The sequence below is a fragment of the Microvirga sp. HS2 genome, from assembly GCF_055792805.1.
On sequence record NZ_JBVVAJ010000024.1, the window covers coordinates 1 to 55,360 of the forward strand.

Annotated in this window: 58 protein-coding genes and 3 pseudogenes (1 of these 61 cut by a window edge); 28 read left to right on the plus strand and 33 right to left on the minus strand. The window is 60.4% G+C overall.

What is annotated here, in order from left to right; all coding sequences use genetic code 11:
- The 3 genes and pseudogenes from ACS5Q0_RS18820 to ACS5Q0_RS18830 form a co-directional block, all read left to right on the plus strand.
- A pseudogene (locus ACS5Q0_RS18820) lies at positions 1-122 on the plus strand (tyrosine-type recombinase/integrase); the annotation flags it as partial.
- A gap of 70 nt (positions 123-192) precedes the next feature.
- Positions 193-892 (plus strand): IS6 family transposase gene (locus ACS5Q0_RS18825; RefSeq protein WP_473128183.1). Its coding sequence is split into 2 segments (ribosomal slippage): positions 193-351 and positions 353-892, totalling 699 coding nucleotides; the frame shifts between segments, so codons are not numbered across the junction.
- Between the two features lie 54 nt (positions 893-946).
- Positions 947-1,391 (plus strand): annotated as a pseudogene (locus ACS5Q0_RS18830) (IS5 family transposase); the annotation flags it as partial.
- Between the two features lie 9 nt (positions 1,392-1,400).
- On the opposite strand, the gene ACS5Q0_RS18835 reads toward ACS5Q0_RS18830, so the two are convergent.
- On the minus strand, positions 1,401-1,640 hold the full coding sequence (locus ACS5Q0_RS18835; RefSeq protein ID WP_473128184.1) for a nucleotidyltransferase family protein: 240 nt from the start codon (positions 1,638-1,640) through the stop codon (positions 1,401-1,403).
- Between the two features lie 139 nt (positions 1,641-1,779).
- The gene (locus tag ACS5Q0_RS18840; protein ID WP_473128185.1) at positions 1,780-2,364 is read right to left on the minus strand and encodes a histidine phosphatase family protein; all 585 of its coding nucleotides are present in this window, start codon (positions 2,362-2,364) and stop codon (positions 1,780-1,782) included.
- A gap of 145 nt (positions 2,365-2,509) precedes the next feature.
- On the opposite strand from ACS5Q0_RS18840, the gene ACS5Q0_RS18845 reads away from it, so the two are divergent.
- Positions 2,510-2,941 carry an SAM-dependent methyltransferase gene (locus tag ACS5Q0_RS18845; RefSeq protein ID WP_473128253.1) on the plus strand — a complete coding sequence of 144 codons (432 nt, stop codon included), beginning with the start codon at positions 2,510-2,512 and terminating at the stop codon, positions 2,939-2,941.
- Between the two features lie 492 nt (positions 2,942-3,433).
- The gene (locus ACS5Q0_RS18850) at positions 3,434-4,048 is read left to right on the plus strand and encodes a tetratricopeptide repeat protein (RefSeq protein WP_473128186.1); all 615 of its coding nucleotides are present in this window, start codon (positions 3,434-3,436) and stop codon (positions 4,046-4,048) included.
- Positions 4,049-4,153: 105 nt separating this feature from the next.
- Here the strand turns inward: ACS5Q0_RS18850 and ACS5Q0_RS18855 are convergent, their stop codons facing one another.
- Complete coding sequence (locus tag ACS5Q0_RS18855; protein ID WP_473128187.1) at positions 4,154-4,504, minus strand: DUF2200 domain-containing protein; 351 nt, start codon at positions 4,502-4,504, stop codon at positions 4,154-4,156.
- A gap of 179 nt (positions 4,505-4,683) precedes the next feature.
- On the opposite strand from ACS5Q0_RS18855, the gene ACS5Q0_RS18860 reads away from it, so the two are divergent.
- Positions 4,684-5,364 carry an SOS response-associated peptidase gene (locus ACS5Q0_RS18860; protein ID WP_473128254.1) on the plus strand — a complete coding sequence of 227 codons (681 nt, stop codon included), beginning with the start codon at positions 4,684-4,686 and terminating at the stop codon, positions 5,362-5,364.
- Positions 5,365-6,279: 915 nt separating this feature from the next.
- Here ACS5Q0_RS18860 and ACS5Q0_RS18865 read toward each other — a convergent pair.
- From ACS5Q0_RS18865 to ACS5Q0_RS18890, 6 genes and pseudogenes are all read right to left on the minus strand, one after another.
- On the minus strand, positions 6,280-7,203 hold the full coding sequence (locus ACS5Q0_RS18865; protein ID WP_473128188.1) for a hypothetical protein: 924 nt from the start codon (positions 7,201-7,203) through the stop codon (positions 6,280-6,282).
- A gap of 123 nt (positions 7,204-7,326) precedes the next feature.
- Positions 7,327-7,590, minus strand: coding sequence for a hypothetical protein (locus ACS5Q0_RS18870; RefSeq protein ID WP_473128189.1), 264 nt, complete (start codon positions 7,588-7,590; stop codon positions 7,327-7,329).
- Between the two features lie 106 nt (positions 7,591-7,696).
- Positions 7,697-7,957 (minus strand): hypothetical protein, encoded by a 261-nt coding sequence (locus ACS5Q0_RS18875; RefSeq protein ID WP_473128190.1) that lies wholly within the window; start codon positions 7,955-7,957, stop codon positions 7,697-7,699.
- A 340-nt stretch (positions 7,958-8,297) separates the two neighbouring features.
- Positions 8,298-9,592, minus strand: a pseudogene (locus tag ACS5Q0_RS18880) (ISNCY family transposase).
- Positions 9,593-9,744: 152 nt separating this feature from the next.
- Positions 9,745-10,110 carry a cell envelope integrity TolA family protein gene (locus ACS5Q0_RS18885; RefSeq protein ID WP_473128191.1) on the minus strand — a complete coding sequence of 122 codons (366 nt, stop codon included), beginning with the start codon at positions 10,108-10,110 and terminating at the stop codon, positions 9,745-9,747.
- Between the two features lie 339 nt (positions 10,111-10,449).
- Positions 10,450-11,478, minus strand: coding sequence for an IS110 family RNA-guided transposase (locus tag ACS5Q0_RS18890; protein ID WP_473128192.1), 1,029 nt, complete (start codon positions 11,476-11,478; stop codon positions 10,450-10,452).
- A gap of 437 nt (positions 11,479-11,915) precedes the next feature.
- On the opposite strand from ACS5Q0_RS18890, the gene ACS5Q0_RS18895 reads away from it, so the two are divergent.
- The 3 genes from ACS5Q0_RS18895 to ACS5Q0_RS18905 all read left to right on the plus strand — a co-directional run bounded on the left by ACS5Q0_RS18895 (position 11,916) and on the right by ACS5Q0_RS18905 (position 13,551).
- Positions 11,916-12,392 carry an MgtC/SapB family protein gene (locus ACS5Q0_RS18895; protein WP_473128193.1) on the plus strand — a complete coding sequence of 159 codons (477 nt, stop codon included), beginning with the start codon at positions 11,916-11,918 and terminating at the stop codon, positions 12,390-12,392.
- 195 nt (positions 12,393-12,587) lie between these two features.
- Positions 12,588-12,896 carry a TFIIB-type zinc ribbon-containing protein gene (locus ACS5Q0_RS18900; protein ID WP_473128194.1) on the plus strand — a complete coding sequence of 103 codons (309 nt, stop codon included), beginning with the start codon at positions 12,588-12,590 and terminating at the stop codon, positions 12,894-12,896.
- 169 nt (positions 12,897-13,065) lie between these two features.
- On the plus strand, positions 13,066-13,551 hold the full coding sequence (locus ACS5Q0_RS18905; protein WP_473128195.1) for a response regulator: 486 nt from the start codon (positions 13,066-13,068) through the stop codon (positions 13,549-13,551).
- Here ACS5Q0_RS18905 and ACS5Q0_RS18910 read toward each other — a convergent pair.
- The 3 genes from ACS5Q0_RS18910 to ACS5Q0_RS18920 form a co-directional block, all read right to left on the minus strand.
- Positions 13,539-13,829 (minus strand): hypothetical protein, encoded by a 291-nt coding sequence (locus ACS5Q0_RS18910; RefSeq protein WP_473128196.1) that lies wholly within the window; start codon positions 13,827-13,829, stop codon positions 13,539-13,541. The genes ACS5Q0_RS18905 and ACS5Q0_RS18910 overlap by 13 nt on opposite strands.
- A 356-nt stretch (positions 13,830-14,185) precedes the next feature.
- Positions 14,186-14,623, minus strand: a complete 438-nt coding sequence (locus ACS5Q0_RS18915; protein WP_473128255.1) for a VOC family protein — start codon at positions 14,621-14,623, stop codon at positions 14,186-14,188.
- A gap of 77 nt (positions 14,624-14,700) precedes the next feature.
- Positions 14,701-15,654, minus strand: a complete 954-nt coding sequence (locus tag ACS5Q0_RS18920) for a helix-turn-helix domain-containing protein (RefSeq protein WP_473128197.1) — start codon at positions 15,652-15,654, stop codon at positions 14,701-14,703.
- A gap of 224 nt (positions 15,655-15,878) precedes the next feature.
- Between ACS5Q0_RS18920 and ACS5Q0_RS18925 the strand changes: the two genes are divergently transcribed.
- Positions 15,879-16,115, plus strand: coding sequence for a hypothetical protein (locus ACS5Q0_RS18925; protein WP_473128198.1), 237 nt, complete (start codon positions 15,879-15,881; stop codon positions 16,113-16,115).
- A gap of 340 nt (positions 16,116-16,455) precedes the next feature.
- Here ACS5Q0_RS18925 and ACS5Q0_RS18930 read toward each other — a convergent pair whose 3' ends face one another.
- The 10 genes from ACS5Q0_RS18930 to argE form a co-directional block, all read right to left on the minus strand.
- Entirely contained in the window at positions 16,456-17,223 is a 768-nt protein-coding gene (locus ACS5Q0_RS18930) for an outer membrane protein (RefSeq protein ID WP_473128199.1), read from the minus strand.
- Positions 17,224-17,346: 123 nt separating this feature from the next.
- Positions 17,347-21,618, minus strand: coding sequence for a SwmB domain-containing protein (locus tag ACS5Q0_RS18935; protein ID WP_473128200.1), 4,272 nt, complete (start codon positions 21,616-21,618; stop codon positions 17,347-17,349).
- 625 nt (positions 21,619-22,243) lie between these two features.
- Positions 22,244-23,515: a lytic murein transglycosylase gene (locus ACS5Q0_RS18940; protein ID WP_473128201.1), complete on the minus strand. Its 1,272-nt coding sequence runs from the start codon at positions 23,513-23,515 to the stop codon at positions 22,244-22,246.
- 62 nt (positions 23,516-23,577) lie between these two features.
- Positions 23,578-25,497, minus strand: a complete 1,920-nt coding sequence (locus ACS5Q0_RS18945) for a transglycosylase domain-containing protein (protein WP_473128202.1) — start codon at positions 25,495-25,497, stop codon at positions 23,578-23,580.
- 364 nt (positions 25,498-25,861) lie between these two features.
- Positions 25,862-26,866, minus strand: coding sequence for an ABC transporter ATP-binding protein (locus ACS5Q0_RS18950; protein ID WP_473128203.1), 1,005 nt, complete (start codon positions 26,864-26,866; stop codon positions 25,862-25,864).
- Positions 26,863-27,855 carry an ABC transporter ATP-binding protein gene (locus tag ACS5Q0_RS18955; protein WP_473128204.1) on the minus strand — a complete coding sequence of 331 codons (993 nt, stop codon included), beginning with the start codon at positions 27,853-27,855 and terminating at the stop codon, positions 26,863-26,865. Before ACS5Q0_RS18955 ends, ACS5Q0_RS18950 begins: the two co-directional genes overlap by 4 nt.
- 14 nt (positions 27,856-27,869) lie before the next feature.
- Positions 27,870-28,829, minus strand: a complete 960-nt coding sequence (locus ACS5Q0_RS18960) for an ABC transporter permease (protein WP_473128205.1) — start codon at positions 28,827-28,829, stop codon at positions 27,870-27,872.
- Positions 28,830-28,839: 10 nt separating this feature from the next.
- On the minus strand, positions 28,840-29,820 hold the full coding sequence (locus ACS5Q0_RS18965; protein WP_473128206.1) for an ABC transporter permease: 981 nt from the start codon (positions 29,818-29,820) through the stop codon (positions 28,840-28,842).
- Between the two features lie 107 nt (positions 29,821-29,927).
- Positions 29,928-31,526: an ABC transporter substrate-binding protein gene (locus ACS5Q0_RS18970; RefSeq protein WP_473128207.1), complete on the minus strand. Its 1,599-nt coding sequence runs from the start codon at positions 31,524-31,526 to the stop codon at positions 29,928-29,930.
- Between the two features lie 153 nt (positions 31,527-31,679).
- The gene (argE, locus tag ACS5Q0_RS18975) at positions 31,680-32,834 is read right to left on the minus strand and encodes an acetylornithine deacetylase (protein ID WP_473128208.1); all 1,155 of its coding nucleotides are present in this window, start codon (positions 32,832-32,834) and stop codon (positions 31,680-31,682) included.
- Positions 32,835-32,971: 137 nt separating this feature from the next.
- Here argE and ACS5Q0_RS18980 point away from each other — a divergent pair, with 137 nt between their 5' ends.
- The 11 genes from ACS5Q0_RS18980 to ACS5Q0_RS19030 all read left to right on the plus strand — a co-directional run bounded on the left by ACS5Q0_RS18980 (position 32,972) and on the right by ACS5Q0_RS19030 (position 38,670).
- A complete protein-coding gene (locus ACS5Q0_RS18980) occupies positions 32,972-33,364 on the plus strand; it encodes a RidA family protein (protein WP_473128209.1) in 393 nt (130 codons plus the stop codon).
- Positions 33,364-34,335, plus strand: coding sequence for a threonine ammonia-lyase (locus ACS5Q0_RS18985; protein ID WP_473128210.1), 972 nt, complete (start codon positions 33,364-33,366; stop codon positions 34,333-34,335). Before ACS5Q0_RS18980 ends, ACS5Q0_RS18985 begins: the two co-directional genes overlap by 1 nt.
- Before the next feature lie 576 nt (positions 34,336-34,911).
- On the plus strand, positions 34,912-35,121 hold the full coding sequence (locus ACS5Q0_RS18990) for a cold-shock protein (RefSeq protein WP_370434588.1): 210 nt from the start codon (positions 34,912-34,914) through the stop codon (positions 35,119-35,121).
- Between the two features lie 113 nt (positions 35,122-35,234).
- Positions 35,235-35,462, plus strand: coding sequence for a hypothetical protein (locus ACS5Q0_RS18995; protein WP_473128211.1), 228 nt, complete (start codon positions 35,235-35,237; stop codon positions 35,460-35,462).
- Between the two features lie 400 nt (positions 35,463-35,862).
- On the plus strand, positions 35,863-36,072 hold the full coding sequence (locus tag ACS5Q0_RS19000; RefSeq protein WP_134499935.1) for a cold-shock protein: 210 nt from the start codon (positions 35,863-35,865) through the stop codon (positions 36,070-36,072).
- A 108-nt stretch (positions 36,073-36,180) separates the two neighbouring features.
- Positions 36,181-36,381 carry a hypothetical protein gene (locus ACS5Q0_RS19005; protein WP_473128212.1) on the plus strand — a complete coding sequence of 67 codons (201 nt, stop codon included), beginning with the start codon at positions 36,181-36,183 and terminating at the stop codon, positions 36,379-36,381.
- A gap of 37 nt (positions 36,382-36,418) precedes the next feature.
- A complete protein-coding gene (locus tag ACS5Q0_RS19010) occupies positions 36,419-36,775 on the plus strand; it encodes a DUF6481 family protein (protein ID WP_473128213.1) in 357 nt (118 codons plus the stop codon).
- 67 nt (positions 36,776-36,842) lie between these two features.
- Entirely contained in the window at positions 36,843-37,052 is a 210-nt protein-coding gene (locus tag ACS5Q0_RS19015) for a hypothetical protein (RefSeq protein ID WP_473128214.1), read from the plus strand.
- The gene (locus ACS5Q0_RS19020; RefSeq protein ID WP_473128215.1) at positions 37,049-37,342 is read left to right on the plus strand and encodes a hypothetical protein; all 294 of its coding nucleotides are present in this window, start codon (positions 37,049-37,051) and stop codon (positions 37,340-37,342) included. Before ACS5Q0_RS19015 ends, ACS5Q0_RS19020 begins: the two co-directional genes overlap by 4 nt.
- 51 nt (positions 37,343-37,393) lie before the next feature.
- On the plus strand, positions 37,394-37,699 hold the full coding sequence (locus ACS5Q0_RS19025; RefSeq protein WP_473128216.1) for a hypothetical protein: 306 nt from the start codon (positions 37,394-37,396) through the stop codon (positions 37,697-37,699).
- 290 nt (positions 37,700-37,989) lie between these two features.
- Positions 37,990-38,670 carry a hypothetical protein gene (locus tag ACS5Q0_RS19030; protein ID WP_473128217.1) on the plus strand — a complete coding sequence of 227 codons (681 nt, stop codon included), beginning with the start codon at positions 37,990-37,992 and terminating at the stop codon, positions 38,668-38,670.
- Between the two features lie 45 nt (positions 38,671-38,715).
- Here ACS5Q0_RS19030 and ACS5Q0_RS19035 read toward each other — a convergent pair whose 3' ends face one another.
- From ACS5Q0_RS19035 to ACS5Q0_RS19060, 6 genes are all read right to left on the minus strand, one after another.
- Complete coding sequence (locus ACS5Q0_RS19035) at positions 38,716-40,371, minus strand: ATP-binding protein (protein ID WP_473128218.1); 1,656 nt, start codon at positions 40,369-40,371, stop codon at positions 38,716-38,718.
- Positions 40,368-41,192, minus strand: a complete 825-nt coding sequence (locus ACS5Q0_RS19040; RefSeq protein WP_473128219.1) for an alpha/beta fold hydrolase — start codon at positions 41,190-41,192, stop codon at positions 40,368-40,370. The genes ACS5Q0_RS19035 and ACS5Q0_RS19040 overlap by 4 nt, the downstream gene beginning before the upstream one ends.
- Positions 41,193-41,527: 335 nt before the next feature.
- Positions 41,528-42,304, minus strand: coding sequence for a glucose 1-dehydrogenase (locus ACS5Q0_RS19045; RefSeq protein WP_473128220.1), 777 nt, complete (start codon positions 42,302-42,304; stop codon positions 41,528-41,530).
- 11 nt (positions 42,305-42,315) lie between these two features.
- On the minus strand, positions 42,316-43,191 hold the full coding sequence (locus ACS5Q0_RS19050; RefSeq protein WP_473128221.1) for a DUF6448 family protein: 876 nt from the start codon (positions 43,189-43,191) through the stop codon (positions 42,316-42,318).
- A 75-nt stretch (positions 43,192-43,266) separates the two neighbouring features.
- Positions 43,267-43,626: a hypothetical protein gene (locus ACS5Q0_RS19055; RefSeq protein WP_473128222.1), complete on the minus strand. Its 360-nt coding sequence runs from the start codon at positions 43,624-43,626 to the stop codon at positions 43,267-43,269.
- A gap of 277 nt (positions 43,627-43,903) precedes the next feature.
- Positions 43,904-44,797 carry a LysR substrate-binding domain-containing protein gene (locus ACS5Q0_RS19060; protein ID WP_473128223.1) on the minus strand — a complete coding sequence of 298 codons (894 nt, stop codon included), beginning with the start codon at positions 44,795-44,797 and terminating at the stop codon, positions 43,904-43,906.
- Between the two features lie 130 nt (positions 44,798-44,927).
- Between ACS5Q0_RS19060 and argH the strand changes: the two genes are divergently transcribed.
- The 4 genes from argH to ACS5Q0_RS19080 are packed head-to-tail and all read left to right on the plus strand — an operon-like array spanning position 44,928 to position 48,918.
- The gene (argH, locus tag ACS5Q0_RS19065) at positions 44,928-46,352 is read left to right on the plus strand and encodes an argininosuccinate lyase (protein ID WP_473128224.1); all 1,425 of its coding nucleotides are present in this window, start codon (positions 44,928-44,930) and stop codon (positions 46,350-46,352) included.
- A 25-nt stretch (positions 46,353-46,377) separates the two neighbouring features.
- Positions 46,378-47,286 carry an amino acid ABC transporter permease gene (locus tag ACS5Q0_RS19070; protein WP_473128225.1) on the plus strand — a complete coding sequence of 303 codons (909 nt, stop codon included), beginning with the start codon at positions 46,378-46,380 and terminating at the stop codon, positions 47,284-47,286.
- A gap of 3 nt (positions 47,287-47,289) precedes the next feature.
- Positions 47,290-48,054: an amino acid ABC transporter ATP-binding protein gene (locus ACS5Q0_RS19075; RefSeq protein WP_473128226.1), complete on the plus strand. Its 765-nt coding sequence runs from the start codon at positions 47,290-47,292 to the stop codon at positions 48,052-48,054.
- Between the two features lie 30 nt (positions 48,055-48,084).
- The gene (locus ACS5Q0_RS19080; RefSeq protein WP_473128227.1) at positions 48,085-48,918 is read left to right on the plus strand and encodes an ABC transporter substrate-binding protein; all 834 of its coding nucleotides are present in this window, start codon (positions 48,085-48,087) and stop codon (positions 48,916-48,918) included.
- 91 nt (positions 48,919-49,009) lie between these two features.
- Here the strand turns inward: ACS5Q0_RS19080 and ACS5Q0_RS19085 are convergent, their stop codons facing one another.
- On the minus strand, positions 49,010-49,558 hold the full coding sequence (locus ACS5Q0_RS19085) for a GNAT family N-acetyltransferase (protein ID WP_473128228.1): 549 nt from the start codon (positions 49,556-49,558) through the stop codon (positions 49,010-49,012).
- A gap of 567 nt (positions 49,559-50,125) precedes the next feature.
- On the opposite strand from ACS5Q0_RS19085, the gene ACS5Q0_RS19090 reads away from it, so the two are divergent.
- The 3 genes from ACS5Q0_RS19090 to ACS5Q0_RS19100 all read left to right on the plus strand — a co-directional run bounded on the left by ACS5Q0_RS19090 (position 50,126) and on the right by ACS5Q0_RS19100 (position 51,705).
- A complete protein-coding gene (locus ACS5Q0_RS19090; protein WP_473128229.1) occupies positions 50,126-50,497 on the plus strand; it encodes an ArsR/SmtB family transcription factor in 372 nt (123 codons plus the stop codon).
- A 4-nt stretch (positions 50,498-50,501) separates the two neighbouring features.
- Positions 50,502-51,056, plus strand: coding sequence for an SRPBCC family protein (locus tag ACS5Q0_RS19095; protein WP_473128230.1), 555 nt, complete (start codon positions 50,502-50,504; stop codon positions 51,054-51,056).
- Positions 51,057-51,150: 94 nt separating this feature from the next.
- Entirely contained in the window at positions 51,151-51,705 is a 555-nt protein-coding gene (locus ACS5Q0_RS19100) for a dihydrofolate reductase family protein (protein WP_473128231.1), read from the plus strand.
- Positions 51,706-52,639: 934 nt separating this feature from the next.
- Here the strand turns inward: ACS5Q0_RS19100 and ACS5Q0_RS19105 are convergent.
- From ACS5Q0_RS19105 to ACS5Q0_RS19120, 4 genes are all read right to left on the minus strand, one after another.
- On the minus strand, positions 52,640-53,581 hold the full coding sequence (locus tag ACS5Q0_RS19105) for a 2-hydroxyacid dehydrogenase (protein ID WP_473128232.1): 942 nt from the start codon (positions 53,579-53,581) through the stop codon (positions 52,640-52,642).
- 56 nt (positions 53,582-53,637) lie between these two features.
- The gene (locus ACS5Q0_RS19110; RefSeq protein WP_473128256.1) at positions 53,638-54,411 is read right to left on the minus strand and encodes an amino acid ABC transporter ATP-binding protein; all 774 of its coding nucleotides are present in this window, start codon (positions 54,409-54,411) and stop codon (positions 53,638-53,640) included.
- Positions 54,412-54,425: 14 nt separating this feature from the next.
- On the minus strand, positions 54,426-55,235 hold the full coding sequence (locus tag ACS5Q0_RS19115; protein ID WP_473128233.1) for a transporter substrate-binding domain-containing protein: 810 nt from the start codon (positions 55,233-55,235) through the stop codon (positions 54,426-54,428).
- A gap of 63 nt (positions 55,236-55,298) precedes the next feature.
- On the minus strand, positions 55,299-55,360 hold the 3' end of the coding sequence (locus ACS5Q0_RS19120) for an amino acid ABC transporter permease (protein WP_473128234.1). The gene runs 595 nt beyond the window's last position; the window shows 62 of its 657 coding nt (coding positions 596-657); its start codon lies off the right edge, out of view; its stop codon occupies positions 55,299-55,301.

The window sequence follows — 55,360 nt, forward strand, 5'->3', positions numbered from 1 at the left end:
AGTACGCCCGCCTGCTAGCGTCCTGGCTTCGTGCGATTGGTCTGGATCCCCTCGCCTACGGCACCCATTCCTTACGACGGACCAAAGCGTCGATGATCTACCGAAGGACGGGCAATCTCCGGGGTTCTGTTGCAACTCTTTCTTTCCTACCGCGGGACTATGGCCTGCGCTGGCGAGAGAGGGTGAGGTGCGATGTTCAAGGGTAGGCAATTCGATCGGTCGGTGATCCTGCTCTGCGTCCGATGGTATTTGGCTTACAATCTGAGCCTGCGGAACCTCGAAGAGATGATGGCGGAGCGCGGTGTTGAGGTTGACCATGCCACGATCCACCGGTGGACAGTCCACTACGCCCCCACTCCTTTTGGAGCAATTCAACCTCCGCAAGCGGACCGTCAACCGGAGATGGCACATCGATGAAACCTATATCAAGGTCCGCGGACGGTGGACCTATCTCTATCGTGCCATCGATAGCACTGGTGACACAGTTGAGTTCTGGTTCAGCGAGCGCCGCAATCTAACCGCGGCCAAACGCTTTCTGGCCCGAGCACTGAAGCGGCACGGCCGGCCAGAGCGGATCGTGATCGACGGCAGCCAGACCAACCGCGAGGCGATCGTGTCCTGTGATACCGCAGACCGGCTCCAGAATCAGTCCAGGCGGAAGGTGACGCCAATCCGGATCCGGCAGAGTGCCTACTTGAACAATCGCATCGAGCAGGATCATCGAGCGATCAAGCGGCGTATCCGGCCCATGCTCGGGTTCAAGTCCGTAGCCACGGCTCGTGTGATCATCGGCGGCATCGAGATGGTACACATGATGCGCAAGCAGCAGGCGAAGTATGCCTGCAATCGGCAACTATCGCTCGCCGAGCAGTTTCACCTGCTCGCCGCATGAGTGAATACGAACCGCTCTGAGATCTTTCTGTCCATAGTCAGGAATTGCGACAAAGCCGGCGGAAAAGGGGGAGCTCACGCAAGCGGTTGGCGTCTCGCGCGGCGGCCGAACAACGAAAATCCATTGTCTGGCCGATGGTCGTGGCCGGATCTTTGCCGTCGCGCTGACGCCGGGCAACATGGCCGACATCACGATGGCTGTGCCGATCTTGGAGGCTCTGGCGCCGACCAGGCGGCTCATCGCTGACAAAGCCTATGACGCGGACCGGCTCCGCACGTGGCTCCAAGACAAGGGCATCGAAGCTGTCATTCCGGGCCGTGCCGCTCGTGCCGTTGCCTATCCGCTCAATCGCGCCGCATACCGACGCCGTAACGTCATTGAGCGGATGTTCGGCCATCTCAAGAACTGGAAGCGGATCGCAACGCGCTATGACCGGCTGGCTGTGAACTATCTCGCCGCCATCGTCCTCGTCGCGACAGTGACTCAATGGCTTGGGTGAGTCCCCTACCTAGGCCTCCCAGAACAGATCGGAGCTATCGAAGTAGACAAGATCATAATCTTTGATCCCAGTCCGCCTCGGTCGGCCTGTCAGTGCATTCCAGACCGTCTGGTAGATACACCCTCCACCCAAGCGCCAGTGGGGGAGGTCGACCCGGCAAGCGGCCGTGAGAAGCTGCATCAGATCAGGATCGGCACGGATGATCTGGCCCAAGCTTTGGATATCATCTGGTTCCTGGGCTGGAGTCATACCGCGCTGAAGCCTCCGGTTAATCAGCCATGCAATTATCCAGCCTAAGCTCACTCCACACAGGGCTATCGGAAATTGCGCAGCCGCCAAGTGGCTCCTTAATCCTCATCCAGAACCACATTCTGTCCCAGGGAACCAACTACACGCTCATCCAGAACTCGTCTTCCTGAAGGTGAGTGATGCTGCCCGGCTGCACTCGGAAATTGACGTAGCCGACGCTCTCCAGGGGCATCTTGATCCAAGCCGCAACCACGAACGTGAGCGCAAAGCTATGGGTGACAATGATCTGGGTCTTGCATGGCCGGGCTAGGATCTCATCCACGGCTCCGTAGATGCGGCTGGCCAGTTCACGCCTGGTTTCGCCGTTCTCGATCCCGCCTCGGTGATCCATCCGATTATCGTGGGGGGCCGGGGTCTGTCGGGCGTTCAACCATGATTGGGGCTGCCCCTCGGCCACCCCATAGCTCATTTCGCGCAGCGCCGGCATCAGGATGGTCTCAACCCCGAGCTTGGTGGAAATGGCGTCCGCCGTCTGGGCCGCTCGGAGCAGATCGGAGCTGAAGACTTCAACGTTACGGCCTTGAAGCCGCTCCATCAGACATCCGGCTATCACTTCCGCATCTTGGCAGCCCTTGGCCTTCAGCTCCGTATCATACCAACCTCCAACCCTCCCCTCTACGTGATGGACGGACTCTGTATGGGTCACAACGAAGAGAGTTCTCATGGTCACACCCGTGCAGCATTATCTAGGTCTGGCTTCCTGGCAGATCACCGCTACTGAGTTCCACACGGCCTTATCCGAAATTTGCCGACAATCTTCTCACAATGGAAGACACTTAGCCGCTATACGGCGCAACGAAGGAACATCAATGGCCAATGAAATATCGGCTCGCCTGCTCGCTATCGTGAACGCGCTTCCGCTGCGCGACGGCTTACGGGTGCTGGAGATCGGCTGCGGTCCGGGAGCGGCTGCGCGCGAGATTGCTCGGCGCATCGGTGGCGGGCACGTCCTGGCGATCGACCGATCTGCCAAGGCCATCGCACAAGCGCAGGCCGCCTCGGCCGATGAGGTCGCATCCGGAAGATTGAATTTTCGTCAAGTTGCGGTGGAAGACTTTGAACTGGCTCCCGGAGAGGCGCCTTTCGACCTCGCCTTGGCCGTGCGGGTAGGCGCTCTCGACGGACGCCACCCGCAGGCCGGGATTCGCGCTCGTGCCCGCATCAGAGTTGCGCTGGTCCCAAGTGGGCGGCTCTTAATCGACGGAGGAAATCCCTTGCGGGAGGTCCGACTGATCGACTGAGGCAAAGGCAGAACCAAAGGGCGCAGTGGGCTAGCCCCTTGCATTCCGTAAAGGGCATTACGCGCAATTCGGGCTGTTTCGGATAATTAGTCTTTTGACAAAAAGTTGTATTTTCCGGCATTAAGAAGCCTTAAGTTGTGCGCCTCGGCCCGGGATTTTACGACTGGCTAGCCCGTCAAAACCTTACCGTTCCTGTGCGCTTCCCAAATGCACACAATCCCGACCAATGCCCATTTACGGACATCGCAGCCCCTAAGCCATTGACATTAAGCCGATCAGATCGGCACATAAGTAATCCCCTCAAGGCGCAATTTTTTCGCAACGGAGAATAGCGCCTTGAAAACTTCCCTCTTGATCAAGCTGATCCTCGCTGTAACCGGGTTGCTCGGGGCTTTGACACCCTTTCTCGCTGAGCTTCGGCATTGGATCTTTCAAGCTCTCCCGCTAGGCTGCTTTGTGAAATCCTAATCCAAGGGTCTGAGCGTGTATGTCATGCGGAGCTCCTGGCGCCTCTTTTCACTTCTGTGGCTGGCCTTTGTCGCACCTTCCGAGGCTGGGTCATCCGGCCGAGAGGCGCGCAATGCCTATCATGCCGGCGACTATGAGTTGGCGTTGTCCCTTGCTCGATCCGCCGCTGAACAGAACGATGCGGAAGCAATGAATTTACTAGGGCTGATGCATTATAGCGGGCGCGGAACTCCGAAAGACGATAAGGCAGCGCTTCGTTGGTGGGAGTTGTCGGCTCAGCTTGGCAACTGCAAGGCGCAGTACAATCTAGGAATGATGCACCAGAAGGGGCGCGGCGTTCCAAAAAAGCTCGTTAATGCCTTCCAATGGTTCCAAAAGTCCGCCGACCAGGGCTGTGGGATCGGGTTTAAGGGGCTTGCGGAAATGCGGGAAACTGGCGGGTACTTCCTTAAAGATCCCAAGGAGGCGCTTGCTCTCTATCGGAAAGCGCTGGACCTCTTCGAGCAAGAACTGATCCGCGACCCCGCCAATCGGCCGAATCTCGACAAGCAAATCGATTTAGTCCGAAGGGGGATTAAGAGAGCTGAGCACATCATCCAATATGGAGATGGATCGACCCCTCCCGACTCTCATCGCTAGAGCGGCAACGAACGTCTTTTGCCGCTTGATATTGAGTTTCAAGCTTCCCACAATCTTGGAAAGGTGCCTTGGAACCGCACCCTTCTACAAGAAGATCGGAGGCGTTCATGCCCGAAGGATCTTGTCGATCGCTTTGCCCTTGGCCAGCTCATCAATCATTTTGTCTAAGTATCGGATTTCCCGCATAGTCGGTTCTTCGATGCTCTCGACTGTGACGCCGCAGACCACTCCGGTGATCATTGCCCGCGACGGGTTCATCCGAGGTGCTTGGGCGAAAAAGTCTTCATAGCTTATTTGCCTCTCAAGCTGCTCTTCGAGGGCATTTTGCGAGTATCCCGTCAGCCAACGAATGACCTCGTCAACTTCGGCCTTCGTGCGCCCCTTCTTCTCCGCCTTGGCGACCAAGAGAGGATACACTTTGGAAAAGCTCATTGCATAGATGCGATGCTTCACCATCACCGGTCACTCTTCGCCCTTGTTGTCGTACTGCGCTCGGCTGAGCTCTTGGGCGAGTCCAATGAGTATTCCTTCAGGCCCAAGGATATAGCAGAGCCTATATCATGCCTAATCGGAATTGGATCTTCTAGGGTCTCCGGCTAGGCTGCTTTGTGAAATCCCGATCCAAGGGGCTGCGCATGTGCAACCTTTATAGCGCCTACAGCACGCAAGCCGCGATGCGGAAGGCCTTCGGCGTCACGCGCGATAACGCCGGAAACCTGCCGCCATTGCCGGGGATCTTCCCCGATCAGATGGCCCCGGTCGTCCGGCTGGCCGATGGCGAGCGGGAGTTGCTTCAAATGCGGTGGGGCTTTCCTCCTCCTCCGAAGGTCGGCAACCATCCCATGACGAACGTACGCAACGTGTCCTCGCCGTTCTGGCGCGCATGGCTCAAGCCTCCGTATCGGGCGCTTATTCCCCTCACCAGTTTCAGCGAATATGCAGATACCAAGCCGCGCAAGACTCCGATCTGGTTCGCCCTGAACAAGGATAGGCCGCTGGTGGCATTTGCGGGGATCTGGCGGCCTTGGAAGGGTATTCGCGGAACCAACGCTGATCCCGTCGAAGGGGAACACCTGCTATATTCGTTCCTGACCACGGAGCCGAATAGCGTCGTCAAGCCGATCCACCCCAAGGCCATGCCGGTGATCCTGACGACGCCGGAAGAGTTTGAAACCTGGCTCTCCGCCCCCGTGGAAGAGGCTCTAAAGCTGCAACGTCCTTTGCCGGATGATGCGCTCGAAATCGTGGCGGAAGGTCACAAATCGGACCAGCCGGAAGCCGCGTGCCAGCCACTATCGTCCCAACGCGCAAGGTAAACCGCTTACGAAAGGCTCGATGAGCTAAACCGCTATGAAAATAATACGCTGTATCACCATCGTTATTATCCTAATTGGCGCGTCTCTCTCGTTGGCCCAAGCCGACGTGCGGAACGTAACGAGAGATCCAAACGATGAAGTGGCTGCTCGGATGCTTGGGTATGGGGCGGGAGTGCTGAGGAGTTGCCCAAACCTATATATCTCAGATGAGACAGTGGGTGCCTACCTTAAGATGGGAAATATTCGATTGGATGATATTTCGCCGGGCGGCAGATTGCATAAAATCTATGAGGAACGTCGCGCCTTCGCAGAGAATCAGAATTATAGCGACGTTTGCGAAAACCTACTGATTACTGACTCTTTCTTGTTTAAGTCTCGCCGTTAAGTGGCGGAAGGTCACAAGTCGGAGCGGCCGCAAGCTGCATGATAACGGCAAAAGTTACGGTTTATCGGGTTCTGAAGTTCGCCGGGGTCGCGTACTTGCTGGCGTATTTAGCGACCTGTGTGAGGCGTTGCCGCTACCGAACGCTACGTTTTGCAGTCGGGAGCGCGCGTTTATCGACAGCCATGAGGCTCTGCGCCGTGTGATTGCCGGAAAGGGAATGAACCGGAGAAAGTCTCTGTTCCCCGGAACCCCTAAGCAGACTGCGGAGGAGGTCTACGCCGCCAATCCGAGGGCCTAGGAGATCAAACGCACTCTCTTGGGCTACACTTCTGCCTGGGAAGTGACTGCGACGGAGCGGGTCGCCAATGTTGATCGCCCTGGAACATGGGAAGGGATCTTCAAGGCCAACATGTGCGCCGACAAGATCGTTGAAGCTTGGACGGTGAACCACGACTAGCGGTCGCGGATCGAGGGGTTGGCGCGCGTCTCCACACATTGCCTGATCATGGCGAAGTCCTGCAAGGAAACATCTATTGTGCTGCAATAAATGAGCGGAGGAGGATTTCAGCCTTCTCTTTGATTTCGCGCCACATCGAGAAATAGACGCGCCGGTAGTAAAGTTTCACACTCGCATCAATGTCAGGCAGGAAGAATAGGTGCTCACAGTGAGGCACCAGATATGACTTTGGATCCTCCTCACGTCCTTTGACCTCAAGGGCATCACAGAAGAGGATGTCGGCACTCTTGGCGGTCTCGTCCCCGACAATAAAGTAGTCTTGTGCCCTACGCAGCTTGCGATATTCGTCGATTGGACCGATTCCATAGCGCCGCAGGCCGTGCACCGTTCCTTTCTCGACAATTCGGAACTGGTCCCGGATTTCGGGCGGCACCATGATCAACATATCAAGCTTAATGTCTCTAAGGATCTGAAAGATCCGAGGCCCTCCTTGAAGCTTCCCGGTAAACGCAGACGCTACTTGGATGGAAACGGTCGCGCCGCCGCCGCGGATTGAAAAATCACGGATGTTCTCGGCTGTCCGAGGGGCAAAGTCAGGGAGGAGTGCTGTTAAGGAAAAGGAGTCTGAGTAAGGATGTTCTGGCTTGATATAACCCCTTGTTGTCAGGGTCGAACTCGGTACGCCAAGAGCGCCCGCGTAAGCAAAGGGTATTCTCAACTCGACAATGTTTTGAGCCGAGCCAATCGCCCAAGGAAGGTGCTGAACCTTGGACCGGTCCTCCAGAATTACCTTACGCCCAAGCTCGTACTCGTGCTGCTGCATCACGGTTTCGGCATGAGCTAATGTGATGCCCGACGCCACGAAAGCGGCGGCGAGTGAGTAAGTAAATTTCTGCAACTGGCTTCTCTGATCCTTGAAGCCAAATTTAGAGGCTGGCGTCTGATCCGTAAAGTCAGCCCAACGGGATCCTGACATTTGGATGGTAGCTACAAACATACATCTGTGTCAGAACCCGTTAGACGAGTCGCTGATTGTCCTCATTAGAGATGTCACTCCTTGGAGATCTTTGTGCTCTCTGCTACGGGGCATTCTAAGCCCTCACCTGTCCGCATTGCACAGTCATTTACCTGAGCTCAGAAACGTGATGATAACGAACAGTCCGAGCATCCCCGGCAGGCTGAGGGCGATGGCGAATACAGCTATGAAATCTCTGTGTCGCCAAAGTCCGTAGATCGCCGGTACAATCGCAGCGGCTGCGGCAACGCTGCCGAGCGGGATCATGGGTGCCCCCGTTCCAGAAATGAACCCTCCGACTGTGAGGAAACATGAGAGTGCACCCAATCCAAGTGCACACAATGTTGCGGCGGATGGATCGCGCTCCATGTCGGCCTCTTTCCAGTAGGTAGTTTTCGGCAACTGTGTCCCAGGACAGAGGCACTCAAAGTGCTCTTTCGCAGGAGTCCGGTTGGACCATTCTTACTTCAAAGATCTATTTCGGCCTGACACCTAAAATGTGCTTCCAAACGGTTCCGCCGAAGAAGCGATTGAAGATCACAAAGTAGCCGATCACGCTGATGAGGAAGGCCAAGGCAGGCCAGCCAGACAGTGCAAACCCCTTGTCCGTCGTGCTTCCTGTTGCACTTGCAATGAACGTCCCCAGGATGAAGAAGGCCGAGAACAAATCGAGCACATAAGCCAGGACGATCCGCCAGTGGGACACTGGCTTAGGCTGTAGGGTCTGCGAGTCCACGTTTGCTTCCTCCAACCGAGTCTTCATAAGGCTAGGACTTGTCTCATGGCTTCTTAGCCTAAGGAAAGCGTTCAAGCCATCCTGCCCGGTAGGGAAGAGGATCCAGATCCACGGAACAGGACTTTGAGATCATCACGAACTCTATTCGTGATTGCACCAACGATGAGGCGCAACCTGTCCACACGGCCCTCGGCGCACCTACGGCGCTTCATGATGAGCGCGGAGGCCTTGGGCCTTCTTCGCTCCGCTTCGATCAGAGTAGCGCTGGGGGCTCTGGGGGCGAGCAGCGCGGCGGAGCTGATCAGGTTGCGCAGCCGCGCTGCGTTCGTCGGACAGGGCATCAACCGACCTTGAACAGGTTCTTGGGCTGGCCGCGTCGGCGCGGCGCCTTGCGGCTGCGGCTCATATCGAGATCCTTCTGCCGCTCGGCGCTATAGGCGAGCACCGGGCCGAGCCGCTTGTTCTCGACAATGGCGGCCTGATCGACCTGCTGGCGACGATCAAAGACCTTGTAAGGCAACTCGATGCCGCGATGTTTGATGGCAAAGCGGCCGTCCGGATAATCGTAGACGGTCACGCGCTCGCGGGCGAGGGCGCGGGTGATCGCGTTCGGCTCGAGAATGAACAGCACCTGGTCGGATTGCAGCGTCAGACTGTTCGAGACCGTCCGCTCCTCCTTCCAGGCAAACGCCTCGTCGAGATCGTCGTATTCCCCCAGCGGCCGGTGGAGATCCGTGTCGCTGTAAGGGACCTTGGCGAAGCGGCGGTTGTAATCCTCCACGAAGGCCGGCAGAAAGGCGTTGGCCGCTTCGATGGTCGCAATCCCAGCCAGCCGCAGCCCTTGACCAGCCGGTCTTGCAAGGTGCCGTTGGCGCGCTCGACGCGGCCCTTGGCCGGCGGAGCGTTGGCACAGATGATGTCGATGTTGAGCTGATGCAGGGCCCGGCCGAACTGGGTCATGCCATCGCCCCCCGTGGTGCCAACCTTGTTAACGCGGAAGGTGGCGTGCTTATTGGAGTAGAACGTCACCGGCTTGCCGTAGCGCTCGAGATACTCCCGCGTCACAGTGAAATAGTCGAAGGTCGATTCCGTCGGCACGAACTTCAGATGCATCAGGCGACTGGTTGCATCGTCGATGAACACCAGCAGCGTGCATTGAGGACCACGGTCCTCGAACCACCAATGCTCGGAGCCATCAATCTGGATCAACTCGCCCATCCGCTCGCGGCGATTGCGCGGCTGATGAACGGAAGGAAGGCGCCGGCGGCGATCCAGCCACAGACCTTCCTCCATCATCCATTTGCGGACTGTCTCTCGGGACACGGGACAACCATGGGTCTCCCGCAGCTTCTCAGTGGCCAATGTCGGACCGAAATCCGGATAGCGTTCCTTGATGATCGTCACAACCAAGTCGCGGACCGATGCGGGAAGCCAATTGTTTCCAGGCTTGCCGCGGCGCTTGGACGCCAAGCTGACGGCTCCGTGCTCCCGGAAGGCCTTCAGGAGCCGGAAGACCTGCCGACGTTTAAGCTGAAGCAGGGCGCACGCGTCCCGAACGGTGATCCGACGGGCTTCTAAATCCATCAAGACATTGAGCCGGGAAAACTCCTTGTTGCTCATCGACACCACCGCCATCGGCCACGTCCTCCTGCAACCCCGAAAAGCAGGAGAGTGCCATTTGAACTTTGCAAGGGGGTGTCATCTCTATATTGCAGCTACAATCTGGATTCGCGTAACCCCTGTTTATGGAATGAGGAAGGCTGTTCATGCGGCAGTTGGCATGCAGATCAATGCGTAAAATCAACCCGAAGCTGTAAGCGCTTCCATTGTTCGTAGGAGCCGCTGAATGACGCCGGAATACGATATGGCGCACAGCGTCGAACAGCCCTGAGAACGGCCTGACCAGCATCAGAGTCCGACTGCTCCACAACCTTTGGCAATTCAGCCAGATCCCCATCTGGTTTAAGGCGCATTTCAATGCTCACGCTGCCTGACTTGCTATTCAGAGGTGGAGCGAAACAGCGGGCAATTTGGCTATGGAGAAGCCGATTGAGAGCCTCTCCCTGAGCGTTGGTCCCGGCGCGAGTTGGTGTTGCTCCAACAACCGCCAACAAGATCGCAGCCAACACCAAACGGATCATGAAACGTTCCATTTATCTGCCTAGGACGTAAAGCAGACTCGCCTTTACGTCCACTTACTCCGGATCAGATCGCGTAATTCCGATAAACCTGTGTGCTCGGCGCCTGCGTGGCAAGGGGTTTTTGGCGTTTTGACGATCTGGTCGTGGGCAGCCATGTGTTCGGCCTTGTGATGCGGCCTCATGACCGCGGGCCTTGATGAAGTTCGCGGATCAGGTCCCCAACATTTATGCTGCGTCAGAGCGCAACGGCTTATCACGGGTTTGTCTGATCCCCGGCTCGACCGGTTCGTCATCACACCATCACCACCTCCACCAACCTTGCAAACTCCTCATCCGGCTCCTGGGAGCAGCTTATGCGGCCGCAGCAGCCGGAGCGCGGTAACCCTGGTTGCCCTGCAAGACGGCCCAGGCGACCCGAGCCAACTTGTTGGCAATGGCGACCTTGACGATGCCGGCTGGACGGCGGGCCAAGAGCGCGTTGATCCATCCCGCAGCCGCTGAGGCTTTGCCGCGGGCATGCCGCAAGAGTGTCGTGGCCCCGAGCACTAGAAGCCGGCGCAGATAGCGATCCCCTTGTTTGGAGATGTGCCCGAGCCGCACCTTGCCGCCCGTCCCACTCTGGCGTGGCACCAAGCCGATCCAAGCGGCCAAGTGACGGCCCGAGCGGAAGGAACCCGGATCCGAAATGGTGGCCGCAATCGCGCTGGCCGTGATGATGCCGACGCCGGGGATCGTCTCCAGGCGTTGGCTGACCTCATTCGTGCGATGCCAGGCCAGGATCTCCTGCTCGGCCTCAGCAACCCGGAGATGGGCCTCCTCAAGTTGCGCGATAATCAAACGGATGCAGCGCCATGCCAGCTCCGGCAAGGCTGCCCCTCGGGCCTTCTCGGCCACTTCCCTGAGCTTGGGGACGCTCGGCAGCCCTTGGGGAGCAATGATGCCGTATTCGGCCAGATGACCACGCAGAGCATTGACCAGCATGGTCCGCTGCCGCACGAGCAGCTCGCGTGTACGGTGGAGCATGAGCACGGCCTGCTGCTCAGTGCTCTTGATGGCCACAAAGCGCATGGTCGGGCGGGTCACGGCCTCGCAAATGCCCGCAGCATCAAGGGCATCGCTCTTGCCGCGTTTGACATAGGGCTTCACATAAGCCGCAGGCATGAGCCGGACCTCGTGCCCGAGAGCCGCCAGCTCTCGCGCCCAGAAGTGGGCGGTGGAACACGCCTCCATGCCGATCAGGCAGGGCGGCAATCGGCGGAAGAAGCCGATGAGCTCACCTCGGCGGAGCTGACGGCGGATCAGAACCTGTCCATCCTGATCAATGCCGTGGACCTGGAAGACGTGCTTGGCGAGATCGAGACCAACAGTCGTGACTTGCATCGGAGCGGCTCCCTGTCTGGCGCTGAGGCAATCACCCTACCTCATAGGGCGCTGCCGGGAGCAGGCGCCGTCCACTCCATCAGTTATGGGATGACGCGTTGGATGCATTCTTGCACCCACGGATGCCCCCAAAGATAGCTCGCCACTAAGGCGAGAAGGGCAAGGTTGAGAACAACAAGTAGGGCGACGACGATCGAAGATCGCCTCTTGTGCTGGCGAAGGCGGTTCCGGGCCTCCTTCGCTTTCCGGAGCTGTTCCTTCAGGTTTGGTTCGCGCAACAGCTCAGGTCACCGCGCAATCGTTTACATCTGACCCTTCTTTGCCAGCCTCGCGGGCGTGTGGGAAGATAGTCCGCGCAATTCGTCGAAGACGCTATATGGAACCGAAACTTGGCCTGAGGTCTTCCCGTGCATCGAGTTCGATGCCGTGGAAATTGAATGGACCAGATTGAGCACCTGCTAGAATCGTTTCGGGTTATCCCTCATATCGCCGCCTTGGCCTTTGCCTATGTGCTCGCCTTACCGATCGGATGGGATCGGGAGCGCCATGAACGAAGTGCCGGCTTGCGCACCTTTCCCCTTGTAGCGGTCGCAAGCTGCGGGTTCGTTCAGGCAACGGAGGGCATCACGGGCAATTCGCCCGAGGCGCAGGCGCGGATCATCGAAGGTCTGATTACCGGCATTGGCTTCATTGGTGGTGGTGCTATCATCAAGCAATCCGGTGCCGTGCAGGGCACTGCCACAGCGGCGGGCCTATGGGCAACGGGCGCAGTCGGAGCCGCGGTCGGCCTTGGCAGCTATGATGTGGCTGTCGTAGTCACTCTGTTCACCATCTTCACCTTCCGCGTCCTGTCTCCGGTGAAACAGCAGGAAACGCCCGGCGATGATATTGGCCCTCCATCGGGTTCCTCATGAAGTGGTCTCTGCGTGGTCAGGGTTGAAGGCTGCTCTCAGTACGACCATGTATTCTTTGCGGGCCGGGCCCCTCTGACAGGCGCGATCGTGTGGCTGTGATGTCGGACCGCAGTGAGAACGCCTGGTGCTGATCAGTGTAAGACTGATCAGCCGTCCGGGTCTGTTATTCTATTATCAGCCTCAGGAGGCCCGCCTATGACCAGCGCCGTCGGTATGCCGTGTCCCGTCTGTCACGTTTCCCTCGTGATGAGTGAGCGACAGGGTGTCGAGATCGACTATTGCCCCCAATGCCGGGGTGTTTGGCTCGACAGAGGGGAGCTCGACAAGATCCTTGAGCGAAGCGCCCAAGAGGCACCAGCCGCTGCTCCAGTCCAACAGCCTTCCTTTTCAAAGCCGCAGTACGATCAGGGCCATGATCGGGGCTACGCTCAGCCCTATGGGCACGGCCATTACCAGGGCCAGCCCAAGCGGAAGAAGTCCTTCCTTGAGGAGTTATTCGACTGAGACACTCGAAACGCGGAATGCAAAGGCCCCGTTTCGGGGCCTTTTGTTTGCAGAGAGCGACTGATCTTATACCTGAGTGGGAACGTAATTCGCAGGAACGCCTTTACAGAACCGGCTCCGGTTGATGATGCCCTCTGGCTGTCCATATATGCCTGACATGAGGGGCATCATGACAGTTCTGGTCGTTGAGGATGACCCGTTTGTGCGGGAGATGGCAGCAACCCAGTTGGAAGATGCGGGTTTCGAGGTCATTGAGGCCGTCAACGGCGGCGAAGCCCTAAGGCTTCTGCAAACCGAGATCACCGTTGATGTGCTGCTGACCGACATCCGCATGCCGGAAGCTAATGGCTGGGAGGTGGCCAGAGCCTACCGCGAGCGTTTCCCAGATCTGCCCGTCATCTACGTGACGGGTTATGCCGAGCAGATTCAGCCTGTCCCTGGAGGAATCATCCTCTCGAAGCCTTATAAGATGTCGGATTGGACTCTGGAGGACCGAGCTTGCTTGAGGAGAGAGCTTTCCGAGAAGACGCGTCATGGAACCCGTCACGGTCGGCGACAGCGCGAAATACCTCCGGCCTTTCGACCGGGGCGGTTTGAGTGCGCCGTCACCCGAGGCGGCCTCCGTAGCGTCGGCTGGCACCACTATTTCAAGTGAAGAATGACCGGACCATCCGACACTTTCGGTGCACTCGCGCCAATGTTCGACGCATTCTGCCCGATCCAGTCCTTGGCCTTTTGGACGCTTTCATCGGCGCCTGTCTTGTCCTGACAGACCGTGATCGTGACGCCACCATCGCCGGTGCGGACCAAGGAGTAACTGACAAATCCCTGTACCGACCGCATCAGGCTTTCGACATCCGACTGACGCTTCTCCAGCAGATCAAAAAGCTCCTTGGCCCCTTGACCGGAGTAGGTTCTGATCACCGCGTGCATGGATCTTTCCTCCGTTTAGCGTCCGCCCTCCGTCGGAAGCTATCGCACGACCGATGTGGATAGCATCGCGTGTTGGGGACGAGGGAGCGTGCACCTCAATGAGTGGGGCGTCAAATGGGCATGGCTCGCACTCGCGGCTGCACGAGGTACATGCGCAGTGGCTCTCACACGCTAGCGAAATGCTGACTTGTGACAATCATCGGCCGCAGCGGCTGAAGTTCCGGATCGGGTCAAACTGAGCCTTTAGGAATTGGCGCATGAAGGGCCGCTTACCCCACGACTGTGGAAGCTCGTCTGCCGTGTGCCAAGAGCCTCCGTTTGGGTCGGCCCCGAGACTCTTCCACTGTCGACCCGTTTCAGTCGTTCGCCAGATCGTCCCGGAGGCTGCCAGTGTCCCATATTGCAGACTGTGTCTTGCCAAGATGCGAGAGCACGTTGAGTATTTTTCCTGTCGGGTCGGAAATGAAGAAGCGTCTTACACCCCACGGCTCGTCGGTCAAATCATGGACGAACTCACATCCCATTTCTCTCGCACGACGATGAACCTCGTCCACGTCGTCGACCTCTATCGACAGATCGGGAACGGGCGCACCTGAGCCGCCTTCGCGGAGGAGGCTAATCTGGGTGAGGGCAGTCTCGCGGGAGGTCAGCGTGACGATCCATTCCAGATCCATGATCGTCGCGAGCCCGAAGAGATCGGAGTAGAATTTCCGAACCACCGGGACTGTGTCTGTGGCAACGTTCGCGACGATACGGTGTACGGTTACTTTGCCCCTGGCTGGAACAACGGGCATTGACATCGTGATCTCCTTTCCGCGTCGTTTGACGCTACTGCGTAGCTGCGCGGAGCAGAGGATGTCTTGAATGAAAACTAAGAAGTCAGATCCAGCACATGCCCGACATATGGCCGAACGCTGGCGCGCAGGCGGCCTGGCGTCATCGACGCGAAATGCTCGACCTCGCGTGTCATATGCGATTGATCCGAAAACCGCGCATCGATAGCCACCCCTGCTAGGCAAGCGTCCGGTGACAACCGATCAAGCGCGGCTCGAAATCTCTCGATCCGGAGATAGTGTTTCGGTGTGACGCCGACATTCCGAACAAACAGTTTTCGGAAGACATAAGGCGAAAGCCCAAGTTCCTCGGACACATCCTTTATGGCCATCCCCGTTCTGAGACGCTCAAGTCCCCTGTTCAACACCACCAGTGCCGAGACGTCGCCAGTTCGCCTTTCGATTTCGTTCTCGAGCAAATCGAGCACGGCATCGTGTGTCTTGAGGCTCCGGAGGCGGTCTCCGAGACAAGCGGCAGCGCCGCCCCAGAACTGCGACAGATCGATCACGCGGTCCGTAACGTCGTGGATTGGCCCGAAGAGCGCGCCGGCCCCGCCGGGACGGAAACTGACCCCACAGAGCGCGACCTGAGGCCTGCGCCAAATACGGCGGGGCATGGTCGAAGGGCCGTGAAGCACGTGCAGCGAGCCCGAGGCCCGATGTGCCTCGTCCGGATCCTGTTCGTGGAGCGGGGTTCGTGAAAGGCTGAACATGATCTGCGCCCGCCCCGAAGGCAGAAGCGTCTCGTATCCATCCGCCGTCGCGTCCGAAACGCACCAAAGCCGATCAGCGATGAGCCTCGCGGTTTCACTCCTGGGCTCACGAGCCGTCAGCATCGAATCCCCCTGATTGGGCAGGTCTTCATCCGGTACAATCCTACCAGCCGCGGTGAGAAGGCAAAAGCAACCCGCGAATAACAAGGGCAGCTCTGGTTCGCAACATCGCCACCAGCGTCCTGCTGCCAATCTCCGGTACTCACCCATCGCGGCCATTTGCGGCGCCTGGATCGAAGGGCCGCTTTGGGTTAACCTCTGAGGTTTCCTGCCCTTCCAGCAGGTCAGGATTCATCTCCTTGAGCAGACGATCGAGCCCCTCTCAATTGTGCTAACCACTGGGCGCTTCGTCATCCAGAAGGCCCTCTGGAAGGAACACCGCAGCATGATGGGAATTCCCTTAGGGAGGCGGCGATGCAGCCACCCCTGGAGGAGTTCGCCTGATGCCAGACCGCAAGCAGGATGGTCAACAGCCCGAGGCTTTGCGCTCGCTGAAATCCGCCGCGAAGGCGGGAAGCCAGAAACCACAGAACCAAGGTCTTGTGGCCCATGGCGACACCGCGCCGATCGCTGCTCCTCTGGAGCAGGAACAGGATGCCGCCGCGAAGGTGCTTCAGGAGGGCGTCAAGAAGAACCCGGAAGGGATGGAAGAGGCCGCCCGGAAGACTCCTGAGCGCTAGCCTCCCCAAACCCGAGATCCTCTCAGGGCGATGGAGAGCATGAGGAACGCCCATCTCGGTCATGTAGTGGGCGTTGTGGTCGGGGTTCGTCCCTAAGGGCGGCAAACTGCGACCTCGTGCGGCACGAATGAGAAGTCAGCTTACCACTCGAATACGGACGCTCGGTCTACGACTGCTTCGTGCCGAAAGCTGCCCTTCCCGTTGACGATCTCTCCATCAGCGGCGATGGCAGGGACCTGAGGTTTCGAAGGTCAGCCTGAGAACCGCATGCGGTGGATCAAGCGCCGATATCCATCAGAAGAAGCAACAGCACTGAGCCCGATACGCTAAATCCGATCATTCAGAAGCGCACATTCAGACCGACCCGGCTGATCCAGCCGTCGTTTTTGAAGCGGTAGCTCGCCTCGTCACTGGCCCGCGCGAGCGTCAGCGTCTCGTCGGTCAGGTTGTAGTAGAGCGTCTCGCTCTTGATCGACACGGTCTGCGTCAGCCTGTGCTCCGTGCCGGCCCCAAGCACGAACCCGGCACTCCACTCCTCGCTTCTCGCCTGCGGGCCCAGGCCAGGCGGCGTGACCATGACCTGTCCCAAGTGCTCAATCTTGGCATAGGCCAGACCGCCGGTGACGAAGACCAACGACTGCTGGACGAGCGGTAGCAGACTGGGCATCGTCACTCCGACACGGCCCTTGATCGTACCAAACCAGTTCATCTGCGAGCTCAGATCCGTGCGTAGGACAAACGCTCCGTCCACCCCGTTAAAACTGCGCGATCTGCCCACGTCCATCGCCGTAAGATCCGCCTCTAGACCAGCCACGAGGCTGCCGAACTGCCATAGATAGCCGACCTGCGCACCGCCCCCGAAGGCTGAGTCACTCAGACCCAACCGGGTGGGTAGTGCATCCGGGCTGACGCCCAGCACGCCGGCGCGCTCTGCATCGCCGCTATCGCGGATCCAGGCGCCGTGCACGCCGGCATAGAAGCCGCTCCATGTGAGGGTGGGAACCGCTTGGACCGGAAGAAGCCGCACTGCCTGCCCCGGCAGGTCGGCGGCTGAGGCCACGGCTGTCCCGATAAACAGGGCTGACATGGACAGGGACAGGCGCTTCATGAGGGTCTCCAAGGATTCGGCAGAGGGCAGGGCAACGCCCATACGAGAGCTATAATCGGCAGGTCACATCGTCGCCTTGGCAGGGCGGGCTTGAACGGCGGGAAGGGTTCCCTCCCGCCGTGCTTAGAGGATCACATCACTAAAGGCGAACTTGCCGACGATCTTGATCTGGAAATCGGCCCGGCCGTCGCCGTTGACGTCGCCCATCAGCACGCCGTGATCGTAGCGCAGTTGCCCAGCCTTGCCGGTGAAGCCCGCCTGCAGGAAGGCGCTGCTCTCATGCCAGAACAGGAACGGCACGTCCTTGCTCGTCCAGGTGAAGGCTTGGTTGCCCTTGAGATGGGTGTTGGCATCGATGCCGCGCAGGTCAATCCGGTCGTGCCCAGACTGAAAGTCGTAGATCACGTCGCGCTGCGCGCCGACCTTGCTGTCCTTCACCGAGGTGAACACGAACACGTCCCGGCCGGAGCCACCCCACATCTTGTCGCGCCCGAGCCCGCCCGTGATGCGGTCGTTGCCAGCCTCGCCCTTGAGGATGTCATTGCCGGCGTCGCCAAAGAGCTGGTCATTGCCCGTCCCGCCCCACAAGCTGTCATTGCCGGCGCCGCCGAACATCGTGTCGTGGCCGGTATTGCCGTAGAGCCGATCACGGCCATCGCCGCCCTCCAAGCGGTCATGGCCCGAGCCGCCGAAGAGCCAGTCACTGCCCTCTCCGCCGGATACGGTGTCGTTGCCGGTATCGCCGTAGAGCCAGTCGTTACCGCCATGGGAGCCGACATAATCGTTGCCGCCCCCGCCATGGATCGTGTCGTCATCCGCACCCATCACGATGCGCTGGCTGGCGCTGTCCGCGACGATGAACTGGGCACCGTTGCCGCCGTAGAGTTCAGCTGCACCCTTGAGGGCGATGAAGCCGATGTCGTTGACCTCGACCTTGCGACGGATGCCGTCGGATGAGGCATCCAAGACCATGAAGTTCGCGTAGCTCGGCAATCCCGAGAGGATGGTGTCGCGGTCGGCCACGCCAGCGAGCTTGATGTCGGTCACGACACTCAGGAGCCCCGCTTGGAGTGCCGCCTCGACGTACTTGGTCGACCAGCCCGGGATCGACGCATCGATGTCGCCGAAACTCCCGCCCTTGCCGGGCACGGTTGTGTCGAAGCCGAGAAGCCTTGCCAGGATGACTGTGAAATCCTGCTTGTTGATGCCGCCGACCGGATTGAACACCTCGGCTTGCAGTCCGGCGCCTGTGGCGAGCTGGGCAAGAATGGCTGCCTTCGCGTCGGCGGTCCGCAGCGCGATGTCGGCATACATTGCGCTGCCGGAATCGTCCGCACGACCCGAGGGAACCCCTTGCACCAGGATGGAATTACTCGCGATACCGTCACCCGTCCTCCGGACGGTTTCGATCACCTCGACGCCGTCGACCATGTTGCCTGAGGTGGCGTTGGTGACGGGAAGGTTCATGAAGCCGGCGCTGTCGTTCCCGGCCATGTCCTGGATCGCATCGCCGTCATCGCCGAACGTCGGATCCTCGTAGAACACGGACACTGCCTGTCCCTTCGTCACGGGCGAGGCAAGGGTGATGACGACGGTATTGCCCTCTGCTCCGAACGCGCGGTTCGAGATCGTCACGATCTGGCCGTCGACAAGGACGGAGAATCCGCTGATCAGGGCATTGGCGCCGCCGTGGATGTCCAGTGCCTCGCTGTAGGTGAGGACAAGGCGATCGCCGTTGATGGTCGCCGACTGGACGGTCGGAGCCATGGTGTCGATGGCGCCGCTCCCCTGGACCACCGGGGTCGAGTACCCGATCTGCTGGTTGCCTGCGGTGTCCCTGATGGTCAGGTTGACGGGGATGGGCTGCCCCTGGGCAAAGCTCTGGCCGCCACCGGTGACGGTGAACGTGGCCGTGTAGGTGGTGTCGTTGACCTTCGTGAGGCCTGACAGCCCGTACCCGCCGACGGTGCCGGATACGAGGGAGTAGGTGTCCTCATCGGCCGCCACCTTGATCGTGACGGACACGACATCTCCGGGGCCATGCACGCCATCCATGATCGTCACGTTCTCGATCACGGGCGGGGTGTCGTCCTGCGTCAGGTTGGTCACGTCACCGATGACATTGCTTAGCGCATCGTTCCCTGCGCGATCCTGGATGGCGTTGCTGTCGTCGGCCGTCGGGTTGGGGTCAGAATAGGCGACCAAGACGGACTGACCGTGACGGGCCGGGGCGGCCAGGGTCAGGATCACCTGATTGCCGCTGGTGGCCACGGCGGTGATCGCAACGGGCTGGCCGTCGAGATGGACCACGAAGGCTCCCGCATTCGCGGGATGTGCGGCATCCAATGCCTCGCTGAAGGTGATGGTAAGCTGGCTGCCGTTCACCGTCGCGTCCGTGGAGTACGGGCGCATGCCGTCCACCACGATGGCCTTCGCGTCGCCCAGGGAGCCGGGCGATCCAGGGAGCGGGAGCGTCAAGACGGCGTCGTTGCCGAACGCATCGCGGATGGTCGCGCCGTTGAGCTGGAGGGACGTGGACCCGGCGTAATCCAGATCCGCCGAGGTGTCTCCGCCCGTGATCGTGTAGGAGAACGTCAGCGTGTTCGAACCCGAACCGCCGACGTAGGTGGCCGGACGGTCGACCGAGCCGAACCTGAGCATCAGTTGCAGGTTTCCGATGACCGTGACCGCCTCGTTGAGCGCAACCGTGATCGTGATCGTGTCGCCGATCGCGTAGGTGCCGTCCTGGCTCGGGCTCGAGACGCCGACGACGGATGGAGGCACCCTATCGACGGTGTAGGCCTCGCCCTCCATGTATCCCCCGGAAAGCGGATTGCCCGCCTGGTCAACGATCCCGGTGCGGATGCCGTTCAAGTAAAGCTGCATGCTTCCGGCACCGGACACATTGGATACAGTGACCGTGTAGGTCGATCCGCTGCCGGAGACGCCCATGACGTGGCCCATCGCCGTCCCGTCGAGCAGAAGCCCGAAGTCGTCCGCGGTAACGCCGGTCACGGGCTCGTCGAACGTCACGGTGAACGTAAGGGTATCGGCATTCGTCCCTTCGTCACCGGTGCGCGTGATCGAGGAAACCCTAGGATCCGTCCTGTCGGGGTTCGGAGTGACGTTGGTGACCGGGAAGCCGAGAATGCTCGGGGCGTCGTTCCCGACCCTATCCTGGACGGCATTGGCATCATCGCCCGTGGTTGGATCGGCGTAGTACACGGTGACCGACTGCTCGAACCCTACCGGAGAGGCAAGGGTGAGGGTCACCTCAGATCCGCTCATTCCGACGGCCGCAACTGGGACTTGAATGCCGCCTACCATCACCGTGAAGGCAGCTGGGAAAGGCATGTTGATGATGTCGACCGCCTCGCTCAAAGCCAGGGTAAGTCGGTGTCCGTCGACCGAGGCCGAAAGTAGGGCCGGAGGCGTGTGGTCGAGCTCGAAGTGCTCGCCCGTCCTGAAACCTCCGTCGACGATGGGGTTTCCGACCGCATCGGAGATGCCCGTTCCGGAGTTCAGGAGGTCAAGGCGAAGGGTGCCGTCACCGGCAACGTTGGATACGGTGACGGTATAGCTCCTGGAATCGGTCGTCATGACGCTCTGGATCGCGCCCATGGCAGAGCCTGTCCCGACCAGGACGAAGTCGTTGGCCGTTACCCCGGTGACTGCCTCGTCGAACGTCACCGTATAGGTGAGGGTACTGGCGTTCGTGAGGGATGGAGCGCCGCCCGACCGGACGATGGAGACGACGGAGGGGGGCGTGGTATCGGGCACCATGGCCGGCTCGAGGTCGATGTTGTCGAGGGCGATCGTGGTGAAGTCGGCGAGGTCGCCCTCGATTGCGATCGAGTCGATGTTCCCCCAGAAGTCGGAGTCGAAAGTCAGCTTCGCTTTGATGCTGCCGTCGCTGCCGGAACCCGTTGTGCCGACGAAATGACCGGTCAATCCGACCGTGCCGAAGCCGGAGTAGCTCGTGAACAGGTCGACGTTGTCGTGCGCGACTTCGACGCCGTCCCTGTAGCCCGTGATGCGGATGGACCGGGCCCCGTCGTAGTTCCAGGTAGTCGGGTTGAAGAACATGGAGGCGATGTTGAAGGAGGCGAGACGGAAGGAGGAGCCGTCGGCAGACGAGACCGTGAACCTGTTGACCCCCTCCTCCGCGTTGCCGTTGAAGAGGACAAGGTTGCTCGACATCCCCACGTCAAAGGCGAGTTGGTCTCCCATGTACACGGCGGTCCAAGGAGCCGCTCCCCCGGTCTGCGAGTACGTGAGTCCCCCGAATGTGAAAGACGATTGTGCGGAGCCGTCGCTGACCGGAGCCGTCTCGAAATCCTGGTCGGCCGGCACTGCGTTCGTGGAGAACTGCGGGGTCAGGGTCTCGTCGGCCATGGGTGTCCTTCTCTCTGGAATCGTCCTGCACCGTGGCCGGGAGGCATGGCGCGACAAAAAACCTATATGGAAGGAGCTGACCTTAGGGAAGGCGAAACCTCAGGTCTCAACCGCGACGAGGGTCCCGCAATAAGCAGCAAGATCCGCCGAACTCGATCCGTTCCATCAGGTGATTTCCGGCTCCATCTCCAGAGGGAGGCTACGTGAGTGTCGAAGAGGAACTGGACCGAAGCGCGCCGGACTGTTCGGAGAGGAAGGCGAATCAGCACAATGGACCGAGATCACCAGGAAGCCGGGTCACTGCCATTGATCAGGTGATCCTGATCTGCGCTCACGGGACGTTAATGTCGCCTTCGGGTCAAACTGGGCAGTTCAGCCTAGCTGTGTGAAGGTCTCCTTTGACTTCAATAACGGCACTCTGGTGCGACGCCATCGTTCCATTGGACCTTGCCCATCAGAAACGGTCTGCCATTCTGCCCCCATTCAAAGCGATTTATGCGAAGCCAGAGCGGCTCCTAATGGGAAGAGCGGTGTAGAGTATTTTTCCGCGATGTGGATCCGGTTTACCGCTCAAAATTACGGCAAGGCAAACAAAAGAGCTGATTCCACGTAAGTGGAAACGGCTCTAGCGGATCATTGAACTGAAGACTGCATCAGGAAAGCAGGTCTCCGCGCGCCCGCTTTGCGTTTGCCACTGGCCAATAGCCGTGCGCGTTGCAAAGCCAATCAGACCATCGACTTTTCCGACATCGTGACCTTGAGCTTGCAGGCGCTCCTGCATGGCCTGGATGTCGCCTCGCTTCATAGCATCAATCCGCTTCCAGGCTGTCTGAAAGCCGGTGCCGCCGCGCAGTCGATCAGCCAAGTGGCCGATGAACAGAGCATAGAGATCCGACTCGTTGTACTGCTTGAGCACATAAAGGTTCTGCGACACCAGAAATGCCGGTCCCAAGCGGCCGGCCGGCATCAGTAAGAACGCGGTGGTGTCGCTGTTCTCACTCGGCAGGGACGTGTGATCGGCACGCGTGAGGCCGAGTTGTGCCCACTCCCGCAGCGGCTTGCCTCGCCGCGGCCCTTCCAGGGTGCAGGAGACGCTTGCCGGAACGTGCACCTCCATCCCCCAGCCCTGCTCCGGCTTCCACCCAAGTTCCTGCAAATAGTTGGCGATGGACGCCAAGCTGTCCGGCACTGAGCCCCAGATGTCGCGGCGCCGATCGCCATCCGCATCGACAGCATAACGCAGGAACTTCGACGGCAGCAGCTGCGGCTGTCCCAAAGCCCCAGCCCATGAAGACAGCAAGGTCTCCTCCGGCCAATGATCCTGCTCCAGGATCAGCAGCGCCGCGAGGAGCTCTGGGTAGTAGAGAGTGCGCCGCCGGCCCATGAACGCTTGCGTGGCCAGAACCCTCACGGCCTGAAGCTTGGGCCTGACACGGCCGAAATGCGACTCGCGGCCCCAGATCGCGACAAGGATTTCCCGTGGCACGCCATAGCGCCGCTCCAACTCGTCGAGGGTGGCACCCCACTGCTTCAGAAGGTTCACCCCTGTCTGTGCGAGCGAGGCGAGTTGGTCTTCCGAGAAGTAGCGGCCGGGGCTCTGGAACTCGGCTTGCCGCTGATCATCCCGCACGGGCTCTTGGCCGGGGGGCTGCAGTTCCGGCAAACTCCAGTCGAGCGTGAGGGGCGCCCGGGCGCGGTCGAACGTCTCGCGCGAGATGCCCTGCTTTTGCGCATCGGGCCAGACAGTGCCTACCAGCCAATCGCGGAACTGAGCCTCAACCTGTTGTCGCGTGTCTGATCTCTGCGCCTGCGCAGGGGAGCGCTCCGCTGCCACAACAGCGCAGAGACCTATCATGACCAAGGCCGCAAGCACGCGGCAGAGATAACGAGTGAGCATTATGAGCATCCTCGATCGGGGTGATCGTGACGGGAATACATCCGCTCAGGGCCTGGAGGACCTTACGTCCCTTTCTCCCTGAGGGGCATCTCTCGAACTGACGGAGGTCCAGGCCTGGTCAGGGTCTGCGGGAGGGAGGAGAGCCAATCGACAATCTTGCCTGGTTCAAGACCTCTCTTGGAGCGCGTGCTCGCGAGCCGCTGCTCCTCAAGCCTCTGCTGCCGCTCGCCCCACTCGTTCACAGCAGTGACAACACGCCCAAAGTAAGCAGCGGGAGCGCCCCCACCGGCAAGAGCAGGCCCGGTTTCGCCGCGGCGGCGCCCCATCCAAACCCCGAACACCCGCTGCTCGCTCCAGCCGATAAACCAAGCATCGGTGTTCCCGGTTGAGGTGCCGGTCTTCCCATAGGCAGGCCACTTCTTTAACCGTGCTGCGCGCCCGGTCCCGTTCTGAACCACTTCACGCAGAACCGTTCGTGTCGGCTCGATACATCTCTCCGGAATGACCCTCTTGCGCATGGTCGTGAGAAAATCAGCCCGGACCTGGCCCCGGCCATCAACCACTGCCAGCACGCCGGATGGGTCGACACGATAGCCGCCATTGGCCACCGCCGTATAGGCTGCCGTCATGGCCATGACATTGCTCGAGGAGGAACCGAGGACAAAACCTGCGTCGGCTGCAGGGCCGGGGTCGATCCCGATGCGCCGGCTGACGTCAGCCACAGTGTTAGTTCCAATCTCTTGTGTCAGCCGCACGGCTGCGGCATTGCGCGATGAAGCAATGGCCTCCTTCAGCGTCGTCTGCCCGCGATATCCCAGCTCGCCGTTCGAGGGCCAAGTCCCTCTTACCGGCTGGTCCATGACCCGGCTCTCCGGAGACTTGCCGGCCTCGCAAGCCGCGACGAGCAGCGACAGCTTGGCTGTCGAGCCGACCTGAACATTGCCTTTCACGGCATTGTTGAACTGGCGCTGAGTCCAATCGAGGGAGCCGACCATCGCCTGCACGCGCCCGTTCGGCGCCATCATCACAGCGCCAGCATCATACTGCGGCGGGACAGCTCCCTCCTGAGCCAGTCCGCTGAGCTGTTGCTCGGCCATGTTCTGAAGCCGAGGGTTCAGGGTGACAAAGAACCGGACGGTCTCCCCCGGCTGCACGTACTTGTCGCCCCAGGTCTCCACCACCCATTCGGTGAAGGCCTGCGGCTGGATCTTGAACTCCGGCAGCAGTCCCGGGCGGATCCCGGCCTCCTCGGCCTGGCGGCGTTCCTTGTCGGTGATCATGCCCTGCTCCGCCATGAGCTGCAGGACGAGGAGCGCTCGTTGACGGGCTTGCTCGCGAGTCTGCTCCCGCAGCGGGTTGAGGCGGGCGGGCGCTTTGACCATGCCGGCCAAAAGAGCGGCCTCGTAGAGGGTCAGATCCTTCGGCTCTTTGCGGAAGTAGTGCCGGGTTGCCCGATACAGCCCAACGATGTCGCGTCCGCCGAACTCGATCTGGTTCAGGTAGGCCGCTAGGAGTTCCTCTTTTCCGACGGCTTCGTCGAAGAGGCGGGCGTGCCAGACCTCAGCGCCTTTGCGCTCAAGCCGACTGAGTACGTCACTTCCACGAAGATCGTGGAAGATCAGGTTCTTGAGAAGCTGCATCGGGATCGTGCTGCCACCCCGGGTCAGTCCGCCTTTGAGCACCGAAAGCAGTGAGACCACATCAACGCCACTGTGATCGAAATAGCGCTTGTCCTCGGCGGCAACGATCGCTTGTTTCATCACCTCAGGGATCTCTGAGGGGGCGAGCGCCACAGGACAACGGCAGTAGGCATCCCAGCCTTTTGTGGTGCGGGTGACCATCACCTGTGGCGAAGAAACCAGAAGCCGGAGAGAGCGGGGTTGCAGATCCCAGAAGTAGACTGGATTGGCTGCTTGTGCGGCGGGTGCATTTGAGAGGCAGGCAAGCAGGAGAGCAGTAGCAAGAGCCAAGGCGCGGGTCATTGGAGGCCCTGTGACGCGCCGACCGATTCGACGCCAAGACCTTCAACAAACATGATGATTATGGCTGAAACTGGTATGAAGTTACGGCCAAGCTATTTCGCAGCTCCCTCCGGCCCGAGAGGGGAACGCACGTTTGCACAACAACCGCGAAGGATAATGCCCCTCCCCTGGCTGCACAGAGTCTGCGAAGCCCAGAGCGAGTACTCTACCTGAACCAAAACCAAGTTAGTGGGAGCTAAAGGGTTGCCAGGCTCATCTAAGCCGATCTCAATGCGCCGGTAAGTCATTGAGAGATATAGTGAGCGCGTTGGGGCTCGAACCCGGGCCCGTCTGATTAAAAGTCAGTGTTCGGCCGTTTTTTCCTTCATGCGGCAGCATCGATCCCAAGGCGTCCCTCGTGGATTGCGTGGCACGCCACGCCTCTCAGGAACGGCGGAATTTCAGCCCGGCAGCGCTCATTGGCGAAGGGGCAGCGAGGGTTAAAGGTGCACCCCGAGGGGGGGCTGATCGGGTTTGGGATCTCTCCGCTCACGGGAACTCGCCGACGTCCTGTCATGCCTACATCCGGCACGGCATCGAGAAGCATCCGGGTATAGGGATGCTTCGGCTGGGCGAAGAGTTCGCGCCCATTGGAGATCTCGACGATGCGGCCGAGATACATCACGCCAATCCAACTTGCCATGTGGCGCACCACGGCGAGGTTGTGGCTGATGAATAGGTAGGTCAGGCCGAGCCGGTCCTGGAGGTCGCGCATCAGGTTCAGGATCTGAGCCTGCACGGATACGTCCAGCGCCGAGGTTGGCTCGTCGCAGACGATGAACTCCGCATTAGAGGCAAGCGCCCGGGCTATCGCGATGCGCTGTCGCTGGCCACCAGAGAACTCGTGCGGGTATTTGCGCCCGTCCGCCGGATGAAGCCCCACCAGCGACAGAAGCTCGCCCACCTGGGCGGCGATGTCCTTCTCACCCTCGATCAGCCGGAAGGCCCGAATTGGTTCAGCCACAATGCGGTCCACCTGCCAGCGCGGGTTGAGGCTGGCATAGGGATCCTGAAAGATCATCTGAATGCGCCGCCGCAACCGCTGACGCTCCGCGGACACCGCCGGGCTCGACATGGAGATGCCGTCGATGGATACCTCCCCGCTCGTGGGCGGCAGAAGCCCGACCACCATGCGAGCAACCGTCGACTTACCAGAGCCCGACTCGCCCACAAGAGCGAAGGTTTCTCCCTTCGGGACGGAAAACGAAACTCCGTCAACTGCCTTCAAGTATTGCTTCTTCTCGCGTTCGAGCACCCGGTTAAGCCAGGGCTTCGACACGTCGAAGACGCGGCGGAGATCTTTGACGTCGACGTAAGATTGCTCGGTCACGAAACAGCCTCCGAATGGGCAGAGGATTGATCGTAGAGATGGCAGGCGACCCGATGCTCACTGTGCTGGATCGGCTCGGGGCGCTCGATCCGGCAGCGGTCGAACACGTAAGAACAGCGTGGATTGAACGGGCAGCCGAGCGGGACCGCCGATAGCCGTGGCATGGAGCCTGGGATCTGCACGAGACGATCCGCATCGCTTTCGAGCGACGGGATTGCCCCCATGAGGCCCTTGGCATACGGGTGCAGCGGGTTCTGCACCACGTCCCGCACGGGGCCAATCTCGGCGATGCGCCCGGCATACATGACGGCCACGCGATCCGCCGTTTCTGCGATCACGCCCATGTCATGGGTGACCAGCATGGTGGCGGTGCCGTGCTCGCGTCCGAGCCGCTTCAGCAGCGAGATGATCTGCGCCTGCACGGAGACATCGAGGGCCGTGGTTGGTTCGTCGGCGATGATGAGCTCCGGTTCTGCGCACAGTGCCAGAGCGATTACGACGCGCTGGCGCATGCCCCCCGAGAATTCGTGCGGGTAGCTGTCGATGCGCTTGTCGGGGGCTGGAATGCCGACCTCCGCCAGGAGATCGATGGCCCGTTTGCGCGCGGCAGATGCCGACAGATTGGTGTGCGTGCGGATTGTCTCGATGAGCTGCTGACTCACCCTGTAGAGCGGGTTGAGGCTTGTGAGCGGATCCTGGAAGATCATGCCGATGCGTTTGCCGCGCACCCTGCGCATCTCCTCTGGCGGAAGATTGTCGATGCGAAGACCCGACAGCCGGATCTCGCCGCCGGCGATTCGTCCCGGCGGATCGATGAGGCCGATGACGGCGGAACCCGTCACCGACTTGCCAGCACCGGATTCACCGACGACACCGAGCACCTCGCCCTTTCTGATATCGAACGATACGCCGTCGATAGCCTTGAGGATGCCACGTCGCGTGACGAATTCGACGCGCAGGTCACGAACGGAGAGAACGGATTCAGCCATGGATGCTCCCTCTCTCATCGCAGCTTCGGATTGAGGGCATCGCGCAGCCAGTCGCCCAAGAGATTGATGGCGAGCACCAGCAGCGCAAGCGCGATGCCTGGGAAGGCGACGATCCACCACTCGCCGGAGAATAGATAGTTGTTGCCGATCCGGATGAGGGTGCCCAGCGAGGGCATGGTTTCGGGCATGCCGGTGCCGAGGAACGACAAAGTTGCTTCCGTAATGATCGCAAGGGCCAGATTGATGGTAGCAATGACCAGAACCGGACCCAAGACATTGGGCAGGATGTGCCGGAACATGATGACCGGTGTCGACAGGCCGATCAACCTGGCGGCCGCGATATAATCTTTGTTCTTCTCTACCATCACCGAGCTGCGTACGGTGCGGGCATATTGCACCCAGAAACTTAGGCCGATGGAGAACACGAGCACCGAAAGGGTCGTCACCTCGTCGAGCTGGCCGCCGAGCATGGACTTCACGACGCCGTCCACGAGAAGGGCGATCAAAATCGCCGGAAAGGTCAGCTGCACGTCTGCGATGCGCATGATGATCGCATCCACCGTTCCGCCCACATAGCCGGCGACAAGACCGAGAGCGATCCCGAGCGAGGCGGAAAACGCAACGCCGAGGATGCCGACCGAGAGCGAGATTCTCAGGCCGTAAAGGATGGCTGAGAGGATGTCGCGACCCTGCTCGTCCGAACCGAGCACGAAAGGCATCAGCCCTTCCGCGTCCCAGATGGGCGGCAGCCGGCTGTTCATCAACTCCAATTGAGCTGGATCGAAGGGATCCTGCGGCGACACGACGCCGGCAAGGACTGCAGCGGCAACGAACACGAAGGTTAGGAAGGCTGCTGCCATCGTGAGCTTGGAACACTTGAGGCTTGCCCAGACGTCGCTTTCGAAGAAACGGCCCGCCCCAGTGGTTGGTAGGGAATGAGGTGCAGGGGCCGCCGGTTTGGTTGCTTCTGCCATGGCTTTGTCCTCACGTCGGCTGCCGGATGGACGATCTCAGGCGCGGATCGACAACCGTGTAGAGAATGTCGACAGCAAGATTGATCGTCACGAAGATCAGCGCCACCAGCATCAGATAGGCGGCCATGATAGGGATGTCGACATTCTGCACGGCCTGCACGAACAGCAGGCCCATACCGGGCCACTGGAACACGGTCTCGGTGATGATCGCGAAGGCGATCACCGAGCCGAATTGCAGGCCCACGATGGTGATGACAGGCACCAGCGTGTTCTTGAGCGCATGCCCGAAATGGACAGCGCGGCTGGTGAGCCCCCTCGCCCGCGCGAATTTAATGTAGTCGGTGCGCAGCACTTCCAGCATCTCGGCTCGGACGATGCGCATGATCAGGGTCATCTGGAACAGACCAAGGGTGATGGAGGGCATGATAAGGGCCTTGAGGCCCGACACGGTAAGAAGCCCCGTCAACCACCATCCAACGCGCACGGTGTCGCCGCGGCCGTAGGACGGCAGCCACCCGAGGGTGACGGAAAACAGATAGATAAGCAGAATGCCGATTAGGAAGGTCGGGAGCGAGATACCCACCAACGAGATCGTCTGAAATACCTTGGCCAGCACGCTGTCCCGCTTCAGGCCCGAATAGACGCCCATCAGCACGCCGAAGCCGGTGGCAAAAAGCGTAGCGCACAAAGCGAGTTCGAGGGTCGCCGGCATGCGTTCGGCCAGAAGGTCCGAAACCGGCTGCCGGAACTGGTAGGAGACACCAAAATCGCCCTGAACAGCCTTCCCGAGATAGCGCACGAACTGCAGAGGTACAGGATCGTCGAGACCAAGCGAGCGGCGAACCTGTTCCCGCTCAGCCGCGGGGGTATCAAGAGAGACGATCTGGTTCACCGGATCGCCGGCGAAGCGGAACATCGCAAAGGAAATGATCCCGACGGCCAGAAGAACGCCAATGGCTTGGAAGGCGCGTCGGATGATGAAAGCAAACATGAACAAACTCTTGATCGCTATGCCCCAAGTGGGACTGCCCACCGGAGGTTTTCGGAAGAATGTCCCGGGCAGCGATCGGCTGCCCGGGACGAGCGATCAGGCTCGGACTATTCCTTCTTCTGCGCCCAGTAGAGCAGCACCGAGTTGTCGGCGCGCTGGCTCAGCGTCACCTTGTTCGATACGCCCCAGGCGAGAGCCTGCTGATGCAGCGGGATATAGCCGTATTCGTCGACCGTGATCTGGAATGCTTCCTTGATCATCCGGTCGCGCTTCTCCTTATTGATCTCGACCAGGATCTTGTCGGTCAGCTCGTCATGCTGCTTGTTGCAGAAGTTGCCGAGGTTCGACTCGCCGCGTGAAGATTGCGGGTTGTCGCGGCAGCCTTCGATATCGTGCAGCACGTTGTGAGAGTCGAAGGTGCCTGGCGTCCAGCCGAGCAGGTAGAAAGAGGTGTTGTAGTTGCCGGCCTTCAGAACCTTGCCGAAGTACTGCGCCTTCGGCTGGGCCATCAGGTTCACCTTTACGCCGGCACGGGCCAGCATGCTGACGACGGCCTGACAGATCGCCTCGTCGTTCACGTAGCGGTCGTTCGGGCAGTCCATGCCCACCTCGAACCCGTTCGGGTACCCAGCCTCGGCCAGGAGCTTCTTGGCGGCTTCCACGTCGTACTTCGGACGCTGGAAATCCTTGGAGAAGGTGAATAGCTCCGGCGCGATCATGAGAGCCGAAGGCGTGGCCAAGCCGCGCATGACGCGGGACTTGATGGTCTCGATGTCGATCGCCTTGTAGAAGGCCTCGCGGACGCGCTTATCCTTGAAGGGGTTCTTGCCTTTCACATTCGAGAACAGGAGTTCGTCCCGCGTCTGATCCATGCCAAGGAAGATGGTGCGCAGTTCCGGACCGGTCTGCACCTTCGCATTGGCACTGCTGTTGACGCGCTGTATGTCCTGCAACGGAACCGGCTCGATGACGTCCACTTCGCCGGAGAGCAGCGCTGCGACCCGTGTCGCATCGGAACCGATCGGGGTGAAGACGATCTCGTCGAGATTATGCTCGGCCTTGTCCCACCACTCCTTGTTGGCCTTGAAGACAGTCTTCACGCCCGGCTGGTGGCTTTCAATCTTGAATGGGCCTGTGCCATTGGCGTTGAGGGCCGCATAGCTGGGCGTCGTCGCCGATGCGGGCGTCGGCGAGGCCGCGTTGTTGGCCTCGGCCCATTCCTTGTCGAGGATGTACCAAGTGTCCCACTGGGAGTTGAGGATTGGGTTTGGGGACTTAAGCTTCACATCGACGGTGTGGTCATCAACCTTCACCCACTCGGAGGTGGTCGGCACGCGGGTCTGGAAATTGGAACCTTGCGCCCGCACCCGATTCGCCGAGAAGATCACGTCGTCGGCGGTGAATGGGTTGCCGTTGTGAAACTTGACGTTTTTGCGCAGGAAGAAGCGCCAGGTCAGGCCGTCCTCGCTGATTTCCCAGCGCTCGGCTAGGCTCGGCTGAATGGCAAGGTCCTTGCCGCGCCGCGTCAGTCCCTCATAGACATGGCCTAGGTGGGCGTTAGTGGTGGTCTCGTTGACGGTATAAGGATCGAGAGACTTCAGGTCGCCCTGGTTGGCATAACGCAGGGTCACGGCCATGGCCGGCAGGGCAGCGCCGGCCATGAGCGCTGCCACGGAGGCGGCAAGGAACTTCGAAGGCATCGTCATATCGTGTCTTTCTCCTCTGGAAGCCCCGCGTCTTTGCGCGGTGTTCTTTTTGTCGAAAGGCCCGATTTTCTGCCGTTCCTTCCGTTCCGCAATGAAGTTAGGCAGGAAAGTGTCAGGGGGTCCAGCCCCGACTTCGACCTCCCCACTCAGCAATTAGGCACATAGCTCGGCAATGATGCGACGCAGCACGCGCTCCCCGGCCTCGAACTCGCTGACCTCAATATATTCATCGGGCTGATGGGCCTGAGCGATATCGCCGGGGCCGCAGACCACCGTCGACCAGCCGGCCCGCTGGAATAGGCCCGCCTCTGTGCCGTAGGACACCACGTGGGTACCGTTGTCGCCGGTGATGCGCCGCATCAGGCGCTCGGCGGCCCCATCCGTTTCGGGCCTCAGGCCAGGCACTTCGGCGATCAGCTCGACGGCCACGCCTGTGCCGGGCGCAATCGCCTTCATCCGCGGTTCGACGACATCACGCACATATGCCTGATAACGTTCGAGGTAGTCGCGCGGGCTCTCCATCGGAATCGCTCGGATGTCGCTGAAGAACCAAGCGGATGACGAGACCACATTGGCGGCGTTGCCGCCAACCATCATGCCGCAATGCAGCGTGGTATAGGGCGGCTCGAATGGGTCGGTCGGATCGGCGCGGCGCCTGTTCTCCTCCATAACGTCCTCATGCCAGGTGATCAGTCGCGCCGCGTTCATCACTGCGCTCACCCCCTGATCGATCCGGCTCGAATGGACGGCACGGCCGGTGACATGGGTGCGCAGCTGCACGGAAGCTTTGTGGCCGGTCACCACCGCATGTCGGGTGGGCTCCCCGACGATTACGGCTGAGGGCGTCGGAAGGGAGCGCGCCATGGCCTGCACCAACGATGGCGCGCCACGGCAGGCGATCTCCTCGTCATAGGACAGGGCAATGTGAATCGGGCGTTTGAGGGGGGAGCGCACCATTTCAGGCACGAGGGCCAGAACGAGGGCATCGAAGCCCTTCATGTCGGTTGCGCCACGGCCGTAGAGACGGCCGTTCTTTTCCGTAAGCGCCCACGGATCGGTGGACCAGTTCTGACCCTCGACCGGCACCACGTCCGTATGCCCGGACAACACGACGCCGCCCTCCACTTGGGGACCAATGCTCGCATAGAGGTTGGCCTTGTCGCCCTCGGGGCTCATCACGAGCTGGCTTTCGACGCCGTGGCTGTTCAGCCAATCCTGGCAAAACGCGATGATGTCCAGATTGCTGCTCGTTGAAACGCTCGGAAAGGCAATCAGGCGCGCGAGCATTTCGCGGGGGGACAGGGACATTGCAGACTTCTCCTTAGGTCGGACCCGAGCTTCCGATCCTCTTGCGTATCCGGTCAAGCCGGTTCTATCGGTGCCGGGATTGACTTAATGCCTATTGACCAAGCAAGCGTCGCCCTACCATGATCGGGCTGCCCGCCATGACCCGCTCTTCCGTTCACACCACGAATGCTGCCCCGCCCGCAGGCTCCTATTCTCAGGCCATCCGCGCCGGGGACCTCGTGTTCGTCTCGGGCCAATTGCCGCTCGATCCCAGCGGCACTCTCGTTGGGGCGGGCGACATCAGGTCTCAGACCCAGCAGGTGCTCGACAACATCGTGGCCATCCTGCGCGAAGCCGGATCGTCGCTCGATCAGGTGGTGAAGACCACGGTGTTCCTCACGAATCTCGATGACTTCGCTGGCATGAACGAGATCTATGCCAGCATATTCCACCCCCCCTACCCCGCGCGATCGACCGTGGAGATTGGCCGTTTGCCCGGCGGCATGCTCCTTGAGATCGACTGCATCGCAAGGCTCGAACGGACACCCTGATGAGCACCTTCGACGTGACCCTCTCTGATATCGAAGCCGCCCGCAGCCGCATCGCCGGGCGAGTCAGGCGCACGCCGGCTTTCGAGAGCCCTGACATCTCGGCCTGCCTTGGCCGGCGCGCCGCCGTAAAGATGGAGGCGCTGCAGCTTGCAGGCTCCTTCAAGGTGCGCGGCGTCTTCAACAAGGTGCTGACCTTGAGCGATGAGGAGCGCCGGCGCGGCCTCGTGACTGTGTCAGGCGGCAACCATGCCATCGCCGTGGCCCGGGTTGCCGGAACGCTGGGTCTCGACGCCCTCGTGCTGATGCCGAAGGTGACGCCCCGGTTCAACATCGATCTCACCACCAAGTTCGGGGCCCGCGTGGAGCTCTGCGACGACGCGGCCGAGGCCTTCGCCAAGGCGGAGGACTACCAGCGCCAGGGGCGCCTCTTCGTCCACCCATACGACGATCCCGCAATCATCGCAGGCCATGGCACCCTTGGCCTCGAATTCCTGGAGGACATCCCGGACCTCTCCCATGTCTTCGTGTCGATCGGCGGCGGCGGCTTCATGGCTGGCACCGCCGCGGCCCTGAAGGCCAAGCAGCCCTCGCTCACAGTCTATGGAGTTGAGACCTCGGGGGCGCCCACCATGACCGAAGCGCTCAAGGCCAATGAGCCGGTGACGATTCGTGCGACTTCCATTGCGCGGACGCTTGGCGCCCCGTTCGCAACTCACAGGACGATTGCTGCCGCAAAGCTTTTCCTGGAGGAGATTGTTCTCGTAGAGGACCAGCCGGTCATCGGCGATGTGAGCTGGCTCCTGCAAACGGAGAAGCTTCTCTGCGAGCCCGCCGCCGCCTGCGTGCTGACCGCCGCCAAGTCAATAGTGTCCTCCTTGCCGGACGACGCGGTCATCGGCCTCGTTCTCTGCGGTTCCAATCTGTCGGTGGATGACCTCGACACATATCGTCAAGTGTCGAAAGTGCAATAAGTTCATGAGGAAGAGCAGCCCACAGCGGGGACCCGGGAGACAAGTTTAGCTCAGGCTCGCCAGTCTCGAGATCTTTCCATGAATAAGATTATCTGGAAGGATGCAGATACAGTACGAGCATCCCGTGATGCCGTCCTACACGACCCGGTCCTGGAAGGAAGCCCTCATCGGCATGTTGGGCATTGCGGCGCCAAGGTTACTTGACCGCTCTTCCACCAGCGGTCGGCCCGTGGCAGCGGTCAAATGTCTGCACCGGGTCAGGCGGAGAAGTTTGGCGACTTTTCGGAATGTCCGGATTGGTGAGGATTGCTGCCCTCGGGCTTAGGTCTCAGGAGTGCCAGAAGCCGACCTTCCGGTGTTGTACAGCTTGGCGGTAGATGTAGGTAGATCGGATCACCGCCTTGTAACGCCCACGAAGCCGTTCTATTGTCCCGATATCGAGACTGGTCGACGACTGAGCTGCTGTACCTTACCGTGCAACTGCACGGGCGATCTCCCCAAGTATCGATCCTCATCCAACCAAGGCGCTGACGCATCTTGGCTTAGGTTGCTCATCAATAGAGAAGGGAGTTCTCCATGGCGACAGGTACGGTGAAGTGGTACAATGAAACAAAGGGCTATGGTTTCATTCAGCCTGACAACGGCGGTAAGGACGTTTTCGTCCATGCATCCGCGCTGGAGCGCGCCGGTCTGCGTGGTCTGGTTGAGGGGCAGAAGGTTTCCTATGATGTCGAATCCGACCGCCGCACGGGCAAGGAATCGGCAGGAAACCTGAAGACGGCCTGATCAAAACCCTTTGGCTATAAATTGCGCAAGAGAGGCCGCTCCGACTTGGAGCGGCCTCTGCGTTTTGGCCTATAGGCATCTCGTGCGTACAGCGATGCAAAGGAACACGAACATTGGCCCGCAAGAAGTCAAAGCCCGTTGAGAGCGGCTATGCCCTCTTCGACGTTCTCTACGAGGATGGCTCCCGCAGCTCGAACCGGCGTGTCTCGCGCTCCCTTCTGGGTGGGATCGACGGCGATGAGCCGGCCCGGAAAGCCATCGAGGAGCAGGACAACGCCATCGCGGAGAAAGCTGGTCGCCCCCGCATTCCGATCAAGAAGATCGCACGATCACCCGTCTAACCTGAACCGCCCCGCCGCTCGGGGAGCGGAGCTCAGTTCGCCCGGCTGATGCTTGGTGCAGAGCACTCCCCCTCCGCGATCATAGTCATTCCCGGTGAGATCGGAAGATTCTGGGCACGCCATTGGAAATTTTATTGGCGTTGTGAGAAAGCAAAACAGGGAAGCAAGTCCTTCTGCCGCCCTGTTCTTCGAGCAATCCCAGTCCGTCCTCTTGTAAAAATTCCACAGATCCCTATATTTTTATTATCGACTTTGGCCGGACAATCGGGCCGTTTCGCTGTTGGCACTGCCAGGCGCACGTTCAGACACTCTTTCCAAACATCGACGAACCGAGTTGAGGTCGCGCTTTCGCGTGCCTTGGCTCACGCGCATCTGCAACAACCGCGAAAGGTTACCCTCTATGATCATGGGTACAGTGAAATTCTACAATGACATGAAGGGCTTCGGTTTTATCCAGCCGGACAATGGCGACAAGGACGTGTTTGTCCATGCCACAGCCCTGGAGCGCGCCGGCATGCGCAACCTCGTCGAAGGCCAGAAGGTCTCCTTCGACACGGCTGAGGACCGCCGCTCCGGCAAGATCGCCGTCAACAACATCCAGAAGGCCTAAGGATGTTGGGGCGCGACCCATATGCGCCGTCTACGGAGCCGCTCCCGGGTGGAGCGGCTTTTTCTTTGCAAAGCTCCAGCAGCCAATCGTCAAGCTGAAGAGGAAGCAATGAACACGTTTCGAAAAACCCCTCCTGCGAAATCGGTTATGTTCCTGGTGAACTATGACGATGGTCGCACCGCCTATCTGTGGGTCGACGATCCTGCCAGGGCGACCGATACCTGGGCCGTTGGTGTAATTGCCCGAGCCCAGCAGGAGCAAGGCACACTGCCGGAAGGCACCATCACCAGCATCAGGCGTGTCCGCTAGTCGGCACAGATCAGATGAGGCAGACGTATTGAGCTCAATGAGCGGAATGAAGCAGAAAGATTTTGGCGAACGGCTAAGTGCCGCTAGGGACGCAAAGCAGGCGATGGCGGCCAAGTTCCGTCAGCGGCCAGGGCCGGACGATCCGGCGGTTGCCGAACGGCGGGCCGCCCGGGCGGCCGCAAGCGCCGCGCGCGACGCCCGCATCGCTGAGCGGGAAGCCCAGCGCCTTGCCGAGAGCGCCCGCGTTGCCGCGGAGCGTGAGGCCCTTGCGGCGGAACAAGCCGAGCAGGAAGCGCGCGCAGCCACCGAGAAGGCAGCGAACGATGTCAGGGCAGAGGCCGAGCGCAAGGCCGCCCGTGACGCTCGGTACGCGGCCCGTAAAGCACGGAAGTAGCGGGTTGCATCCAACGGTCTCGTGTGAATGAGACCTAGTCCAACTCACCCAGCAAGGAGAGCGGCCAATGTCTCACAGGTATAAAGTTCACCAGTTGGTTCGTATCACCCATCCGAACTTCTCGGATAAACGTGCCAGTTCGAGCGGCATCTACGAGGTCGTACGGCTGATGCCGGCCGATCAGACTGGCGAGGTGTCGTACCGCATCAAATCGGCTGGCTTCGGCGAGCGCGCCGTGCGCGAGAGCGAAATCACAGCCCGGATGTCCGAGATTTGACCAACGGCGAAGCCTTCTTCCACGGATCTCAGATTTACGAACCCGTCGCGTTGCTTCGACGGGGCGATGAGACCCTCTACGTCGCTCGGGTCGGCATGAAAGCTTCACGGCAGTTTATGATCCTGACGCCCACCGGCGAGTCGGCTTGGCCGCATGAGCCTCTCGGCAGCCTCTCCGACGTCGCCTGGGCGCTTCGAGCACATGAATGGCACGACGTGACGCCTGAACCCGTTGGACAGAATGAGCGGTTGGCCAAGACCCTGGCCCGCCTACTAATTGAACGTGCTTAGGTGATCGAGTTACCAGTGAATGCACTGGCAACAACACGGAGGAACGAGGCTATGGCTGATCAACCGACCAATCTTGATGCGCATCGCGGAATGGCGGCTCAGAAAGCCACTGACCTCCGACGTCTCCGGGCAGAAGTCGAAGCCGATCAGGAAGCACTGCGTACCAGACAAGCCGCCCTCGAAGATCTGCTGACAGCCGCACCCGCCACCGATTGGCACGAGGCGGTTGAGAAGGCGCGCTATCTGCTTGGCCTCCTCGCACAGAGCTTGGATGCAAGCGATCTACGCCGCAGCAAGCTGATCGACCGCGTGCTGGCCGATTTCGACCATCTGCTCGGAAAGTCGACCCACGACTGACATGATCTCATCCACGAACTGCCTGACAAACGGAAGCTAGCCGTGGCCACGAGCGAACAGCGCGCTAAGCGCGACGCAAAGAAGCCGAAGAAGGCTCCCCCCCGACCGCACTGTTGCGCCGCCTCGCATCGCCCTGTGAATGGTCGGGCTCGATGCTTCGAGTGGACAGAAGCGCGAGCAGAAGGACGGGACGCGCGGGCCAAAGGCATGGGCGAGCGTGTGTCCATTGATCGGCGTTCCCGACACGTGCATGGTCCCGCGAATAGGCAGTGCTGTCCGAAGAGTGTTTCATGATTCCTTGGGTCTTACTCGACACGGCAAAAGTTCCGGGCGACCGGGACGACTTGCGCCTCAAGAGGCGTGGGGCCGAGTTCTCCATCATGCTGGGCAGCAATGAGCTGATGAACAGCCGCCTCAGTGGATCCGAGGAGGCGCTGGCCAGACTGTCTTGTCAAAGACTTCGGGGCCGCAAGCGACCACAGATCCTGATCGGTGGGTTGGGGATGGGCTTTACACTCCGCGCTGCGCTCGCTGAACTCGGCCCCGATGCTCAGGTCACTGTGGCTGAACTGGTACCCGCGGTCGTGGCCTGGGCCCGCGGTCCCATGGCCGAAGTCTTTGGTGATAGCCTTACCGATTCCCGCGTCAGCATCGTCGAAGGGGATGTCGGTGGCCTGATCAGATCGAGCCGGTCCGCTTACGATGGGATCCTGTTGGATGTCGACAATGGGCCCGAAGGGCTGACACGCCGGGCCAATGACGGCCTCTACGACCTGTCGGGGCTTAGCTCCGCTCGGACAGCACTGACTCCTGGTGGCGTCCTTGCCGTGTGGTCATCGGCACCGAATAGAGCCTTCACCCAGCGCCTGCGTAGGGCGGGATTTGGTGTGGATGAGGTCAACGCGCGCGCCCACGGAACCCGTAGGGGCGCAAGACACACGATCTGGATTGCGACCAAACAGGCTGGCTGACTTGCGTTGCAGGCGTAAGGCTGGAGAGGCAGTGCCACGTGTTCTTCACGATTTTGCCTGTGCCCGCTTGCGCCGCTTGCGGGATGCCTTGCGAAGTACGCGTGACAATGCCTCAACGGAATAGGGCTTCTGCAACAGCTCGAACCCATGCCCTCCCTCAGCGAGCACGTGGCTGTACCCGCTCGTCAGCACCAGCGGCAGATCGGGGTAGAGCCGTTGCACGTGGCGCGCCAACTCCACGCCGTCCATGCCCGGCATCACCACGTCCGAGAACACAATATCGTGGGCGCTCGGCGACGTCGCCAGCTCGTCGAGCGCGGCTTGTGCACTCTCGACCCACGTCGTGCGGTAGCCCAACTCTTCCAAGGTCTGCGTCACGAAGGTGCCGACGTCCCGGTTGTCCTCGACCACCAGCACACAGGTGCCGTGCCCGTCTTCGGTGGTCTCCTCCTCTGGAGCGGCCGCTCCGAGAGCGGCTATGACGCGGGGCAGGTACAGCGTGAACGTGGTGCCTTGGCCGACTTCACTCTCGACGATCACCTGTCCCCCTGACTGCTTCACGAACCCGAACACCTGGGACAATCCGAGGCCGGTGCCCTGGCCAACACCCTTGGTGGTGAAAAACGGCTCGAAGATCTGATCAATCTGATCCGCCGGGATGCCCAAGCCAGTGTCAGCGATCGAAATGGCCACGTGAGGGGCCTTGACCGCCGCGTGTCTCCGGACGGCGGGCATTGTCTCGGCCGGCCACACTGTGATTGTGATCTGGCCCTCACCGTCCATCGCGTCACGCGCGTTGACCACGATGTTGATCAGCGCTGTGTCGAACTGACTTGGATCGGCGCTGATGAAACACGGCTCATCGGGCAGGTAGGTAACGATCTGGATCCGTGCCCCGGTCAGAGTACGGACCATGTCGCTGAGCATCCGAACGGCCTGTCCCGCATCGAAGGTCTCAGGCTTGAGGGCCTGGCGGCGGGCAAAGGCGAGAAGTTGACTCGTGAGCTTGGCGGCTCGGTCCACGGTATCGGAGATCGCTGCGACATAGCGGGCCCGCCGCTCCTCTGACAGGTTCGGTCGCTTGAGGAGATCAGTCGACGATTTGATGACCGTGAGCAGGTTGTTGAAGTCGTGCGCTACGCCCCCGGTGAGCTGGCCCACCGCCTCCATCTTCTGAGATTGGCGCATCGCCGCCTCGGCTTTCAGGCGCTCGGCGACCTCTTGGGCCACCCTCTCCTCCAGAGTTTCGTTCAGACGCTTGAGCTCCTCGGCGGTCTGCTCGGCCTTTTGGCGCGCGAGAAGCAGCTCTCGCTCGTATTGTCGCCGGTCGGTGGCATTGAAGAGGGTGATGCGGTTGACAACAGGCTTCCCACCTGCATCCCGCTTCTGGACAGCATTGGCGAGAACTGGCAAGGCACGTCCGTCGGCGCCGATCAGATCAAAGGCGATCTCGTTCACAAATTCCTGCATCCGCAGGAGCGGCGCAAAATGGGTTTCGTAGAAGATCCTGTCGCCGATGCTCAGGAGATCCTGGAAGCACTTGTTGCCGACAAGATCCTGCGGCTTCATACCAATCCAGGTGAGGCAGGTTTGGTTGGCTCTGATGATGGTGCCATCCGGCAGGGTCGAGAGGTAACCGCAGGGGGCGCTCTCGTAGAGTTCCTCAGGAGTTTCGATGATCGCCTTTGGGTCTATGCTCACTCTGCCGCCGTCGTGTTGGGAATTGAACCGCGCAGAAAGGTCTCTATGGCGGCAATCGTCTCCTCTGGGGCACTCAGGTTCGGGCAATGGCCTGTCGCTTTCATCAGGACGAACTCACTGCCCGGGAGGGTCTGATGCACGTAGCGCCCGACCGCCTCAGGGGCAATCACATCCTGCGAGCACTGGAGGATGAGTGCCTTTGTCTTCACTTTAGGCAGGTCCACCCGGTTGTCCGAGAGGAACGTCACGCGGGCGAAGTGCTTGGCGATCTCAGGGTCGCTCCGGCAAAAGCTGTTGGTCAGTTCCTCGCCGAGCTCCGGCCGGTCCGGGTTGCCCATGATCACCGGCGCCATGGTACTCGACCAGCCCAGATGATTGCTATCGAGCGAATCTAGCAGGCCCTCGATGTCCTCCTGCTGGAACCCACCGACATAATCGCCATCGTTGATGTAACGCGGCGACGGCCCGATCAGGATCAGACGGTCGAAGCGCTCCGGCTCCTGGATGGCGGCCAGCACGCCGATCATGGCGCTGACCGAGTGGCCGACGAAGATGACGTCCTTGAGGTTCAACTCGCGGCAGATCGCCAGCACGTCGTCCGCATATCCCTGAAGGGAGCCATATCGGACCTGGTCGAAGGCGGTCTCATCCGACTGGCCGTGGCCAACGTGGTCGAAGAGAACGATCCTGTAGCGGTCCTCGAAGGCCGGCGTGATGTAGCGCCACATGTTCTGGTCGCAGCCATAGCCGTGGGCGAAGAACATGGGCTGCCGACCCTTGCCGGCAATCTTAACATTGTTTCGCTGAAGAACGGCAGACATGGCGCTTGATGTAAATTGAGAGACCAACAGGCAAGAACGCTCACTGATGGGGGAGCGGGTTGCGAGCCGTGCAATTGGACTCCATTAAGTAGATACGCTGGCTCTTATTTCAACACACAAGGATTCCACATTAGCCATTCCGTCCTGAGCGAGTTTTCGTGTGCCGAGACCTGGAGTTCGCTGCTCAAGACAGTCAGCAAAGGTCCGGATCGGGTCAAGCATTCACATTCCTGCCGCTCAACAAACGTCGGTTCTTGAACGCTGAAGCGGACCAAGAGCTTTGGTTCGCGGACTGCCAGAACAGGACATTCCGATGACCTCCAAACAGAAAGGGCTCACTGAGCGGTGTAGCCGCCATCAATGACCAGTTCGGCGCCTGTCATGAACTTGGACTCGTCTGAGGCAAGATAGACCACGCCATAGGCAATGTCGTCCGGCTCCCCGATATGGCCAAGCGGGTGCAGAGCGTCTGCGGCCCTGCGGCCCTCTTCCACATCTCCATGCCGGGCCAGGTAGTTCTCCACCATCGGTGTCCAGATGTAGCCAGGGTGGATGGAATTCACCCGGATGTTCAAGCCGGCTTTGGCGCAGTAGAGCGCGACCGATTTGGTATAGAGCCGGACGCCGCCTTTCGAGGTGCAGTAGGCGCCGAGATCGGGAATGCCGATCATGCCGGCGATCGAGGACAGGTTGATGATCGCGCCCCCGGGCGGCGTCCTCGCCTTCATGACTCGGATGGCATGCTTCGTCCCCAGGAAAACACCGTCGAGATTGACGCTCATGAGCCTGCGCCAGTGCTCGAGCGTTTCCTCCTCGGGAGGACATCCATCGGCAACGCCCGCGTTGTTGACCAGAACATCGAGACGGGCGAATTTGTCCAACGTCTCTGCCATGACCTGCTGCCACTGTGGCTCGCTGGAGACATCGTGGTGCAGATAAAGTGCGTCGCCGCCGTCCTCACGGATCGATTGCGCTGTCGCTTCCCCTTCGGCATCCCTGATGTCCGTGAGCACGACTTTGGCTCCCTCGCGCGCCAACATCATTGCGGAGGCGCGGCCGAGGCCAAGGGCGGCGCCGGTTACGATCACGACTTTATCGATAACCCGGTTCATGTCAGGGGCTCCTAATGCCCGCAGGCGTCGACGGCAGCCGGTCCCTCCGTATGTCCGTTGCCCTTGGCGGCTAGGTAGATTGCCTCCACGTAGCCGATGAACCCGAATTCCTCTCGGACATGTTCGCGTGCGGCAGGCACCTCTGCCGCATTGGTCGGCTCCTTGGGCTTGTCACGGGCAGCATGGGCAAAGCGCTCGCGCACCCCGTGCTCGATCTCGCGCGAGAGGAATTCCAGGAGCGGCTCGACCTTGCCGATCGCCAGCGCCTGCTCGGCAGCCGGAATGGCCGGGCCGAAGTCGGTCCCGGCCGGCTTGAGACCGGTGTAGGGCGCGCCCTCCCCGGCCCGATGCAGCCGGACGGCCGTCTCCATTAAGAAGCGGTCCACCAGTGCCTTGGCCTCGCCACCCGCTGCCCGCGCGGCCATGGCCTGGGTGAAGGCGGCGGTCAGCGCCGGCTCGGCGGAGGCCGGGACATACGGCAGGACGGCGTTGACGTTGTTGGTGTCGAGCGCCCGTACGGCTGCCGTCGTGACGGGTCCGCCGATGGCGTCGCAATGGGCTTGGGCGGTTCCCGCGAGGACCAGGCTCGCCCCGACCGCCATCGCGAGGAGAAATACCTTCGGCATGATCTCATCCCTCCGGTCTGGGCGGTGACGGGTCGACACAGCATGGCGTGGTCGTCGGCTTTCGTGCCCGCGCGAATCCCGGCCTGCCGTGAAAAGGCCCCAGACGATCATTGCGGGGCAGGCGAGGAGCAATGCGGCGACAACGGCAGCCCACACTGACAGGCCGAACAGCATCAACACGGCCGCGGCAAGCAGCAGCGCGATGGCGGGACATGTCCAGGCATAGTTCCGGCTGAATTCGGAGAATCTGGTTTCAGGCATGGGCTCGTCTCCTCCTCATGGCCCGGTCTTCGTTCGCACCTGCCGAACCGGCCCTCGTCAGGTCGGGTAATGGATCTAGCGGGCCTGGCTCACGTACGTGAATTGGGCGGCCTCCGGTGAGCCGGTACCGGGGCGGCGGATCTCGAGGACGATCGTGTATCGGTCGTTGTCCGACATCGGAACGAACCCGCCGTAGGTGACGGTGCCGGCGATCTGCATGGGGTCGAGCCTCACCCGAGCCATGCCCACGTTCCCGAGGCCGGACACGACCGCCGTGACATCCGCATTCTCGATCCGGGTTCCGCTCGCCTTGTCGAAGACGGCGACCATGATGTGCTGGTCCCCGGCCGACGGCGCTCCGCCGTGCATGGATGCCTCGGCGTGGGACGGCGCATGCCCGCGGATGAGCTGCGCCGGCATCACCCCCAGATACACGATCAGATCGGAGGTCTCCTACGAGGGGGAAAGCACCTGTGCGTGGACCGGATGGGGCTGGGACACGGTAAGGATCGCTGCCGCCAGGAGCGGAGCGGGACAGGAACCGTGAGACGGCCGTCGCAAGCTGCCTCTCCACATAGTCCCCTTAAGATACAGCAATCGACCGGCAAGTACTTGAAAAATATCAATTCACGTCATCGAAACATCGGCCCACCGACGCCGCTGGCGATATAATGCATCAGGGAGCTTATTTAAGGCACAGCGCACTCCGCCGTCAGGACGCCTGCACTTCTTCCAGTAGCCATCTCCGGAAAGCCTCCAGCCCAGGGCGCGTGGGGCGATCTTCTGGTGTGGTGAACCAATAGGCGTTGCGGCTTTTGAAGCCGAGCCCTGCCGGATTCACTAATCGTCCAGTCTCGAGTTCCTCCTGCACGAGCCGACGCGGAACTAGCGCGAGGCCCTGGCCGGCTATCGCCGCTCGGATAACTAGCGAATAGAACCCGAACCGCGTTGTGTGCACAGGCGTGAAGTCATCAAGCCCCTGTGCCTCGGCAAACTCGCTCCAGCGAAGGGGCGTTTGAAAATGATCGAGCACGGTATAGCGGCGCACATCCTCCGCCGTCTCGATGCCGCCAAGGCGTGCCACGAAGGAGGCAGCGCCAACGAGAGCAACATCGCGGCCGAACAGGTAACTGCCTTGATGCCCCGGCCACGCTCCCTCCCCGAACCGGAATACCCCATCGGCCGCTTCCGCCGTATCCGCCGTCACGAAAGTCGTGAACTGCACGTCGATCTCAGGATGCTGTTCCGCAAAGCGCGAGAAGCGCGGCACGAGCCACCGATCGCCGATGATCGGCAGCACGTGGAGCCGGACTGACCAAGGCGAGGCTTTGAGGGCAGAGACCTGTGCGTCGCCCGCTTCAAGCTCCGCCAGGGCACGGCGAACATGCTTCACATAGATCCGCCCTGCTTCCGTCGGTACGAGACCACGGTTGCCCCGGGCGAACAGAGAGATTCCCAGTGTCTCCTCCAATCCGCGTAGATGTTTGCTTACTGCGCTCTGGGTCAGGTTGATGGCCGTTGCAGCGGCGGAGGCCGTGCCGTGCTCGGCAACGGCAAGAAGGACGCGTAGGGCGGTCATGGAGCCTGGGAGGCGCTGAATCGTCATGGAATAGAGTAACCGAGGAGAGAGAAGAGGACCTAAGCTTCCTTCTATTCTAAAATAGAATACCAAAGCGACAAAATTTCATTTGCCAGCCGAAGTTCCCCTTGGGAAACCAAAAGAAAAGGAGATCGGCATGACATCGACCAACGTTCTGTGGGCCTCACGCTTCCGCTCAGGCCCTGCCCCGGAGCTCATGGCTCTCTCGCGCTCCGATGCCAGCCATTTCCGCCTTGCAGCTTATGATCTCGCTGCCTCCTTCTCCCATGCGCGCGAGCTTGTGAGAGCCAAGTTGCTCACCCAGGATGAGGGTGAAGCAATCGAGGCGGCTCTTGAAGAGCTCAAGTCCGAGGTCGATGCCGGAACTCTCATTCCATCTGAGCAGGACGAGGATGTGCACACGTTTCTAGAGCGTAAGCTCACTGAACGGCTCGGGTCTCTCGGCGGGAAGCTCCGGGCCGGACGCTCGCGCAATGATCAAGCGGCCAACGATCTCAAACTCTATCTTCGGGATCGGGCTCGCCGCATCGTCATCGACTTGCTGGTTCTACAAGAGGCTCTTGCGCTTCAGGCGGAACAGCATCTTGAGACCATAGCCCCTGGGTTCACCCATCTTCAGCCCGCGCAGCCGGTGAGCTTTGCGCACCAGCTCCTTGCTCATGCGCAGAGCTTCACTCGCGACATCGACCGCATGCAGGATTGGGATCGGCGCGCTGCGCGCTCCCCGCTCGGGGCGGCGGCGCTTGCAGGATCGGCCATTGCCAAATCGCCAGAATCCTCTGCCCGTGAGCTCGGCTACAATGCACCTTGCGAAAACTCTATTGATGCGGTCGGCAGCCGCGACCACGTCGCGGAGTTTCTATTCGTGACTGCGATGATGGGCGTGAACCTGTCTCGCTTAGCCGAGGAGATCTTCCTCTGGTCCTCACGCCAGTTTCGCTGGATCGCGCTCGACGATGCCTATGCCACCGGCTCATCCATCATGCCGCAGAAAAAGAATGCCGACATTGCTGAGTTGACCCGTGGTCGCGCCGCACGCCTCATCGGTGCTGTCGGCACGATGCTGACGGCACTCAAGGGACTGCCCTTCGCTTACAATCGCGATCTCGCCGAAGACAAGCGGGCGGCCTTCGAAGCCATCGACACCCTCGCCCTCGTGCTTCCGGCCATGGCCGGAATGGTTCGGACGATGCGGGTCGATGCGGGCGAAATGCGCCGCCAGGCAACCGATGGATTTACGCTTGCCACCGAAGTGGCCGACTGGCTTGCGCGCCAGGGTGTTCCATTCTCGGAAGCCCACGAGATCACCGGCCGCTTGGTTCGCTTTTGCGAGGACCGCAATATTGGTCTTGAGGATCTGAGCGCCGGGGATCTGTCAACCGTGGATTCGCGCCTGAGCGCAGCCCTTATGACGAACCTGACGCCTGATGCCGCCATCAGGGCCCGGGACGGCTATGGCGGGACGGCTCCGCTCCGGGTAGCCGAACAGCTTGCCCGTCTGCGCGCGGATTTTGAGAAACAGCGCGAATGGGCGATGCATTATAATGGTCCACGGATCTGAACAGGCACGAACGGAGAGAGCCGGAATGAGCAGTACCACCGCACCCTCCTCGGTCGGAAAGGGGCAGACTGAACGCTTCGATCCGTCGATCGCGCACCTGACGCATGTACCGCGCCGCCATTACGGACGCTGGATCGCAAGCGCCCTGATCCTCGCTGCGTTCGCCCTTGTAGTGAAGGCATTCGCTCAGGGGCAGATCGACTGGGCCGTGGTCGGGCAGTTCTTCACGGCCCAATCCATCATCAGCGGTCTCGGCAACACGATCATCATGACGGTTTGCGCAATGGCCCTGGGCATCGCGCTCGGCGTTCTGTTCGCGATTATGGTGATGTCGCCCAATCCGGTCCTGAAGAGCATCGCAGTCTTCTACATCTGGTTCTTCCGCGGAACGCCGCTTCTTCTTCAACTCCTGCTTTGGTTCAACCTTGCTCTCGTGTTTCCGACCATCGGCTTTCCTGGACTGTTCGAGGCCCGTATGGTCGATGTGATGACGCCGTTCGTGGCAACGCTGCTCGGCCTCGGCATCAATCAGGGTGCCTACACGGCCGAGGTCGTCCGATCAGGCATCCTATCGGTGGATGCAGGTCAGACAGAGGCCGCCAAGGCCATCGGCATGACCCGCCTGACGACCTTGCGCCGCATCGTCCTTCCGCAGGCCATGCGAGTGATCATTCCGCCGGTCGGCAATGAGGTGATCAGCATGGTGAAGCTGACGTCCATCGCCAGCGTGATCGGCTTCGCCGAAGTGTTGCGCAACGCGCAAACGGTCTATTATGCCAATGCACGGGTAATCGAGCTTTTGATCGTCTCCGCTGGCTGGTATCTGATCATCGTGACGGTTCTAAGCATCGGCCAGCATTTTCTTGAACGTTATTTCGCCAAGGGCTCAGGCCGCCGGTCTCGTCCCGCCGCGCGCCCGGCGGTGGAGGGCTAAGCCATGATGCCTATCGTCGTTGCAGCCGACGTGCGCAAAACCTTCGGCTCCGTTCAAGCGCTCGACGGTGTCTCGATCGAAATCCCCGCCGGCCAAGTGCTCTGCATCGTCGGACCTTCGGGATCAGGAAAGAGCACGCTCCTTCGCTGCATCAACCAGCTCGAGCGGATCGATTCCGGAGCCATCTGGGTCGATGGCGAACTCATCGGCTATCGTCGTGTCGGCGACAAGCTCTATGAGCTGACAGACGCGGAGATTGCTCGCCAGCGGCTCACGAGCGGCATGGTCTTCCAGCGGTTCAACCTGTTCCAGCACATGACGGCCCTTGAGAACATCATTGAAGGTCCGGTGACCGTCCAGAAGCGCCGCCGCAGCGAAGCTATCGACGAAGCCACGGCACTCCTGGAGCGTGTGGGGCTTTCGGCGAAGCGCGATGCCTATCCGTCGGAGCTTTCCGGCGGCCAGCAACAGCGCGTGGCCATCGCCCGCGCGCTCGCCATGAAGCCCAAGCTGATGCTGTTCGACGAGCCGACCTCGGCGCTCGACCCGGAGCTGGTCGGCGAGGTTCTTGCCGTCATGAAGGATCTGGCCCGTTCGGGCATGACGATGATCGTCGTGACGCATGAGCTTGGATTCGCGCGTGAGGTTGCGAACGAAGTCGTTTTCATGGATCGGGGAGCCATTGTGGAACGGGGCTCGCCGCAAGAGGTGCTGGTGCACCCGAAGCAACAGAGAACCCGCGATTTCATCGCGGCGGTTCTCGCTTGACAAGTGTTCCTCAGGAAAGGACCGACGACAATGAAACTGACAGCAGGTTTGCTCGCGAGTGTGATCGCTTTGGGCTTTGCGGCCACATCCCACGCGGCGGAACTTCCGGATCGGATCAAGAAGGCTGGCAAGATTGTCGTTGCGACAATGCCGAACTATGCCCCGATCACTTTCAAGGACCCGGCTACGAACAAGCTTACAGGCTTTGATATCGATCTGGGCGAAGCTCTCGCGAAAGAACTCGGGGTTGGCATTGAATGGCAGGAAATCGCCTTCGCCCAGATGATCCCGTCGCTCCAGACCGGCCGCGTCGACATCGCGCTCGCCGGTATGAGCGATCTTCCGGCTCGCCGTGAGATCGTGGATTTCGTCGACTACATGAAGTCCGGCGCGCAGTTTTATACCACGCCCGCCATGGCGGCGACCATCAAGACTCCTGACGACCTGTGCGGCAAGAAAGTCGGCGCGAGCCGTGCCACTAACTGGCCCCGCCAGATCGGCGAGTGGAGCCAAGCCAACTGTGTGGCGAAGGGAAAGCCCGCTATCGAGGCTATCGGCACCGAGGGATCGGCCGATGCTCGCACGCAACTGAAGACGCAACGCCTCGATGCAGCCGTTCAGGGCAACGAGACCCTGCCATACTTCCAATCGCAGGAGCCCAACAGCTATGTGCTCATCGGCGAGGCCTTCACGGTTTCCCTCTCCGGCATTCCCGTGCTTAAGACCGAGCCCCAGCTGCGCGACGCCATCAAGGATGGCCTTGAGCGCCTTCAGCAGAAAGGCATCTATGACGAGATCGTCAAGAAGTATGGTCTCCAGGCGAACAAGCTGACGCCCATCGCCATCAATCAGGGCACGGACTGAACCTAATACGGGCTCACGCACCATTGCGTGAGCCTTATTCTCCTGCTCGATCCACGACAGCGAATATCCGGCATTGGTCATTGCTGCGCCTTCAATAGATTCTCGCCGCCTCCTGGGCCACGAGCGCCGGCAAATCATCCCAGACATACAGATAGTTACAGGAACGCCAGACAGGACCGGGATCCGTATAGCCCCCTACCCTTTCGCCTCCCATTCGTTCATAGAATGCGATAGCCGGATCATTCCCGACAACTACACCGAGCCCCATGCTTTTGTAGCCGGCCTCCATCATATGGCGCGCAAGATGAAGCAGCAGTTTGCGGCCAACGCCCCTGCGCTTGAAGGCGGCTCCCACATAGAGAAATCTAATCTCGCCTCGGCTCCGAAAGATCTCATGCGAGGCTGGTCCGGCTGCACCGAATCCTGCCAGCTGCCCCTCCGCTTCGGCAACCAAAATAATCCGCTCGCCTTCAGCGTTTGAAAGCATACTCCGCCAACGGGCCAGCCTGACCTCCTCCGTTATTGCGTCGTATGCGGCCTGCGGAGCAAGACCGCGATAGGTCTCCTGCCACGTATGAAAATGCAGCCGTGCAATCGGCAATGCATCGGCCTTCTGTGCCAAACGGATCGTGATTGTCATTTTGTCTCTGGTTGCCTCATGGCAATTGTCGCCGAGGTTTATTTGGAATCTGCTGAGGGATTTGTTACGAGCTGCGCACTGTTCGTCGAGAGCTAAAATCCGATTCAATGCGAAACAAGTAGAAAGTGAGCCGTTGAATGAATCATGATCCACGAGGATCGTGGTCGGCTCAAAGGGCGAGTTTTACCGCCCTTTCGAACGTCCACTTGCTGTTCACCAGAGAACTATGGCGCAATGTCTTAGATGTGCCCGGAGCCGACCTTCCTGCTCCAGCGTTGCTGGAGGTCATCGCAGTCCTTGCTCGGCGTGGCGGTGTTCACCGAGACCGTGCAAGGACTAGATATCTTGGGGATACTGATCATATCGGCTGGTTCTTTCTTGGCAACGTTCGAGCGCAAAGAACTGAAGCTCACAATGACAGGTGGGCTTCAACCCATGATGAGGCAGAACACATTGATCCGGCCTGATGAACCGTCGAGCGGACCAGACGTCCAGCGGGAAGGTCAGACATCGGGTGGAGTTTCGGTGTCCCGAGAGCCAAAACTTAGCCAATAGTGAAAGTATTTCTTGACCGCCGTCACGCGGCGGCTAATACTTTCCGAAATGGCTAAGTGTTCAACCGATTTAGACAGGGCTTTCTCCGCCCTCGCAGATCCGATCAGGCGGGCGATCGTCAGTCGTCTGTGTGATGGCCCGAAATCCGTCGGCGAACTGTCTGAGCCGTTCCAAATAGCTCTGCCGTCGCTGCTCAAGCATGTGCGTGTTCTCGAGCAGAGCCGGCTCATCAGCTCCGAGAAAATCGGACGCGTTCGAACCTGCAAACTTGAGCCGCACGCCCTCCAGGCGACCGAAGCGTGGCTACACCAGCATATCTCCGCCTGGGAGAAACGCCTCGATCGCATGGAAGCCCATATCGAACGCATGAAACGGAAGGATTAAGACTTTGAACGCTCTATTCCAAAGCTCCGGTTCCCCTTGGCAGGACTGGCTCGTCGATCGTGAGATCATCTTGAGCCGGGTGATCGATGCTCCCCGGAGCGTCGTTTGCTCCGCTTGGACGGACCCGGATCAGATCGGACAGTGGTTCGGTCCCGACGGCATGGTGATCGAAAGCAAAGAGATCGACCTCAGGCCGGGCGGGGTCTGGCGGTTCGACATGGTCGCTCCCGACGGCACTCGCTATACGAACCGAATGCTGTTTCTCCGTATCGAGGCCCCGGCCCTCATCGAGATCGAGCACGGGTCGGACGGGGACGACGACCCCGGTCGGTTCAGGATGCTCGTCACCTTCGATGAACAATGCGACGGCAAGACCGTGCTCACGCTCCGGCAGATGCATCCGACTAAGGAGCACAGGGAACGGGCGGTCGGCTTCGGCGCCGTAGAGTTTGGGGGGCAAACGCTGGCAAAACTGGCCCTGCACGTTGCGAAGGTCAGGCGTGGACGAGCGAATGAGCCTGTGGGTCCAACGTTCACACACTGCGCGAATGCCGAATGAACGCTCGTCCCGATCCTTCGTGCCGCCCTGGGATCGGCGGAATGGCAACTGACTGCCGATCGATGATCGAACAAAGTGCCGGAAAGCATCGGATATGAGAAAACTGATCGCCTGGAACGTCATGACGCTGGATGGATATTTCGAAGGCCCCAGACCCTGGCAGCTCGATATGCACGGCACGGTCTGGGGCGAGGAACTGGAGGAGTTTTCCCTCCGTCAGGGCGCGGAAATCGGAACGCTCCTGTTCGGCCGGCGCACATATGACGGCATGCGCGACTATTGGACGAAGGAGGAGGGTCCGATCGCCAGGATGATGAACGGCCTCGACAAGGCGGTGGTCTCCCGCTCACTGGAGGCGGCCGACTGGGCCAACAGCCGGCTTCTGAAAGGCGAAGCAGCCGAAACGGTCAAGGCGCTCAAACAGGAAGCCGGCCGGGACGTGTTCGTCTTCGGCAGCGCCGAATTGCTGGCAACGCTGATGGCCGAGGAACTGGTGGACGAATACCGCCTCTGTCTTGCGCCGGTGGTGTGGGGCGAAGGTACGCCGCTGTTCAAACCTGCAAGCGGCCGCACCCACTTCATGTTGCGGGAGAGCCAGCCTCTCAAGAACGGCGGGCTGATCCTTTCCTACGAGCGAAAGAGTGTGTGACTCTCGAAACAGTCATGCTTGTTCCGCTGAGCCGCGCCGGCGGTCGACATAGCCGTCCGGCGACTGGTTCAATGAAGAGACGAGCCTCGCCATACGGGATCTTCTCCTCGCTACTTCAATAGGCTGCCGACGCTACGTGAAAATGAGGCGGGCTACGATCTGGCCAGCCACTAGCCGCCGTGACCGGTTATTCGAAGGCTCTTTCCGGCAGCCACGCACAAAGGCGGACCCTCGTCCAACCGGACCTTATGGGCCGCTGACATTGGTGGTGAGGGACGGCGAGCCTCTTTCCCTTGCTGAGAAGCCTCCGAGGAAGCGCTCCGAGCTTGGATGCGGTAACCGGAACCGCACTCGGGAGAAGACAACGGTCCCCCGCAAGCGCATAGGGTCTTCGGCCGCGACGACGTTGTTCGCCGGACGCCCCTCGAGCTGATGCACGTGGTGGGCCTTCACGCGCGAGGAGCCGCCGGACCGGGCGACCAGGCAGGCGTTGGAGGAGTGGATCGCGGGATTGAAATGACCGAGCGTCAGAGCGGCATCGGTTGGTACGGCCGGTGTCCTCCCATTTATCTGGCAGCACCTTTCCTCAAGCTGCGGTCGGAACTTAGTCGAGACAGCCAACCACATTCTTGAGGCTGCCATTCGCCAAAGTGGCGAAGTGGGTGCCTTTGGTGGGACAGCCACGGAAGTTCCGATTGCACGACGTTGTGGACATAGACTCGAATTGGGGAACTGATCCGCTAAGGTCCGGAGTGGGTCAGGAGGCGATGATCCGTGCGTTCATAAGAACGTCCGGTGTTCCCCGCTTGAGCAGACATTCGATCTACTTCCGAAATCTGCCAGAAGCGGACCATTCGTTCGAGGACGAGGCCACGGATGATTGCAGACGATCGCGGGCTTCGCTTGAAAAGCCTATGCGAGACCAGTGCCGAACTCAGACAACGGCGGAAGGCAATTCCTGGCCCGCGAAGTAAGCGGCGACATTCCTGAGGACGAGTTCGCCCATTGCAAGGCGCGTCTCGATCGTGGCGCTACCCTGGTGCGGCATCAGTACGACATTATCGAGGCCGAAAAGCTCCTCGGGCACATGCGGTTCATGGGCGAAGACGTCGAGGCCGGCGCCCCAGATCCGTCCGTCCTTCAACGCATTGACGAGTTCAGGCTCGTCAACGACGCTGCCTCGGGCAATGTTGATCAGGATGCCCTCCGGCCCAAGCGCGTCCAGCACGGCCCGATTGACGAGTCCTCGGGTTTGATCGCCACCGGCAACACTAACGACGAGGATATCGCTGTCTCGAGCCAGAGCCTCCAGCGATCCAGCCTGCGGCCATGGTGCGTCCGGTACGTCCGAGCGATTGAAGTAAAGGATCTGTGCGGAAAAGGCTTCGGCTCTCTTCGCGATCGCCCGGCCAATTTGCCCTAATCCGAAGATCCCGACGCGCCTTCCGCGGATACTGCGGCCGAGCGTCAAACGCCTGCCTTGTGACCACGCCCCTGCTCTGACGAGACGATCGCCTTCGGCGATGCGGCGGCAACTGGCTAGCATGAGCGCGAGGGCGATATCGGCGACATCATCTGTCAGAACGCCAGGTGTGGTCGTCACCCGCACCCCCTGACGGCGAGCGCGCTCGAGATCCACCGCATCCGTGCCGATGCCATTGATGGCAATGAGCCCGAGTTGCGGCAGGGCATCGAACAGTGCCGGGCTCACACCCGTTCCACCGCCTGTCACCACCGCGCGAACCTTTGGACCGACCGCGGCGAGCAAAGCGGCCCGATCCTCCGCCTGCGACAGGCGATGAACCTGGTAATTGGCATCGAGAGCCGCTTCTATGGGAGCCATCATGGGCTCGACCAGGATGATGTCTGGTTTCATATCGATATCGTGCCGCGGTTTTACTGCGAAGCTGAGTTACTTCGTCTTTAAAGGTTCTAGTGAGGGAGAATCTGGCCTAGGAAGTTACGTGTGCGTTCGTGCTGCGGATTGGTGAAGAAGGTATCCGGTGTTCCTTCCTCCACGATTTCACCGCGATCCATGAAGATGATCCGGTCGGCGACCTGGCGAGCAAAGCCCATCTCATGCGTGACGCAGAGCATGGTCATGCCCTCTTCCGCGAGATTGACCATCGTGTCGAGCACCTCTTTGACCATTTCTGGATCGAGGGCCGACGTAGGCTCGTCGAACAGCATGATCTTGGGGTTCATGCAGAGCGCGCGGGCAATCGCCACGCGCTGCTGCTGGCCGCCCGAGAGCTGTGCAGGGTACTTGCCCGCCTGATCCGGAATGCGTACGCGCTCGAGATATTTCCGTGCCGTCGCCTCGGCCTCGGCCTTTGACGTGCCGCGCACCTTCATCGGTGCCAGCATGCAATTTTCCAGCACAGTCATATGCGGGAAGAGATTGAATTGCTGGAACACCATGCCGACTTCGCGGCGGACGGCGTCGAGATCGCGACTGCCGGCCGCGACATCGATGTTGTCGACGATGATGCGTCCCTTCTGGGCATGTTCAAGCCGGTTGATGCAGCGGATCAGCGTCGACTTGCCCGAACCTGATGGGCCGCAGATCACGATGCGTTCTCCGGTTCGGACCGTCAGATTGATGTTCTTCAGGACCTGAAAATCGCCATACCACTTTTGCACGTCCTCCATGCGGATGATGGTTTCATCCGCATGGATGCGCGAGGCTTCGCTCACCGTCGACATCATGGGTCTCCCGCTCAGGGCTTCTTCAGCTCAGGCAGATCGGCCCCGACCCACTTCTTGTAGGTCGCAGCCAAGGCTCCACTTTTCTGCTCCTCGGCAATGAAGTTGTTGACGGCCTTGAGGAGTTCATCCTGTCCGGGCCGCAGGGCTATGCCGTGCACCTGTTCGCGAAGAGTCAGCTTGGTGTCGAACTGGCCGGGCGCCACCTTCTCGATTTCGCCGACAACGGGAGTGGCCGCACCGATCACATCGACCTGACCGGACAGCAGGGCCTGAACGGCGGAAGCATCGTCATCGAAGCGGCGGATCTGGGTTCCCTCAGGCGCAATGGCCGTGAGCGACACATCCTGAGTGCTGGCGCGCGCCACGCCGACCGACACGTTCTTCAGGTCCGCAGGCTCCTTAACAGCCACATTCTTCTTGCCGTACACGACAATGCGGATGCCGGCGTAGGGATCGGAAAACGCAACCTGCTTGGCCCGTTCCGGCGTGATCGCCAGAGATGCCACGAGCATGTCGACCTTGCCGGTGAGAAGGAAGGGGATGCGGTTCGGACCTGTGACCGGCACGATGTTGGCCTTGACGCCGAGGTATTTGGCTAGCGCCTTGGCGATGTCGGCGTCGAAGCCGTCCGGCTGACCTTCGAGGTTCGTGATGCCGAAGGGCGGGAAATCCACCAGCATACCGACAGTGAGTTCGCCCTTTTTCTTAATATCCTCCACAGTCTGCGCCTTCGCCGGAAGCGTCGCCCCCAGGGACGCAGCGAGGACGGCGCCGAGGGCGATGACCCTGCGGAATTTCTTGAGATTGGACGACCAGTTCATGAGATACTCCCTGTGCTGATATGTTTGTTGGATCGGGGACATCTGCGCCCCCTCGTCACTTCGCTACCTCGCGTGGGCTGCTGCGAAGCGGCGTTCCAGTCGCATGCTGAGGTGCGACAACGGCC

Coding starts and splice junctions, on each gene's coding strand:
- ACS5Q0_RS18835 (WP_473128184.1), bottom strand. CDS start 1,640: ATGACTCCAGCCCAGGAACCAGATGATATCCAAAGCTTGGGCCAGATC.
- ACS5Q0_RS18840 (WP_473128185.1), bottom strand. CDS start 2,364: ATGAGAACTCTCTTCGTTGTGACCCATACAGAGTCCGTCCATCACGTA.
- ACS5Q0_RS18845 (WP_473128253.1), top strand. CDS start 2,510: ATGGCCAATGAAATATCGGCTCGCCTGCTCGCTATCGTGAACGCGCTT.
- ACS5Q0_RS18850 (WP_473128186.1), top strand. CDS start 3,434: ATGCGGAGCTCCTGGCGCCTCTTTTCACTTCTGTGGCTGGCCTTTGTC.
- ACS5Q0_RS18855 (WP_473128187.1), bottom strand. CDS start 4,504: ATGGTGAAGCATCGCATCTATGCAATGAGCTTTTCCAAAGTGTATCCT.
- ACS5Q0_RS18860 (WP_473128254.1), top strand. CDS start 4,684: ATGTGCAACCTTTATAGCGCCTACAGCACGCAAGCCGCGATGCGGAAG.
- ACS5Q0_RS18865 (WP_473128188.1), bottom strand. CDS start 7,203: ATGTTTGTAGCTACCATCCAAATGTCAGGATCCCGTTGGGCTGACTTT.
- ACS5Q0_RS18870 (WP_473128189.1), bottom strand. CDS start 7,590: ATGGAGCGCGATCCATCCGCCGCAACATTGTGTGCACTTGGATTGGGT.
- ACS5Q0_RS18885 (WP_473128191.1), bottom strand. CDS start 10,110: ATGGAACGTTTCATGATCCGTTTGGTGTTGGCTGCGATCTTGTTGGCG.
- ACS5Q0_RS18890 (WP_473128192.1), bottom strand. CDS start 11,478: ATGCAAGTCACGACTGTTGGTCTCGATCTCGCCAAGCACGTCTTCCAG.
- ACS5Q0_RS18895 (WP_473128193.1), top strand. CDS start 11,916: ATGGACCAGATTGAGCACCTGCTAGAATCGTTTCGGGTTATCCCTCAT.
- ACS5Q0_RS18900 (WP_473128194.1), top strand. CDS start 12,588: ATGACCAGCGCCGTCGGTATGCCGTGTCCCGTCTGTCACGTTTCCCTC.
- ACS5Q0_RS18905 (WP_473128195.1), top strand. CDS start 13,066: ATGACAGTTCTGGTCGTTGAGGATGACCCGTTTGTGCGGGAGATGGCA.
- ACS5Q0_RS18910 (WP_473128196.1), bottom strand. CDS start 13,829: ATGCACGCGGTGATCAGAACCTACTCCGGTCAAGGGGCCAAGGAGCTT.
- ACS5Q0_RS18915 (WP_473128255.1), bottom strand. CDS start 14,623: ATGCCCGTTGTTCCAGCCAGGGGCAAAGTAACCGTACACCGTATCGTC.
- ACS5Q0_RS18920 (WP_473128197.1), bottom strand. CDS start 15,654: ATGGCCGCGATGGGTGAGTACCGGAGATTGGCAGCAGGACGCTGGTGG.
- ACS5Q0_RS18925 (WP_473128198.1), top strand. CDS start 15,879: ATGCCAGACCGCAAGCAGGATGGTCAACAGCCCGAGGCTTTGCGCTCG.
- ACS5Q0_RS18930 (WP_473128199.1), bottom strand. CDS start 17,223: ATGAAGCGCCTGTCCCTGTCCATGTCAGCCCTGTTTATCGGGACAGCC.
- ACS5Q0_RS18935 (WP_473128200.1), bottom strand. CDS start 21,618: ATGGCCGACGAGACCCTGACCCCGCAGTTCTCCACGAACGCAGTGCCG.
- ACS5Q0_RS18940 (WP_473128201.1), bottom strand. CDS start 23,515: ATGCTCACTCGTTATCTCTGCCGCGTGCTTGCGGCCTTGGTCATGATA.
- ACS5Q0_RS18945 (WP_473128202.1), bottom strand. CDS start 25,497: ATGACCCGCGCCTTGGCTCTTGCTACTGCTCTCCTGCTTGCCTGCCTC.
- ACS5Q0_RS18955 (WP_473128204.1), bottom strand. CDS start 27,855: ATGGCTGAATCCGTTCTCTCCGTTCGTGACCTGCGCGTCGAATTCGTC.
- ACS5Q0_RS18960 (WP_473128205.1), bottom strand. CDS start 28,829: ATGGCAGAAGCAACCAAACCGGCGGCCCCTGCACCTCATTCCCTACCA.
- ACS5Q0_RS18965 (WP_473128206.1), bottom strand. CDS start 29,820: ATGTTTGCTTTCATCATCCGACGCGCCTTCCAAGCCATTGGCGTTCTT.
- ACS5Q0_RS18970 (WP_473128207.1), bottom strand. CDS start 31,526: ATGACGATGCCTTCGAAGTTCCTTGCCGCCTCCGTGGCAGCGCTCATG.
- argE (WP_473128208.1), bottom strand. CDS start 32,834: ATGTCCCTGTCCCCCCGCGAAATGCTCGCGCGCCTGATTGCCTTTCCG.
- ACS5Q0_RS18980 (WP_473128209.1), top strand. CDS start 32,972: ATGACCCGCTCTTCCGTTCACACCACGAATGCTGCCCCGCCCGCAGGC.
- ACS5Q0_RS18985 (WP_473128210.1), top strand. CDS start 33,364: ATGAGCACCTTCGACGTGACCCTCTCTGATATCGAAGCCGCCCGCAGC.
- ACS5Q0_RS18990 (WP_370434588.1), top strand. CDS start 34,912: ATGGCGACAGGTACGGTGAAGTGGTACAATGAAACAAAGGGCTATGGT.
- ACS5Q0_RS19000 (WP_134499935.1), top strand. CDS start 35,863: ATGATCATGGGTACAGTGAAATTCTACAATGACATGAAGGGCTTCGGT.
- ACS5Q0_RS19005 (WP_473128212.1), top strand. CDS start 36,181: ATGAACACGTTTCGAAAAACCCCTCCTGCGAAATCGGTTATGTTCCTG.
- ACS5Q0_RS19010 (WP_473128213.1), top strand. CDS start 36,419: ATGAGCGGAATGAAGCAGAAAGATTTTGGCGAACGGCTAAGTGCCGCT.
- ACS5Q0_RS19015 (WP_473128214.1), top strand. CDS start 36,843: ATGTCTCACAGGTATAAAGTTCACCAGTTGGTTCGTATCACCCATCCG.
- ACS5Q0_RS19025 (WP_473128216.1), top strand. CDS start 37,394: ATGGCTGATCAACCGACCAATCTTGATGCGCATCGCGGAATGGCGGCT.
- ACS5Q0_RS19030 (WP_473128217.1), top strand. CDS start 37,990: ATGATTCCTTGGGTCTTACTCGACACGGCAAAAGTTCCGGGCGACCGG.
- ACS5Q0_RS19040 (WP_473128219.1), bottom strand. CDS start 41,192: ATGTCTGCCGTTCTTCAGCGAAACAATGTTAAGATTGCCGGCAAGGGT.
- ACS5Q0_RS19045 (WP_473128220.1), bottom strand. CDS start 42,304: ATGAACCGGGTTATCGATAAAGTCGTGATCGTAACCGGCGCCGCCCTT.
- ACS5Q0_RS19050 (WP_473128221.1), bottom strand. CDS start 43,191: ATGCCTGAAACCAGATTCTCCGAATTCAGCCGGAACTATGCCTGGACA.
- ACS5Q0_RS19060 (WP_473128223.1), bottom strand. CDS start 44,797: ATGACGATTCAGCGCCTCCCAGGCTCCATGACCGCCCTACGCGTCCTT.
- argH (WP_473128224.1), top strand. CDS start 44,928: ATGACATCGACCAACGTTCTGTGGGCCTCACGCTTCCGCTCAGGCCCT.
- ACS5Q0_RS19070 (WP_473128225.1), top strand. CDS start 46,378: ATGAGCAGTACCACCGCACCCTCCTCGGTCGGAAAGGGGCAGACTGAA.
- ACS5Q0_RS19075 (WP_473128226.1), top strand. CDS start 47,290: ATGATGCCTATCGTCGTTGCAGCCGACGTGCGCAAAACCTTCGGCTCC.
- ACS5Q0_RS19080 (WP_473128227.1), top strand. CDS start 48,085: ATGAAACTGACAGCAGGTTTGCTCGCGAGTGTGATCGCTTTGGGCTTT.
- ACS5Q0_RS19085 (WP_473128228.1), bottom strand. CDS start 49,558: ATGACAATCACGATCCGTTTGGCACAGAAGGCCGATGCATTGCCGATT.
- ACS5Q0_RS19100 (WP_473128231.1), top strand. CDS start 51,151: ATGAGAAAACTGATCGCCTGGAACGTCATGACGCTGGATGGATATTTC.
- ACS5Q0_RS19105 (WP_473128232.1), bottom strand. CDS start 53,581: ATGAAACCAGACATCATCCTGGTCGAGCCCATGATGGCTCCCATAGAA.
- ACS5Q0_RS19110 (WP_473128256.1), bottom strand. CDS start 54,411: ATGTCGACGGTGAGCGAAGCCTCGCGCATCCATGCGGATGAAACCATC.
- ACS5Q0_RS19115 (WP_473128233.1), bottom strand. CDS start 55,235: ATGAACTGGTCGTCCAATCTCAAGAAATTCCGCAGGGTCATCGCCCTC.